This window comes from Paenibacillus sp. CCS19, from assembly GCF_033239625.1.
Classification (GTDB): Bacteria; Bacillota; Bacilli; order Paenibacillales; family Paenibacillaceae; genus Paenibacillus_T.
The window spans coordinates 57,672-101,936 of sequence record NZ_BTCK01000022.1 but is presented as its reverse complement, the minus strand read 5'-3'; the positions used below and the strand labels follow the sequence as shown (position 1 = coordinate 101,936).

Sequence of the window (44,265 nt, the reverse complement as noted above, 5' to 3'; positions counted from 1 at the left end):
TATCTCGCTCGGCCCTCCTCACTCGCCTCCTATGTGGTGCATTTCTGCACCTTATCTCGCTCGGCCCTCCTCACTCGCTCCCATGTGGTGCATTTCTGCACCTTATCTCGCTCGCTCCGCCTCACTCGCTCCCATGTGGTGCATTTCTGCACCTTATCACGCTCGCTCTGCCTCATTCGCTCCCACGTGGTGCATTTCTGCACCTTATCTCGCTCGCTCCGCCTCATTCGCTCCCATATGGTGCATTTCTGCACCTTATCACGGTCGCTGACCGCACCCCATTCACAACCCAATTCCTGCTCCCCTTCAACTGATACAGTTTTTAACAATTCCTGCTAGAGGATTCGCGCACAATTTGTCGAATTGTTATTATCACGCCATCTTTGAACCCACGAGAACAGGGGATGAACGAGCTTCATGCTTCACATGATTACACGTAACAAATACAAATTGTCTCTGCCCATGCTGTTGTCCACACTAACAGCCATATCCGTCCTGCTCACGCTTGTCTTCACCATGACTGCGTCCTATCAATCACAGCGCGAAACGCTGTACGATACAACTCTTCGGATGAACAATTCCAGCGCTCAGAAAATGAGCCTGACGATGAATTCGCTCTTCCAATCCATGCGTGCGAATCTCCGAACAGCGGCGGATTACTTGAGCGAGCACCCATCGCTGAACGAATCCAGCATCATTGATCACCTTGAGAACTCGCGCAAGTCGAGCAGCTATTTCAACTCGCTCTTCTGGGTGGATACCGATGGCGTGGTCAAGAGCATCTCGCCTCCGGCCATTGCGTTGAAGGGTACCAAGCTTACGACACCAGCCTCTCAAGAAGCGCTTACATCACGGGCTTCTTATCTGTCGACGCCTTATGTGAGCACAACAGGACGTCTGATCATTCTAATGTCGGAACCAATCTTCGATGAAAATAATCAATATGAGGGATTCATCGGCGGGACCATCTATTTGCAAGAGAAAAATATTCTAAACACGATCTTCGGCAGCAATCTGGTCGAAGACAACGGCTCGTACTTCTATGTCGTCGATTCCAGCGGCAAGCTGATCTTCCACCCAGACCAGTCCCGACTAGCGGAAGATGTTTCACGCAATACGGTCGTACAGAACTTGATGCACGGTCAGACAGGCGAAGCCAAAGTCGTCAACCTGAAGGGCAGAACCTATCTTGCAGGTTATGCATCTGTACCCAATACCGGGTGGGGCATCGTCATGCAGTCGCCAGTCCAGACTGTCTATGAACAGCTCAACAGTCAGATTCGTTCGACGATCATCTACATGTCGCTGCCTTTCCTCATCATCATGCTGGCTGCCATGTATATTGCACGCAAGCTCGCGCTGCCTTTCGCCGCCCTCACGGACTATATTGGGCAAGCAGCAGGTACGAACGAGCTGCCTCCACCCGTGAGCCCGAACCACTGGAACCGCGAGGCGCATGTCCTATCGCAGACCGTCGTGCTTGCCGTCGAGACGCTGCGCAAGCAGTCCGAGGAGCTGTCGCATGCTGCCCACGTCGATCCGCTTACTGGGCTGATGAACCGGCGCGCGATGGAGGAAGTGTTGAGCGAATGGACCGCAACAAACGTTCCATTCGGCTTAATCATTATGGATCTCGACCGGTTCAAATGCGTCAACGATACGCTCGGGCATCAGATTGGCGATGAAGTGCTGAAATGTTTGGCCCAAGTCATGCAGCGGTCGGTCCGCTCCAGCGATATTTGCTGCCGTTTCGGCGGTGAAGAATTCGTCGCGCTGCTTCCACGTGTTACAGCTGACGAGGCATTCCGACTCGCGGAGCGAATCCGCAAAGCGATGGAGAAGGAACCGACGCCGGCTAACCGCGTCATTACGCTCTCGCTCGGCGTCGCCGTATCTTCGCAGCACGGCAGCGATTCGAGCACGCTGATTCGCCTAGCGGATGAGGCATTGTATGCAGCGAAGGAAGCTGGCCGCAATCGGACCATGATAGCTGCGCCGGGAAAAGACTCGGTTGATCAACGTTCCACGTGATTTAGCCGTTTTACCTCGTGACGATGGCAGGACAGCGTCGTGTACGCAACTAGGTACCGAGAGTCACATGCCCCTATGGACACAGCTTTCGTTGGAGTAAATGAGCGCATAGAAAAAGCGTTGCTGAGTCACTGAGCAACGCTTTTTTCTATGCGTCTATGTTATAGAAGGAGCCCCCCGCTAAGTGACCCAAATAATCTACTTCGCAGCCGCTCGTTCCGCCGAATCCACCGTATGCTTCAGCAGCGTTGCAATCGTGACCGGACCGACGCCCGCCGGCACTGGCGTGATCGCGCTCGCGCGCTCCGCGCAAGCTTCATAGTCGGCGTCGCCGACGTTGCCCTCATTGTAGCCTGCGTCGAGCACAACCGCTCCTGGCTTGATCCAATCGCCCTTCACGAACTTCGCCTTGCCGACGGCGGCAACAACGATGTCGCCGAGTCCAACAAGCTCGGGCAGTCCATTCGTCCGCGAGTGGCATGTTGTGACTGTCGCGTTGCGGTTAAGCAGCATCGCGGATACCGGCTTGCCGAGAATCGGGCTGCGGCCGATGACGACAGCATGTTTGCCTTCGATTGGAATATCGTAATAATCGAGAATCGCAATAATCGCAGCCGGCGTGCAGGACGGATACTGCGCGAAGCCGAAAGCATTTTGCGCAAAACCAAGCGTTGTTACGCCATCCACGTCCTTCTCGATCGCGATCGCCTCGAACGCCGCCCGCTCATCGATATGATGCGGCACCGGGTGCTGCAGCAGAATACCGTGCACGCTATCGTCCTCATTCAACTGCTGGATCGCCGCGATCAGCTGTTCCGTCGTCGTAGAAGACGGCAGGTCGACGCGAATCGAACGGATGCCGATGCGCTTGCACGCATTGCCCTTCATGCGGACGTACGTTGCCGATGACGGATCGTCGCCGACCAAGATTGTTGCAAGACAAGGCACAACGCCTTTCTCCGCCAGCCCCGCCACCCGTACCGCCAACTGCTCCTTGATATGCGCCGCCACTTTGTTTCCGTCGAGAATCAATGGTTCATTCATTCGTACGACATCCCTTCGTTTATCGGATAACAAACAAAAAGAGATAAGCGCATTAACTGCACTTATCTCTGCCCAGGCGTACGGCTTATTGCTACTACGTGCTTCCTCATGGTTCCCCATGCTCCGCCAGTCACACGCAGCGATTCAATTGTCTAACTATTCAATAGTTTATCAACGATTGTTCCGCACAGTCAACCGCTGTGGATGACGCGGTTTACAAATTGTGGGCCGAGTGTTATGGTGTCCGTAAAAGGGGGAACTGCCATGCACATCGACATTGCTATCGAATCCGATTATTCCTATATTCGCGAACGCGACCGCCATATTGCAGAGCATCTTATCCTTGCCAAAATAAAAGAAAAAGAAATCTACATCCTCCGCGACGAACACGGCTCCTATTTCGGCTGGATGCGATACGGCTACTTCTGGGACAATACACCCTTCATGAATTTGATTTGGTTGGATGAGCCCTTCCGAGGTTCGGGCATCGGCAGGCAAGTGGTCCTCCGCTGGGAAGCGGATATGAAGCAGCGCGGCCATACCTTCGTCATGACATCGACGCAAGCCGACGAAGGCGCACAGCACTTCTATCGCAAGCTGGGCTATCGGGATGCCGGATGCCTCGTGCTCGATACACAGCCGCTGGAGATTATCATGACCAAGACGCTGAGCTAAATCAATAACGCCTACAATTTGATGTTACACAATAAGGCTGTCCTATGCCGACCGACTCCCCCAGGATATCATCCTGCGTGAAGTCGGCCAGTGCATGGACAGCCTTTTGTATTGGGACAGCCTGCCTTCCGGCTCTCCCCTACTTACGATGCATCTTGAACTCCAGGAACAGCTCGTTGTAATGCGCGAGCATCCGCTTGCCCAAGTTGCGGTATACCTCGAGCTTCTCGGTCAGCTCCGGTGCCGGATAGAACCGTTCATCGCCCGAGATGTCTTCTGGCAGCAGTGCCAGCGCGTCCTTGTTCGGCGTCGAATAACCGACATACTCTGCATTCTGCGCCGCATGCTCCGGATCGAGCATGAAGTTCATGAACTTGTACGCACCTTCGATGTTGCGCGCCGTCTTCGGAATAACCATGTTATCGAACCACAAGTTCGAGCCTTCCTCTGGTACCACATAATCGAGGTTCTCATTCTCGCTCATAATCTCGGATGCGTCACCCGACCAGACGACGCCTACCGCTGCCTCTTCATTCGCGAGCAGCATCTTGATCTCATCGCCGACGATCGCTTTCACATTCGGCGTCAGTGTAGACAGCTTGCTCTTCGCTTCCTGCAGATGCGCTTCTTCCGTATCGTTGAGCGAGTAATGGAGGCTGTTCAAGCCGAAACCGATCACCTCGCGGGCACCGTCGACGAGCAGAATCTGATTGCGCAGCCGTTCATCCCATAGGTCGTTCCAGCTCTTAATCTGCCAGTCATCCAGCATGCTTGGGTTGTACACGATGCCGACCGTCCCCCAGAAGTACGGAATCGAATATTCATTATCCGGGTCGAACGACAAGTTGAGAAACCGCTCATCGATATGACTTAAGTTCGGCAGCTTGCTGTGGTCGATCGGGAGCAGCAGGTTTTCTTCTTTCATTTTGCTGATCGCATATTCCGAAGGGACGCTCACATCGAACGTGGTGCCGCCCTGCTCGATCTTCGTCATCATCGCTTCGTTCGAATCGAACGTCTGGTAGATGACCTTCAGACCGCTCTCCTCTTCGAACGCGGTGATCAGATCCGGGTCGATATAGTCGCCCCAGTTATAAATCGTAAGCGTATTGCTGCCCGCATACCCTTCCGAGGAGTTGAGCAGATGAGCACCGTACATAAGCGCAAAGGCGACTGCGAATACGGCAATGAACATTCGAACGAGCTGCTTCATTTCTGCACCTCCATTCCCGGCGGTCGGTTGCCTCGCTGATTAATGAAGTAATACCCGATCACGAGTACGATCGTGAATAGGAATATAAGCGTCGACAACGCGTTGATCGACAACGAGATCCCCTGCCTTGCACGGGAATAGATCTCGACAGCGAGCGTGGAGTAGCCGTTGCCCGTTACGAAGAACGTTACCGCGAAGTCGTCCAGCGAATACGTCAGCGCCATGAAGAAACCGGCGAAGATGCCCGGCCGAATGTACGGCAGCATAACCTTCGTGAGCACGTCCGTACGGCTGGCGCCAAGGTCGCGCGCAGCGTCGATCCACGTCGAGCTCATCTCCTCCAGCTTCGGCAGCACCATGATGACAACGATCGGGACGCTGAACGCGATATGCGCAAGCAGCACCGATACGAAGCCAAGCTTAATGCCGACGATCGTGAACAGAATGAGGAACGACGCGCCGATAATAACGTCCGGGCTGACAATAAGCACGTTGTTAAGCGCCAACAGCGTATTCTGCGTCCGGCGTCGTCTCACATGCTGAATCGCAAGGGCGCCAAGTACGCCTAATATCGTCGACAACGCCGAGGATAGCAGTGCGATGACGAGCGTATTAAGCACGATGATCAGCAGCCGCGTGTCCGCGAACACTTCCTTATACCATTCGAGCGTGAAGCCCTCGAAGTCGTGCATCGCGCCGCCGCTGTTGAACGAGTAGAGCGTCAGGAAGAAGATCGGCGCGTAGAGCACGACGAACACAGCGATCAGATACAGATTCGACCATTTCCACCCGCGGGATGTCCGTTGCGAAGCCATTATCGATTCACCTCCCGTTTGGGGCGATTACCGGTCAGCACCATGATGAGCGCCATAATAACGACGAGGAACACGGCTATCGTAGCGCCCATTCCCCAATCCTGCGTGACGAGAAAATGCTGCTCGATCGCCGTACCGAGCGTAATGACGCGGTTGCCCGCGATGAGACGCGTAATCATGAACAGCGACAGCGCCGGAATGAACACCGCTTGGCAGCCGGCTTTCACGCCATTGATCGTCAGCGGGAACACCACGCGGCGGAACGTTATCCATGGCGAAGCGCCAAGGTCGCGCGCAGCGTCGATGAGCGACGGGTTCATTTTCTCAAGCGCATTGAAGACTGGCAGAATCATGAACGGGATGAAAATATAAACCGATACGAACACGAAGCTGAAGTCGGTGAACAAAATTTGCTGACGGCCAATGCCGAATGTCTCCAGCGCCGCATTCACGATGCCGTATGTACCGAACAGCCCCAGGAAGGCGTAAGCCTTCAGCAGCAGGTTAATCCAACTTGGCAGAATAATAAGCAGCAGCCATAGCTGCTTATGCTTCGTACGCGTCAGCAGATAGGCGGCCGGATAAGCGATCAACAAGGAAAAGGCCGTAATCAGAAAGGCGTACCAGAACGAGCTGAGCGTCATCCGCATATAAACGGGCGTGAAGAAGCTGCTGTAGTTCGAGAACGTAAACTTCCCTTCGATATCGAACAACGAATAATAAACGATCAGCGCGATCGGCGCGACGACGAACAATACGATCCACGCGGCGTACGGGATCAGATACAGATTGCGCGATTTAACGGACATGTTCGGCTTCTTCCTCTTCTTCGTCCGTTTCGGTGTACGCCTCGATTCGCTTATCGAACTCTTCTTCCGTCTCGTTGAAGCGCATGACATGAATGGCTGCCGGTTCCCAGTCAAGCCCGATCCACTCGTCTACCGTCGCCTTCTTCGTCGAGTGTACGAGCCATTCGTTGTCCGCCTCGTCATAGGCAATGATCTCGTAGTGAACGCCGCGGAACAGCTGCGTATCGACGCGCGCCTTCAGCTTGCCGCTCTCCGGCTGCGTCATCTCCAGATCCTCTGGACGGATCACAATCTCGACTTGTTCGTCCTTATTGAAGCCGCCGTCCATACATTCGTACGTCCGGCCCGCGAATTCGACGACATAGTCTTCCTTCATTCGTCCAACGACGATGTTCGATTCCCCAATGAAGTCGGCAACGAAACGGTTGATCGGCTCATCGTAAATATCTGTCGGCGTTCCGCTCTGTTGGATCGTACCTTTGTTGAGGACGAAAATCTCATCCGACATCGCAAGCGCTTCCTCTTGATCATGCGTAACGAAGATGAACGTAATGCCCAATCTGCGCTGCAGCTCGCGAAGCTCGTATTGCATCTCGGTGCGCAGCTTCAGGTCAAGCGCGGACAACGGCTCGTCCAGCAGCAGAATCTCCGGCTCGTTCACAATCGCGCGCGCAATCGCGACGCGTTGGCGTTGACCGCCCGACATCTCCGTAATCTCACGGCTCTCGTACCCTTCGAGATTGACGAAACGGAGCGCTTCGCGCACTTTGCTCGCGATAACGTCGTTCTTCAGCTTCTTGATCCGCAGGCCGAATGCCACGTTCTCGAACACGTTCAGATGCGGGAACAGCGCATAGTCCTGAAATACCGTATTCACTTGACGGCGGTTCGCCGGCACCTCATTGATCCGCTTGCCATTGAAGTAGATCGAGCCTTCCGATGGCTCCATGAAGCCTGCAATGAGGCGAAGCACCGTCGTTTTGCCGCAGCCGGACGGACCGAGCAGCGTGTAGAACTTGCCCCGTTCGATCTCGAAGCTGACATCGTTCAGCACGGGCGCATCATTGTCATATCGCTTGGTCACATGCTCGAAGCGAATGATCGTATTGTTGTCGCTCATAGTATCACTCCTTACATCAGGATCTTTGAACGGAGTTCAAAGTCACTCTGCCGCTACATCAGGATCTTTGAACGTGACATCAGGATCTTTGAACGGAGTTCAAAGTCACTCTGCTTACTCGAAGTCACTCTGCCGCTACATCAGGATCTTTGAACGGAGTTCAAAGTCACTCTGCTGCTACATCAGGATCTTTGAGAGGAGCTCAAAGTCACTCTGCTTATTGGATCCAGCAAACCCTGTCGGCTCCTGTCTCTCTTATGCCCTCATTATATATCATGGGAAAATCCATGCAATAAACATTCCAGTCAGCAGGAAAATAGCCGCAGACAATCGCTAACATTCCCATTATTGTCCAACTTTACGCGCACGTCCAACTAGCTACGCCCCACGAACTACGAACAAATATTTCTCGGTTCATTAGACTTATTTTGATAAGTTTAACTAAAATATGGTTTTAAATCGGTGTGCTTCTGCTACAATGGAATCATTAACAAAGAGAGGAGGCTCGTTAACACTTTTATAATTGAATGCGCTTACTTTAACCCCAAAAACTAAGGAGGATCTATCATGATTAAGAAGTTGATTACGCTTATCGCCATCTTCGCCGTAACGCTCACCGTTATTCCGCTGCTCTCACAGCCGAAACAAGCAGATGCGGCATCGGTCACGAACCAAGGCTTGTACAAAATCATTAACCGCCACAGCGGTCAGGCACTAGAGGTATATAACTATGCACACGAGAACGGTGCGAACGTATCCCAATGGACGGATCTTGGCGGCGACAATCAGCTGTGGCGCTTCGTCAGCGTCGGCAGCGGCTATTATCAGATCATTAATGCAAACAGCGGACGTGCACTTGAGGTATATGGCTGGTCTACAGCGGATGGCGGCAACATCGTGCAGTGGCAGAACTTCCAAAGCAACTACAATCAGCACTGGAAACTCGAAGACAGCGGTGGCTATGTACAATTGAAAAACCGCAATAGCGGTAAGGTAGCAGAGGTGTACAACTTCTCGACAACAGCCGGCGCAAACATTAACCAATGGACGGACCTTGAAGGCGCGAACCAACAGTGGACGCTCGTGAAGGTATCGCCAAGCTCCACAACGGTGAACTCGACGATCGTCGTAGCAGCAGGTCAGGTGTATGATGGCAAAGGCAGAACGTTCATTGCGGGCTCCGCTCTCGGTGACGGCAGCCAGGCTGAGGGCCAGAAGCCTGTCTTCCGCTTAGAGAATGGTGCGACGCTGAAGAACGTCGTACTCGGATCACCAGCTGCGGATGGCATTCATACGTATGGCAACGCCTACTTATCCAACATCGTCTGGACCGATATCGGCGAGGATGCGCTGACGATGAAAGCTGCCGGTACGGTTACAATTAACGGCGGCGCGGCTTATAACGGAAGCGACAAAGTGTTCCAGCTCAATGCGGGTGGTCGATTCAATGTGTATAACTTCGTAGCGAGCAACGCCGGCAAATTCATCCGCCAGCTCGGCGGCTCAACATTCAAGACCGACGTCTACATCGACAGCTGCGACATCTCGAATATGTCGGAATCGATCTTCCGTACGGACAGCACAACGACTACGGTAACGATGACGAATACGCTTTATCACAACGTTGGCACCAAGTGGTACAACGTGCAGCATGTGACCGAGGCGAACAATACGGCGTACTAGTATGTTTAGTTGGTGGGTGCCACTCCCCTGGTAGCTATCAACAAGTAAGAAAGATTTTACGCTAACGGACTCCACGGTCACTATTGTGTTCAAAATAGCGCTTCAGCGCTTGTAACAGACACAGCAGCCCCTATTCAGCGGTTTCGCGCCATCATTGGCACCTAACCGCCGTAATAAGGGCTGCTCAGTCCGTTAAGTCCAGCAGATCATCCAATACGAGCATATAGCGTCCGCTCTGTCCTTAGCCTTCCGCTGAGTCCGTCAGCCTTCCGCTCACCGGCGCTATCGCTCGACACCTACGCCTTCTTCACGACCGGAATCCAAATCTCGCTCCGATAATTCGGCACAGTTGTATCTTTGCCTTCATTCCACAGCATCTCCGGTCCTTCTACCAGCTCGTAGCCAGAAGACGGGAACCATTCGGAGTAGATACGCCCCCATACCTGCTGAAGCGTCTGCGGGAATGGACCAACTGCCTCGAATACGGCCCATGTAGATGCAGCCACTTCCAACGCCGCCCATCCTTCCGGACATGGCTCTGTCGTTGCCGCTCCAATATAATGGTCCAGCTCGCCCCGCTCCTCCATCCGGCCTTCCGAGAAATTGACGGAAGCGCTAATGATACCTGCAGGCTCGGTGTTCGCAAGTTGCTTCAGCAGCCCGATTTTCTCCATATCGAGACTCTGCCACATAGCGGCGATTTCCGGGTTAACCCCTTCGAACACAATCGGCACCCGCTTCATCAACCCGACGATACGGAACGCTTCCTTGTCCACGATCCGATAATTCATTTCGACTCCTCCTTGTACGGTAAGCTGGAAGGTCATCGGCGGATAAGCTTTGAACGAATGATTGCTCACCTTCGCCTCCGACGGTGTCATGCCATGCAGCTGTTGGAATGCTCGCGCGAATGAATCAGCGGAGCCATAGCCATACTTTACCGCGATATCAATCACACGCGCTTCTCCGCCTTGCAGCTCGTAGGCAGCGAGCGTGAGCCGCCTGCGGCGAACGTATTCAGAGAGCGGAATGCCGGCTAAGAACGTGAACATTTTCTTAAAATGATACGCCGAACAGTACGCCCTCCTCGCCGCTTCCGTATAGTCGATCTCCTCCGCCAGATGGCGCTCGATATACGACATGGCGTCATTCATTGCTTTAAGCGAATCCATTCGTCCGACTCCCCTTCCAACCTCATCGTAACAGCAGCCGAAACGCCGCATCCGACTTTTATTGTACAAAAAAAACCGCACAAGCGGTTGCTTGCGCGGCTTACCTAATTAGTATGACTGATGCTATCTCCAATCTTAGGTGTGTATCCCATTGTACCCCCATCAACTAGTCGGACCTTGCCACCTGCTTAATCTGGCTATCATCTTATAGCTGCGTAGTATTTAGAATATCCTTTGAAACGACGAATATAACAAAAACCTTGAATGGCATGAAGCCAATCAAGGTTTTTGTTGATAAGAAATCATATTAATATAAATAACCTAGTTTTGAATCAATTCAATACAGCGAGTTGATCTGCTTTCAAATTACCCTTGAACGTAATTCTCTCGCCTTTTCCCACGTTTATTTTTTCTTCAAACTCAACTAAAATCGCCTCGCCTAAATTCTTGATACTGCAAACTATACTATAATCGTCCTCGATATCCACTACATTAGCAGTTACTATTACATGAGAGGACTCATCAATAGGTTGAATAAAAGCATTAGTATCGGTCATTACATACTTGGGTTCTATACAAACACTAGCTAAATCAATTCCAACCTCAAAATTAGCATATTGACCAACAGTGAGAATTTTGGATTGTTCACCTTGCTCTAGGTACTCTTCATGTTGAATGAAGTGAACCCATAGTTTTTTATTAATAGCATTAACATCTAGCTGAGTAAGTCTTTCATATCCATCAATAAACATCTGTACTACTCTTCCTTCAATCCCCATATAGTTTCCTCCATGTTATTGTAATTTTGCAAATGATTTTGGATCACTAGGCATCATTGATTGAATCTTGCCATCCTTTACAATTACAACAATCCCCTTTTTAGGATTTTCCGCTCCGTCTAAATAATAGATTTCTTTTCCATTCACTTCTCTAAGAACCCCGTTATTTATAACTTTTTCAGCCTGCTTAGTGAAATTTTCAAACCCCTTCACTGAGTTCTCAAACAAGATTTCGTCTACTCCCAGCCTCATGGCAAGGGACGGGATTCTATCTGGGTATTTATCCCAGTAGTCTGCAAAATGTTTTATCCCTTGGTTTGTTCCATCCTCTAGAACACCCCATTTTTTACTCAGAGGACTATTCAACATGTCTTGTTTGAGATTTCCTGTCCCATTATTCCTGTACGCATAAGCATCCTCATAAAACTGACTATCATCAAACTCATCAATCGGCAGATTAACACCAGGCCCGCCTTTTACTACCTCTTCGGCCTGTTTTCCTCTCTTTATTAATTTGTTCCCTAAGTCCATAATCCCTTCTGCAAGCTTCGGAGCAACCTTGGCAACGGCTGGTCCTATTCCTGCAGAAACGCTAGCAATCGCTATTGCTTCCATCATCTTTTGTAGATTGTAACCGAATTCCTTACTTTCACCATACGTTGCTTGTTTCTTGACTACATCCACAGCGAATGTAAACATCTAATTGATAGGCTCGATATACTCTTCAACAAAAGAATCGACCATCGAGTTAATGATATCTTCTTTTTTAATTTGGCCGGTCGCCATTGCTGTCAGCAGCTTGCCCACTTCAGGCAGCGTCTCTGTATAGAAACGACTTCCGAACATCGTAACAGCAGCCGAAACACCACATCCGACTTTTATTGTACAAAAAAAACCGCACAAGCGTATGCTTGCGCGGCTTACCTTACACGTTAGGGTTATTAGTTACCGGAATTTCATTAATTCCATTTAATACTTTCGTTATTTTGCTGACCAAATCTTCAATTTCTTCTACAGTTAGTTCATTGGAAATTGCTTCATGTTGGAATGAATTTAACACATTTATAATCGCATATAAATTCCCATTAAAAACTTCTTCATGATTCAAAATCTTCTCACCCAATGCAGTATGAACAATAATGCTCTCAGCAAGTCCTTCATTTGTTACAGATCGAACTCGTAAAAAGTTCTCGCAACTGCATACCTGTAACCCCGGTTTAAAGATAATGCATTTTCATAAACCTCGTTTATTGCTTCAAATAATTCTTTATAATCCCATTCTTTCACGTTGATCACCCTAGTTTTACAATATTGAGTCAAGATTGTTTACTGAACACCGTATCAATATTTTACTAGGCTTTAATAATAATCCAAAGCATCCAAGGTTTCATCACTAATATCTAGGTAGTTCTTGCTCATCCGAAGTAACATCTGCAATGCTGGCTCAAAAAGATCCTTGTTAACCAATGTAGTTGGATTTTTTTCATCAATAAGAACACATAATTCAAGATATCTCGTAACGAGAGCTTTTTTCATTGTCGTAAACTAAAAGAAGGCCAACCAGCCTAATCTGGTTAACCTCCCTTAACTTTGAATAACTACAATAGCCTAGTTCAATCGTTAACTCACATTCGTAGAGTTACATAAAGTTCTCTTTCTCTAATCTATCTAAGTTATCATTACTAATATCGGCCTTCTCCCTATTGCTATGAAATTCAATCCAATCGTTTAACACAAAAGCCGCACTGCCACAACTCAGGCTTCTATCACTATCAAATCTTAACTTACCGCCTCTTTCAAAAAACTTGATAATAGGCTCATAAAGTTCCTGCGCTTGTTGGGCTTCTGTGTATTTATTTTCCATAAGATAAGACAGCTCGATATAGTTTTTACAAATCTTATAATGAATTGGATTTTCAATATCAAGCAATGTTTCCTCAGCTAAGCCCTCAATTTCAATATGAACCCTCTCGTCAACCTTTATTACATCCAACAGACTACCCAGCGGACTTTGGTTTATACAGTAAGGTTTGTAAAAACAAGCTAATCGCCTGAGATATTCCCCCACCAAGATAGAATGCAATTTCCCTGGTTTATTTTCACTGTTCCAGTTAATTCGCTGTATACGTTGAATTGACTTTTCAATTGACAATGGTATACTCATCTCCTTTTTTTATACCATAAAACCTCGAACTATTCTCTCTATACCCTGGAAATGTTCCAAACTCGGGTTGTGGCACCGCATTATCATGTGCCCCTGGAGGTATTGGCTTCCATGTTCGTGACACTGGATCCCATGAGTCAGGATGCCTATAGTATTCTTTTCCTGAATCCATTCGAGCCTTTTCATCTAGTTCGTGGGCCGCTAATTGTTTAAACCACTGCTTCTGAGATACGGTTAGTTCTCCTTCTAGAGCAGTATGAAAAGCATATACTACTTCAGGATCAGGAGTTAACCTAGATTTATAAAAGTATAGCCCTTTTTCATCATAAGCTGGGAGATCATAATAGTTAATAAATAAATGCGAATATAAATCAGATGCCTCTTTCAGAGTTAGTCCAGTATTTTTCGCAAGCACATTAATATTTCCATAACCAGCACTTCTTATCTCATCAGCTTTTTTTTCAGTCGCTACCTCTATTTTATATTTATATTGTTCTACAGGCGGGTTACTGTATCTCTTTGGAGGTTTAATATTGATAATATATTGATCCTCATAAACATCATCAAACTCGTCGATCGGCAGCTTAACCCCCGGGCCTCCCTTGACGACCTCTTCGGCCTGTTCTCTCTTTATTATTTTCTTCCCTAAGTCCAGCATCCCTTCTGCCAACTTTGGAGCAACCTTCGTAATGGCCGTTCCAATTCCTTCGGAAACGAAGGCAACCGCAATTCCCTCTATCATCTTTTGCAAATTGTAGCCGAACTCTTTGCTTTCACCATACGTTGCTTGCTTCTTTGCTACATCCACAGCGAATGTAAACATCTGCTTGATAGGCTCGATATATTCTTCGACGAATGAATCAGTCAGCGAGTTAATAATATCTTCTTTCTTAATTTGGCCGGTCGCCATTGCTGCCAGCAGCTTGCCCACTCCAGGAAGCGTCTCTGTATAGAAACGACTTCCGAACATTCGGGAAGCTAGATCAGCGATTTCATTAGCGCCATCAATTTGTCGTTCTTCTCTTCCCTTCCTGATGGCGTTCATCATCTCAAAGCCAAATCCCGGAATGATCTCGTTTGAGTTGACAATCTTCGCTTTCTTGGCTGTCTCTATCAACGCCCCTGTCACTTTTCCATATATTGTAATAGCTTGAGATGGAGCAGGCTCTACTGCCTTGAGTGCAATTAACTGCTGGAAGTAGGTCACATCACCCAGGAATTCAACATCATACTTGCCCGTCTCGGCACCGTCGTATAATCCCAGCTTCTTCAGAGCTTGCTGCATGCTCCGAATGTCCGCAGAACTAACCTCGCTGTTATATTTATCAACGAGTTGCTCTTGCTCGCGCATCCATGACTTCATAGACCAGTTGATTGTACTCAAATCTGGCACCATGCGCTGGATATCAAGTGACGCGCCATTATACAGAGGCATTTTACCTTGGGCTAAGAAGTACTCCGCTTTCGATTTGTCACCCTCATCAATAGCCGACCACACTTGTTCTCTCGCCTTAACGACTTTCAAATTCTGGACGTCGACATTAAACCTCGGAATGATATGTTCGCCTAACGATTCGTTCGTTAGACTATCGATTGTCTTATAGAAATTAGTCAATCTGTCCGACTGTTGTTTCGTTGCTGCCGTCAAACTGTTCATTACCTGTGGAGACTCTGCTGTAATCTGCCAACTCCACATCCTAGTTTTGTTGTTATAAATATTTTGCGCCAACTGCTTCAACGAGTTATCGGTTAGACTTAGCGCTGTTTGTTTCGAAGCTTTGACCTGGGCTAAACTCTCATTAAGATCGTTGATCCTTCCAGCTAGCGCATTCTCGACGTCATGATTTCCTTTATAAACAACGCTTGCAACGGAAATACGGATAATCTCATCATTGATCTGGTCCAGCTGCGTGTCGAAGCTGGTGGATAACGTTGTGAATTTCTTCATCTGTGAGCTATCCAATGTTCCTTTGGCAGTCGTCATCAAAGCCGTATCCATCGTACTGACACCGCGCCAGAAATCCGCCTTGGCCTTCAAGTTAATCTCGTTCCACTTGTCTAGATTAACGATTTTCTCCGCGCTGCCATTGGCGCCAAGCACGTTCTTAGCGATTACCTTGTACTTCTCCAGATTGGTATCTGGCGCTTCCAACTGCTGCTTGCGATCCCATTCTCGTCGCTTCAATTCGTATAGGAAGTCGTCCGCTTGGGCCTGCGTGACGCTGCTATTGCGCCGAATGTTCAGCGTTGCTCCCTGATCCTTCAGCCCCTGCAAATAATCGAGCGCTTTGATTGCATCATCGTATTTGCCGTTCTTCAAATACTCGTTAAGCTGGTTGCGAGCCGTGTAAAAGTTATTGTTCAGCGTATCGACGGCCGTCGTCTTAAGTACGCCTGTTACGCCTTCCGCCTTCTTCTGTATGCTCGTATAGATAGCCTGCTGCTGGGCAGCAAGCACAGCATAATCATTAGGATCTGCGGCATCCGCCGTCGTCTTCGCCAGATCTAGGTACTTCCAATATAAATCCTTAGCAGCCTTGATCTCGTTGTTCACCGTGTTCAGATAAGAGTTCTTATAGTCTACCTTCAGTCCGACTGCATCTAATTGCTTATACAACTTGTTACGCTCGGCTTCTTCCTTCGCTATATTGCTCGACTGTGCTGAAGTGGAGGCCGATACTTCATTCCAATAACGGACATCGGCCACTTGTATCTGCTGCACGACCTGCGCGAGCTTGCTTGAATCGATACTCGCCAACGCGCCTTGGAAACTTGATTGGCTGCTGTACAATGCTTTAGCAGCTGTTAACGCTTCGGCTGCATGTACCGTACTTCTCTTCAATGTAAGGCTTGCCCAGTCCACAACACCATTCAGAATACTGTTATTAACCGTGTCGATCTTATACGAGCTTCCGCTTAATGAAGCGCCTTGTTTAACCGCATCCTGCATTCCGCTCATTGCTTTATTCATTGCGGCAGCATCCAGCCCGATTCGGGCCTCGTAATAAGCCTTCTTGTTGGCAATGAATGATGCATTCTGCTGATCGAGCAATACCATTGCATCCGTATGATCATTGACATAAGATTTTGCTCGCAACGTATCTGCCTGCTGGGTTGCCGCGTTCATGGCTTTGGTGTCCATATTCGCGTATGCCTGCCACCAGGCCTTCTTGGACTCCAGCAATTGTCGCTCGTTATCTAATTTCCCGGCCAGCTTTATCGAGTAATCATCGTCTAATTTCTTGGAATCCTTGGTTTCCAGCGCTCCCTTCGCCCGAAGGTCCGCCCCTTCTTTGCTGTACTTATCCATCAACGTTTGATTGTCCGTTAGCCGCGCTTCCCACCATTTGCGTTTGGCATCCAGAAGCTGCTGATTGAGCTTGGCCTGTTCGGCTGCCGATAGTTTCACACCATTCGTTGATCCTGCTGTCCCCGTTGTCCCTATATTGCCGCTTGTCCCTCCCGCAGTTCCTGTATTCCCGGCAGCCGAACCAGAGCCTTGCATGCTTTGCAGCTTCGCTAAATTGTCTGCATCTTGCTTCTTCGCTGCTTCCGTTTCTAGCGCGCCTTGGCTTCTTAATCCATCGCCCCGTTTCGCAGCCTCGTCCATCTTAGCCTGATCATTAGCAAAACGCGCATCCCACCAGTCCTGCTTCGCTTTCTCGAGCTGTTTGTTCAATTCCTGCTGCTTAGCGGCAGTAGCTGTCCAGCTTCCTGCTGTTGCTGTTGGCTGACCCTGCGCATTATAAATTGTCGACGTCGATGATGTAGGTGAGGTGGATGAAGTCGATGAACTGGATGATGTCGATGAGGTGGAGGATGTACTTGGTTTCGATGCAGATGAAGTGCTCGTAGATGACGAAGATGTGCTTGTACTTGACGTTGATGTAGCCGAAGACGATGTTGACGCCGATATTAGCGGCGTAGATGGCACCATCCCGCTCTTCAATGCATTGGCATAATTAGCGAAGTAGTTCGTCGGCAATTGTAATTCTCCCCCTATATTTATGTAATTTTTAACAGAATTACAATATAAGGATGTTTTATTAATTAGTCTACTAAAACTTTCATAAAGATACAGTTTGTATCTGCTTTTTCATATGAAAACACAAAAAAACCGCACAAGCATACGCTCATGCGGCTCTCATCCTACACATTAAAAATCCAGAACTGCCCCGCCTCCTGGCGGAACACCGACTCCTTCGCGGTCACCCGACCGTCGTCCTGCTTGCCCTCGTCAATCAAGCCGTCATGCCCTCTGCGGAAATACGACTGGTTGTCTTGATTCGGATCCAGCACATCGACCCAACCGCCAGTCGGGCGATTTAGATAGTCATGCAGAACGATATAATGCCCGCCTTGCGTAAAATGTCCCGGCCTCATCGATGCGATAACCATCCGTCCCGGCTCATTCAACGCCTGCTTCACATCGTCCCAGTCCGCCGTCTGCTCGCAGCGCAAGCCATAGCGGGCAGCGATGCTGCCATAATAGCCCCATTCCGTCCCGTCATCATAGCTGCGAAAGCCATGATCAAGGCTGAACTTCGCCGTCTCTGGCGGAAGCACGACCGTTCCCTTCAAGTTCGTGATGACCATTGCCATGCACGTTGGTCCGCAGCCCGAGCTGCCGATGTTCTGCTTCGGATCGCTGTGGTTCGAATACATGATGCCCTTCCACTTCGGATCCTCCTGACTGTAATAGACCGGCGGCTTAGCTGGGTATGCTTCATTACTCGGCTTCTTCCCGCCTGCATCCAGCACATCCGAACAGAAGAGCACCTTCCACGACTGCGGACCGATTTTGCCTGCGGAAGCTCCCGCGTTGCCCAGCTTATTCACCGTCTTGAACGCATTAACGGCAAACAGCGTATTCGGTCCGAATTTGCCGTCCGGCGTGAGCGGCTGGTTCGTGGAACCTCTATAGCCCAGCTCATTGAGCCGCTGCTGCAGCTGAATGACAGCGGGCTTTGCCGTTGAAGGATCGAGTGCGAGCACCTCATCCGGGACTTGCGGCGTTACACCGTTATCTGCCACTTTCGTTCCCCTCCACGATCTAGAATAAATCCTTCATGGGCCAAAACTCCGGCTGAGCGGCAGACGGGCCCAGCGCCGAAGTCGGTACAGTTGCAGCTGGCGCAGCCGCAGGAGCAGGCGTCGGCGCTGCAGGCTCCTCCTTCTTCACCGATACGTGAACATGCAGCGCGTTCTCGTACCATACCCAATCGAAGCCAGCCTCCTTCGCCAGCTCGCCGAGCCTGCCAAGCAGCGCGTTGCCCGGCTGATCGTCGGACACCGTAATGTCCGCGGCACGTCCTTCGTAATGCAGGCTGACTTGGTGACTCGTTCCGTCATGCTCGGTGCCGTCATCCCATACATCCGTCGCGCGCAGCTTCCGGTCCGGCCACTCTGCCTTGACAAGCTCCGCGAGTCGATCAAGCTTCTCTTTCATTCGCGGCGTCATCATCAAGTCGTCGCCTGTGCCCTCTTCATCCTTGAATATAATGTCGGGGTTGCTGTTCTCGACCAACGCATCGAATTCCGTCGTTCCTCGTGCTACCTTCGCCGCCATTGCGCCCGAATTGTCTTTCTCCGAGGAAGTCGGATATTTGGTATTCAGCGCCATTACCTTCTTGACGACCTCGGCTTTGACAGCCGGCTTATCCGTACCGCCAAGCGACTTCACGAGCTGATCGAATGGCGCCGTGTCGCCCGCCTTCGACATATTCGGAGCTGATCCACTGCTGTATTTGCCACCGGAAGACACGGGAGCCATAGACATCTGAGGACCCGCCGCCCCCCCGCTGCTCCGCAGATAGTTCAACACCGCACTATTGCCGAAGCTCTGCTGCGCGGAAGCCAGCTCGCTCTGCGGCGGCAGACTTGAGCCCGATACCGGCTGCGGAGCAAATTTGGGCGCATTGCTTTTGCTTTCCGGCTGCGCCGGCTCTTTAGCCATCGTCCTTCGTCCCTTCCTTCATAAACTGATCGATTCGGCTCATCCGTTCGTTCCAGGCCTCCAGATACTCGGCGTTCGTCACCTTCTCGCCCGGACCTTCCTTCGTAAAATGCTTCACGTCCGTCGGGAGCAGGTTGCCTTTCTGGTTCTTGCCGATGGCTGCATTCGGCTTCTCATAGATGCCGCGCATCCCGCCAAACCCTTGCTGATGGGCAAAATAAAGATTTTGCGCACTTTCCTCAATCAAGAAGCCATCGGTGCCGGGATTGACGGCTTGAGCCGTTTCTGCGGCGGGAGACTCGATCAAGTTGACCGGTACCAGCCGTTCACTGCGTTTCTTGTTCACTTCATTGTTATGCGCCTGAATTTGCTTCAAGTTATATTTGGCATAGATAGCCCCGACCAGCACGTTCAATCTCGGATCGGATTTCACGTCTTCCCACGTAATCGCTCGCGACTCTTTGGCGCCTTCATCCTTCACCTTCAGCGTATTGAACAGTTTCTTAACGGAAGGCTTATCCCGCGTATCGTTGAATGCACCTTCGCCAAGCTGCATCAGACCGTAATACGCACCGTTGTGGCTGTTCTTATTGCCGGCCGATTCCATGATGATCATCTTCTCCAGCGTGGAGACATCGATGTCGGTCAGTTCGGACGCTTCCTTGATTGCAGCCTGGATTGTCTTATCCTTGCGTATTCGGTCCCAAGCCTTCTTGTCGTCCGCTTTCTTGACTTCTCTCTCTGCATTCAGCAGCTCAGCCGGCGTAGGCGGCCGCGCGACGTCTGCGAAGGCTTCCGCCTGCTCCACGGCCGCCGGCTTGCCGCCAACCTTGGACATATTGGGACTGCTGTTTGCATTCTCATACTTTCCAGGTGCGAATGACATTCCACCCTTTGCACCGCCCGCCTGCAAATATTTCAGCACCGCGCTGTTCCCGTATGATTGCTGCATCCGCTCCACGGTCGGGAAGACGGCTTCCGCCGATCCTGAGATCGGCGGAGAAGGGGCTTTCCCAGGCTTAGCACCGGCTTTCGCCGTGCCTTTCTTCGGCTTGCTCTCGACTTTCTTGTCCGCCACTGGCATCCACTCCGTTCCAGCGGATTACGATTCGCTCGTATCGCCCGTTTCAGTCGCAGATTCGATCGGCTGCGCCGACGCTTTGGACGAACGACGCGTTTTCTTCACTGGCTCAACGACGATGTCCGCCAGCTTCGCCTCGATCGCTTCCGATTCGGCCACCGATTCCGCGTTCAGCGCTGCTGCATCGATCGAGCTATCCGTCGCTCGGAGCGCCGACATGAGTTCAACCTGTTCGATCGGCTGCCGGATAATCGGTGTGCCGTCAATCGGCACCTTGATAATCGGCGTTTCATCGGTCGGAAGCTTGATGATTGGCGTATCATCGACCGGAAGCTTGATGATCGGCGTATCATCGATTGGCACCTTAATAACAGGCGTATCCGTATCTGGCAGCTTAACTACCGACGTGTCATCGAGCTTGCTGCCGCCCGTCAAACTCGTCTGCGCGCCGTATGCCGGAACCGTAACCGTTCCGGTATCGACCGTTCCGATGACCGCCCACCAGCGTACTATCCAATCCTTGGTCTGTTCAAAACCATCATTGTTTCTTTTATCTTGAATTTTGACCTGGAAACCGATATTCGTAGTGGTCGGATACTGCGCCATCACGTACGGAAGATCCGCTTCGATGAATGCTGCGTCCCCGGCTTTTACGGTCGACGTCAGACCTGGAATGATCGGGATATCGGGAATCGGAATCGTCGGAGGCGTCTGATTGCCCAGCGTCTGCGAGAGTTGCGACGTCTGGTTCGTTGTACTCGCAAGCGATGTCGCAGACAGCGCTTCCCCGGCAATCAGCTTATTCGGCAGCAGCGACGTTTGCAGTCCGCCGCTTACCGACTCATCGGGCAGGCCATCCAAACTTATCGAATGTACGACGGAGAGTATGATACCGATGTTAGTTGATGGCAGCGGGTGGCTGATGAACGGCGATACCCGAACCTCTCCCGGATACATCGACTGGAACAAAATGCTGCCCGTCGCAATTTGTGCGCCAGCCGTTTGGCTTCCGCCCGTAATATTGACGTTGATGCGCCCGTTCGTGGTGTCGTCCGATACGGACACACCGGTTCCGGTGAAATTAATTTTCGAACGGGCCGTATAAGCCGTACCATCCTTCAGGACGGACACCTTCTGAGGATCTGCCAACGTACCGGACAGGTTGTTCACGTTCAGCTCATCGGTTCCGCCCTTCGCATGCGTACCCGCATGGCTTGCAGCTGCGCCGCTGATCGTTACGTTGGTTCTCCCGCCTGCCACATCGTCAACTGCCGTAACACCGGCGCCGATGAAGTTAATTTTGGAGCGAGCGGGCAGTGCCGTGCCTTCCTCCTGGATAACCACCTTCTGAGGATCTGCCAGCGTACCGGACAGGTTGTTCACATTCAGCTCGTCGGTTCCGCCCTTCGCATGCGTACCCGCATGGGTCGTCATGCCGGGGATGTTAATGGTCGTCCGGCCGTTCGTCGAATCATCCGATGCCGTGACGCCTGCGCCTGTGAAATTGATTTTGGTGCGAACGGTCAATGACGAGCCTTCATCTTGCACTTGAACCTTCTGCGGGTCGGCAAGCACGCCGGACAGATTCGTTACGTTCAACTCATCCGCTCCGCCGTCCGCATGCGATGCCGCATGGGTCGGAAGCTGGGCCGGACGCTGCTTGTCGGCCAGCATCAGCTGGAACAAGAGCTCGTTATTATAGATGTAAGGACGAACGGACTCATCGATGCTCGTAATGATGCCCTTGTTATTAATCGTAATGGCGGCCAGCACAATATGATCGGAAGATCCCGTATCCGGTTGTTGGTCAAAATAACGCTCCGCGAGCAGCCGAACGATCGATCGGTCCTCTACGACCGCAAGCGAAGACTCGCCGCCTGTGACGGTTTGAAGCACGCTGTTGAACAACACTTGGCTGCTAATGACGCCGCTCGTCGGCATTTCGCCTGCACGCGCGTAATACCGCTGCGTCCGTGTCACGCCCCCCGCGAGCCCGCCCAAGTTGAACGGAATCTTGTTATCCTTCCAAGCGCTCAGCATCGTAAATTGGCTTGGCAGCGACTCCGTGATCTCGACAAGCGAGCTTCCGCTCTGCTGCAGCTTCGTACGGACGGTCAGCACGACCTCGATCACATCTCCCGGATTGGCGACCCGCGGCACCGAACGGTGGACGATGAACTGGTCGTTCTCGAACACAATGACCGTCTCACGATAAGCCGACTCTAAGCTTCCCGCCGCTGCCGGCGCATCCTTAGTCAACGAGAATTTGAATGTCTCGCGTATTTTGTTCAGCTCGATGCCGTCCGTGCTCGCCGTTGCATTCGATACCGGCGGAACAGGCTCGCGCGCGATTTCGTCATAGGAGATGACCGCATAAATGATGTCATCTTTGGCCGGCGGATAGTTTGACGGATAGCCGGCCAGCTTGCTAATGTCGGCGACGTCCAGATTGGCCGCGACAACAATCTCTCTTCCTGCTGCGTCGATCGCGGTTCCAGGCGTCAGCCTTACGCCAGTGCCATCGATTTGCGAGAGATGAAGTCCGCCAATGACCCCCGTGCCGTGAACGAACCGGTTAAGCAGGCTTCTTTTCTCGATATAATAGTTTTGCTCCAACTGAAAATCTTTGACGGAAAGCAGCTTTCCATAGAAATAACGGTTCCGTTCAAACTGCTGCAGCTGCAATTGACTGTTAGACAACAAGATAACCTCCCATCATCGTATAGCTCTTATATAAGCCGTGTATCGGCGCCGAGGCCGGATCTGACATCCAGCTGCCCGAATGGCGTTTCGTCCATCAGCATCGTATCCCGGTCCATAATCGATTCGTCGTCGTACCGGGCGGACGGATGCGTCAGCACTGTATTCACTCCCATAAATGTATAGCCGCCTAGATAGATCCATGGCTGCAGCCATGTCACGTCCGACACCGTATGAGCCGGCTGGTTGCTCGCAATCATCCGTTTAATCGTCTCCAGCTCGCTCAGCCCCGATAGCTGCTTCGGCATCAGCAGCACGCTGAACCGATAAGGATCATCGCCGAACAGCTCGACATAAGCCCGCTTCGCCTCGGGATCGACGATGTCTTGCAGTCTGTAATTCTCGATGATGATCGGGAGCTCTTGCGTATACATCTCCACGATGCGTTCAAGTCCTTCCCTCGTTCCACGCATGCGGTGAATTTCCGGCATTCCTTTGATCAGACTGCGAAGCTTATGCTCCGGCCATCCCGGATCTGCGGCAATGCCGATCCAAGTCGCCAGCCATCGCAAGTACTCGCCGGAAACCGCATCAACGTCAAGCCAGCGCGGTGAAGCCGTGATCTTGTCGTCAAGCTCGGTCATGAAGGTCTCGAGGAGCGATAGAAACCGTTCAAGCAAATCCCTGCTCGCTGGATCCTCCTGATATACGGCCGGCATATGCCTCAAATAGGATAGTCGTGGAAAATCAACGCGGAGCCCGCGGATGATCGGCGTATCTTTGTCGCTGCCGAACAGCTGCATCCGAACCCACAAATATCGGCCCGGCTCCGCCCGGATCAACATATCGCGCGGACTAACGGTCGACTCCGACCACGGCAGCTGCTGCAGAACAGCGACCTTATCCGAAGAACGAATGGCCGCATCCGCAATATAGTCGTCGAGGCTCCGATCGGCTTGATCGATCATGAATTCGCGCTTATCGGAAACCAGATACGATACCCGAACCAGCGTATTCTCGGGAATATCCCGGTCGAGCGTAAGCTTATGCCATCGTATCGCTTCCTCCGTACTGTCGAAGCTTCGCGAGATGTACTCGCCCTTCGAAATCGGAGATCCGCTGTCGCGGTACAGCGCCGGTTGGCGCAGCAGCAGCGTGATCTTCTGCGCCGCTCGATTGAACACATACAGATTGTTGCGGCTGAACACGATACGGTCGGCAGCGCCGCGGTACGTCGTCAGCGGTCCGATCGGTTCGCCGGATTCGCCGCGATATAGGTGGATCATCGGCACCTGCAGACCCGCCGAAGGCTCCCGCTCTCCGATGTAGATCACGTCCGAATCATCGACTGCAATGGATACAGGGTTCGTATCATCTAACAGCGGTACGCGCCAGCTCAATTCCCCGTCCTTCGAATAGCAGGTCAGCGACTTCGCATCGGTATCCAGCACGTAAAGCCTGCCCGCACCCGAAATCGCTGCCGTCAACCTTAATCCGGTCGTGGTGTCTTTCTCTTGACCGCTAATCCAGCGAACGAACCTTCCGCCCGGATCAAAGACAGCGACCGGCGCTCCTTCAGCCTGCGTCACATAGCAGAAGCCAGCTTCGTCTGACACAACGTCATAAGGCGACCAGCCGGCTGGCGGCTCGGATGCAGCGAACGGCGATAGATCGCCAGCCGTCCATACCGGCTGTCCCGTCGTCTCCGCATATGCACACAGCCGAACGCGGTCACCATCTGTATTCTCCAACGCATACACGAATCCCGGACTTCGAGACAGCCTAGCCCCGGCGTCCTGTAGATAGAGCACACCCTCCGGCTTATCCAACCGGCCAGTTATCGGATTGTAGGCATACACCTTACGAGACGTTTCTTCAATAATAAGCAGCATGCCATGAGGTCCTTCCGCTACGTCTGTGACGATCCCTCCGGAGGGCAGCAGCGAAGCGGCGTCTACAGTCAACTCGGTTGCATAATCGTTCGCCGACTGAATTCGGATGCCGCTCTCGCCGTCATCCCATACGAGCTGATACAGCAGCCCTTCGCTCCAACGCTGCTTGGATCGAATAATATGGTAGTGAAACTCACTGCGGTCAAGTACGGACATAACCGACTCCTTCCTGCAACGGACGGCCGAACAGCTGCTGTTCAACCTCGACTTTGTGAACATCCGAATAAACAAGCGCATTGCTGTCCATGACGAAATTGCCTTGATCGTCTATTCGCCCGCCGCCTTCCGTATTAAATAGCTGCAACCGCTGCACACTGTCGACGCCGTTCACCTTATCGATAAGCGCATACAGCTCCGACAAATAAACCGTTCGGCCGAACGGCCATCCTGTACCATGCGAACCGCCATTCAACGGATGCAGGTAACGGGCCAGCTCTGACGAGACGGCTGCCGCTACCGTCTCTCCGTCATGGCCGCTGTTGATTGTAACCAGCACGTTCGCCTGAACCTTGACATATTGCGGCGCTTTGACAACAACACGCGTCGTCAACAGCCGATGCCGGTTCAAGAAGCGAGATACGGTATCCAGGAAGCCGGTGCTTGGACGCGGATTCGGCTTATCGCTATAGGGTACGACAACGACCGTAACCGCATTGTCTCCGCTCCACAGCGCCTTCGCCCGCGCAACGCGAAGTCCTGGCGTCTTGCATGCCAATTGCTCATAATCTTCGTCCGTAACGGCGCGCGTCAGGCGGCGAAGCTCCTTAACCGATCTTGCGACCGCATCCTCCACACGCTCGGCATTCGCGCCTCCGCTGGCCGGCAGCAACTGCAGGATGCTCAGCTTGCCCGCCAGTTCACCTGCATGATCCGCGAATTGGTTGATCGCGCCGGCGCTTACATTGCCCTGCCTGCCCATCGTTCGGTAATAAGAAATGCGTATGCTGCTGTCCCCTGCGGCAGGAGGCACTTTGCCATACAGTCCATCCCCGAAACGAATCGTGCCGCTGCTGGGGTCGAATACGTAATGGGAATCGTCAGGCCCCGAGGCGTCCAGATCTTCCCGGCGCGTCCATTCCGTCCAGCCGGACCAGCTATAAGAGCCGTCCTTACCGGTCTCGAACACTTCCAACTTCATGGGAGGATCAGACACAATGCCTCCGCCGTCCCTCACTTCGAACGACTGGTTGCTAAGGCCATTGGACCTGCCGACATAGTCGTCCGCTATGTAATCGAGTTGAACGATCGGAACCGTATGCAGCATAATGCTGTCGATGCGCGGCACCAGCTCGTAGCCCTCTGACTTGACGGTGCAGCGAAACCAGCAGCAATCGACCGCTGCTGTTGGGAACAGCCGCTTCACACCGGCATCATGCGGAGCCAAGAACACGATCCTGCCCGCGCGCATCAGCATTCCTGTTTCGTCGCTCGTCACTTCAAGCTTCGACCAGCCTTCGCTTTCATTCAGATATTCCCACTCGAGGATGACCGGAGGAATCACTTCGAATGGTTCGCCTTCTTCCTGCTCGGCAATCGGCACGGGGTAGTCATCCGACAAACGAAATGCAATCGGAATCGGCGTCTCTGGCCTAATGGGCTGATCAAAGCCAAGATACAAGCTGCTGCCCGCCTCTGCCTTGTCGCCGAACGCTTTGAAGCTTAACCCTTCATGTCCCGCCGACTCCGTCTGATCGATAATGGACGATCCGGCCAGCGTCACGATGCTGACGAGAGCCGCTGATGTGACATGCAGCTCTTGTTCCGTAACGAACCGAATATCCCCCGCCATCAGCGGAGTGCCTCTAGGCACTAACAGCGGCACCGCATACAAGCGCGCATTGTCGGATGGAACAGAGGACTCTGATCCCTCCGCCTCTTCGAATGGCTGCTCTATCGAATAGCCGGCCATCTCCAGATCAGCGCCTAACACGAAGGTAATCTCAGCTCTGGCCGGCTTGGAAGGAGCAGGCGCCGTACCGAGCAGCTTCAAATATTTGCGAATATGATCATCGCGCACTTGGTCGAGATAGTAGCGCTGACTTTCGGCCAGCCAAGACAGCAGCTCCAGCATCGTAATGCCCGGATCATGGACGTTGAAGTCGGTCCATTCCGGCGCATAACGAGGAATCTGTTTCTTGGCGTCCTCGATAAGCTGCGCAAACGTCTTATCGTCCAGATTAGGAATTGGAAGCATGACGGACACCTCTTTGTATGGTTAAGCAGTCCCACATACGCAATCGAACGGATGGCGCACCGGTCATCGGCTTATATTCCGGACGACGACCTGATGGGTGCCGCTGTATATGAGCAATTGCTGCGGGAAAGCAGCGGTCGGCTGCTGGGACGGATTGACGATGACTTCCCTGCCGTCAGCATCGCGTATCGTCATCTCCAGACGATCCACATATTCGAGACCGGGAACGCTGCCGAGCAGGACATATAGATCAGACAACGACGGAACTCGCCCGAATTCCCATCCGGTTCCCTTCGATCCCCCTGACAGCGGGTGAAGAAACGACTTCAATCGGCTTAACGCCTCCCGTTCCACTTCTGGCACAGCCTCGATGCCGCCTGCGACCAGAACGGTATGAACCGACACTTCTGCATAGGACGGACCTCGAATGTGAATATGCGATTGGGCCGCAACGACGTTGGCCGCATGGCTCTTGATATAGTCGGCTATCGTCTGCTTAAGCACGGCGCTCGGCTGAGGCAGCCGCTCTGCCGACTGCGGCACAACAAGCAGTGAAATGCGGCCGGTCTGCGCCTGCCCCTGCTCGTTGACGTTCGGCAAGCACTTGACCCGTGCGATTCCCCGGGCGGCCTCGAATACGAGGCTTTCGTAGTCAGCCGCCGTAACAGCCCGGAACCGATGACGGATCATAAGCGGTCCGCGCTCTTGGGCCGCTTCACTATCCTCCGTGTTATACCCTCCTGCAGCCGCTTGCGGATTGACGACGCCATCCACGTAGGCAATGGACGACTTGAGCATCGTGATTGCGCCGGCCTCCACATTGCCTCTCGCGCCTCCGCCGCTGCGATAGCTTAACTTCACGTTGTTCGTTCCGATCGGAGGAATCTTGCCATGAATGCCATCGCCGAATTGGATGCGTCCTGTCGTACGATCGATCGCGTAACAGCGCTCGTCTGCTTCCGCATCCGTCCAGCTGTCCTTCGCCATCCACCGAACCCACAGCTTCGTAACGACGCCCTTGTCGTCCTTCTCCTCGACGATCGCGGTTCCCGCATCCAGAAGCGATTGCCGCTCGCGGTCCGAGATGGACGAGAGCTCGTCGACGTACAGCTCTTCCGCCGCTACCGGCACCTTGGATACCGCGAATACAGCCTCCGGCGTGCCGCGCGAGGAACCGATGACTTCGTCCTTGAAGCTCTCCGCTTGTTCGACGATCGTCGTATTCCGATAAATCCCCAGTACAATCGGGGCTGGCGCTCTTTTCTCATCATCGGAGCCAGTGCCAGCTGCCTTGAATACGCCGAGCGTATCGACGGCCCGCAGCCAGTACCGGGATTTGCCGAAGATGTCCGTCTCTATCCAATCGGGCAGACCGATGAGCTCCAGGCAGCCGCTGCGCGTCAAGTGATTCGTGCCGTCAACGACATCAAGCTTGACCCAGCCGGACCCGCCGCGTTTCTCCGCGTAATACTGCCACTCCACAATCGGATGGAGGTCCGGGTCGTATACTTGGTCCACAAGAGACAAGTACAGACTGATCGGCCCTCGCAGCGGCGCGCGGTCGAACCCAATGTACAATGCCTGATCTTCATCCAGGGCATCACCCGATTCGAGCCAGCCGCCTTCCGCCGCATCGCGATACCGAAGGCTTCTGTATTCCAGTACTTGCTCCGGCACCGCCTCTGCTTCATAAGCGATCTTCACATCGCGGATGAGAAGCCGCTTGCCGGCGACCTCCAGCTTATCCTCAGGGGGAAGGGCGAACAGTCTGCAGCGGATCCAGAAGTTTTCTTGACCCTGCACGGCCGTCGATGCGACATCATCGCCGTTCTTGAATGTCAACCGCAGCGCGGAGCCTCCGTCATAGGCGATATCCGCCGTGCGTTCCCAGCGAAGCCACCCGCCCCCGTTCCAATACTCCCAGGACACTTCGCTTGTGACGATGTCCTTCACCGAATCAGCGACGGATGACTGTTCCCGTTCATCCTGCTGCAGCTGATTCTCTCCGAGCATGAAGGTGAGCGTGACGCTCCCTCCCTTCTTGGACAATGCATCTGCAGAAGCAACATAGAGCGTATCGCCGGTTCGCGGACTAGCCCCGAACAAATAGAACGCGCCGCCTTGCTCGACTGGATTGTTATTGCTGAACATAAGCTCGGGCCGAGAAGCGTCTCCCTGCACCGCTATGCGCCATGTTCCATCCAGCTCCCCGCATGTCGTTAATCCGGCATTAGCCGATCGAGGCGCAGCAGCCGATGCAGTCTGACGCGGTGCCGGCATGCTGCCTCGAAGCCAGCGGCGATAATGTCCGTTCACCTCGACCGCACCGAGCGCCTTCGTACCCAGCTTAGCCCGCAGCCCTTCGGACGATTGCACGAAGTCGATCCATGCACCGTCCCAATATTGCCAGCGAATTTCATCCCAAGCGCCAGCCGACACAACCGCTTCTCGAGAATCACCGCTTCCACCCGAATCGCTCTCTCGCATGATCCGAATCTCGGAACCGGAGCCGCAGCGCAGCACATCATCATGAGCCAAATAAATAAAATGCTCCTGCTTGTTCAAGCCTTCGAACAGCTTGAAGCTCGTCATGCGGCTCACTTCCGCGCCCGCACCGTACGCGGCTTGAAGCGGAGCTGTCAGCGTGACCGTACGGTCCTTCGCGCGCAGCACCTCGGCATGCTCGGTTCCGCCGATCAGCAGCAGATCGCCGGACTGCAAGCCCTTCGCGCTGTCGACCAGCAGCGCCGCATCGCCCTGTCGGGCCGGCGATACAACGACCGCCCACAGCGGCGCCACCGGCTGCTCCGCCATCCCTGGCGGCGCGGTGTAGATCGCATCGGCACCAGCGGAAGCGCTCAGCAGATCGGTAATCCGAGCGGGCGTCGCCAGCATCGGCGTCCTCGTCTCGAAGATGATCGGCTTGCCGCCGTCCGAAGGAGGTGCCGCAACCTGCGTCTGCGCGGGAATGAGCACGGCATCCTTCACCCCGGCGCTGAGCCGGAACGTGACGGGTGCTTTCGCCTGCGTGGCAGGCAGCAAGGAAACGCCGAGCTTGCTGAGAAACGTCAGTAAATATTTGTCCGGCACACGGTTCAGACGTTCAAGCGTATCCACATACTGACCAGCGAATATGCGAATGACGGCCGCAGCTGGATCGCGTTCATTATGCGCGTTCCATTCCGGCACATAGTAGGGCGCCAGCTCCAGCAGCTGCCCGATAATCTGTCCGACGTCCCTTCCGTCGATGAGCGGAGCGCGCATCGTCTCACCTTCCTAGCGGCTATCCTTCTCGCAAATAAAACGGATAGACCAAGTTGTATTCGTTGTTCGTCGACCGGACCCGGTAACGAATGTCGATCGTCAGCTTGCCGACGGTCCCGCGATCAGGCTTCACCTCGACGGACACCGTATCGATTCGAGGCTCCCATCGCATTAGCGCATCTCGAACGCTCGCCTCCATCTGGCCAATGACCGACACGCTCATCGTTTCGAATATGAAGTCATGTATGCCGCAGCCGAAATCAGGACGCATGACGCGCTCGCCCCTGGCCGTGAACAATATGATGCGGATCGCTTCTTGGATGTCCGCCTCGTCCGAGGACAACGCGAACGCACCGGATGCCGGCTCAAGCGAAACGGGAAACTTCCATCCCGTTCCCAGGAATGAATTAGCCATTGCAGACTCGCCACCTTACGCGATTGCGATTTTGCGTTTCTTACAGCTGCCGTCAAAACCATTGCGGCTAACCGATCAACACGGTCGGCTCGCCCATCACGATGGCGTTCGGGGGGCCAGCCTCCGTAATGCTGTCGCCCATCCGTACGGCGGGCAGTCCGTTAATAAACACCGTCGTGCTCCCCATCGCCACGACCCCTCCGACATGCGGATTCGGCGTGGCCAATGCGCAGGCATGAAAGTCGGAGCCTGCCCGCCACGCCGGCTTGCCTCCGATCAGCACGTTCGCGCTTCCCGGTCCCGGGCTGAGCGGCGTGCCGTGACTTGTCGGGTCTCCCATTCTTGCAGCAGGCGGCATAAGCTCCCAACACCTTTCGATTAACTTCTTCATGATTTCCAGCAGCTAGTTGATCTGCACGACCGCGCCTTGGATTTTGAGCGTGCCGCCCGATTTGAGCGTCATCGATGCATCCGCCTCGATCTGCACCATGCTCGACTTGATCGTCACCTTCTGGCTGCTCTTCACGGCGATCTCATTGCCCGCCCCGTCGATGACGACGGAATTGCCCCCTGAGTCCTTGAATTCGAGCTTCGGTCCGCCGGAGCCGTCGGTCAGCGTAATCGTCTGTCCATCCTTGCTCTTGATCGTAACGTTCTCCTTGCCATCGGTGTCGTCGAGCACGATTTCGTGGCCGCTTCGCGACTTGATGACTCGCTTGTTGTTATTGCCGTCATCGTTGCTGCCAGGAGGCGTATCCTTGCCGTTCCACAACGAGCCCAGCACGTATGGATGGTTGATATCCCCGGCCTCGAACGCGACGAGCACCTCATCCCCGACCTCCGGCAGAAAATAGATGCCGCGGTCCTTGCCCCCGCTTGGAACCGCCACTCTCGCCCAGTTGCTCTCGTCCGAAGCGCCGCGCCACGGAAACGTCAGCTTCACGCGGGCCAGCCCGTCGGGGTCCTGATTATTCGTGACGATCCCGACCATAACGCCTTGGATGCGTGACGATCGATCCCGGCTCGGCTCAAGCAGACCTTCGAGATTCATGTTCATATCGTGTTCCCCTTCACCTTAAAGGTCGTTCGGTAGCCCGACGCATCGATGCTGTGGCTCGTTTCTTCGATATAATACGCTCGACTGAACATCTTGCCGAGACCGGCTAGTTCGATCCGTATGCCCGGCAGCAATTCAGGAATGCCGATCGCCTCCGCGCTGCCGCTCACGAGCCCTTCGGCCTGCTTGTTCAAGATCGCCTTGGCGATCCGGTCCGCCTCCGCTTGGGAGCTGACCGGCCTTCGAACCGTTTGCACGACCTTGCCGCCGAACACCTGCTTCATGTAGTCGCCGCCGCTTTTGCGCCCTTTGCTCGTATCGGCTGCCCATTCGTCTCCTGCCTGCGCCTTGCCGACGATCTCCTTCTTCTCCTTCGGATCCCAGCCCCGCACCTCGACCTCCGTCACTTGACCCGTCAGATTGACGTCCGGACGGAAGCTGATGAGCGACTTGCGCCACTCCAGCTTGACGAGCGGATCGGCCTTCATCGCCGGCGATTTGAAGACGAGTTTGTCGCCTGAGACGAAGAAATCATAGTAGTTCTGCTCGGCTAACGATTGGAGGAACTGATAGTCGCTTTCCCCTTCCTGCTTCGCCAGCTTCGGATGGGTGACCGGCGTATCCTCGCAATCCGCTTGCAGACTGTAATCCCCTGCGATGGCGGAGGCAATGCCGCTGTGCTTAATGTCATCCCACGACCTTGCCTTGTTGCCTCTCATCATCGCGTATGTCGCGTCATATCCGCTGACGGTCAGCTGCGGCAAGCCCGACTCAGCAAAATCGACCGATACGGACGTAATGACGCCGACAAGCATTCGCTTCATCTTCTTCGCGTAACCGAGCTTGATCTCGATCTTGCTGCCGAACGCGAACAGATCGCTTACGCTCCGCAGATCCTGCCGCACCGGATCGAACGCATCCTCTACGGTGAACGAGAAGTACCCCGCTTCCGTAAGCGAATGCTCGACGCTGATGCCGGCAATGACCATCCCTTTGCTCAGCAGATCTTCACCCTCAAGCAGAATCTCGAACCGAGGCGCGTAGAAATTGAAATATTGTTTCTCCAGTTCCGCGAACTCCATCGTCTATGCCTCCAGCGGCGGAATGATTAACGTCTTGCCGACCGGCAGCTTCCTCGGATCGGCAATGCCGTTCACTCGTGCGATGCTTCGCCACTGGCCAGGATCGCCGGATTCGCGAGCCGATATCGACCAGAGCGTCTCGCCTCGCTTCACCGTCACCTGCTTCGTCTGGTCCGCCTGATTCGTCTGCTGCTGCTGTTGTTCGGTCATCGTCCGATATTCGCGGAAGGTGACGCTGAGCGTAGCCCTCACCGGTATGCCCGAGTCGAGAAACATCGTGAACCGCTGCGAAGCCCGTTCGAGAACGGCCTTGAACTGCATCTTGCCCCATATGACCATGCATACTGGCGGCGCGTGCAGATCGGGATTCATATCCATCAGCTTCGTTACTTGACCGGTATACTGCCGAACATCGACGCCTTGCTCATATGTATCGAAGAAGAGATCCATCGCCAGCGTCTGGCCGCCTCCGCCGACGAATTGGGTGACGGGAGCCGGCAGGCCGGGAATGACTGTGCTGTGCAGCTGATTGCTCTTATCGATCGCATATTCCGTCGGGTTGAACAACACCGTAACGGCCTCGCCCTTCTTGTTGCCATCGTAATCAAGCGGCTGTATCATCGCCTTCTCCAACGCCATCCTCGCATTCTTCTCCTTTATTGAAAAATGGTGGTTCCTCTCTCGATCAGGCGGCTCTAGTGGAACAAATACTTGCACCGGCAAGCTACAAACCTCGCCGCTCCCTCGCGATCTTCAGCTTGCGTTCCAGCATGCGGTACACTTGATCCGTCAGTCGCTTCAGGTCGGCATCCGTCCACGATGCGCCGCCTCGCTGAGCGGCTGCCGCCGCGAACGGATCAACGCTGGCAGTTCCGCCAACCGAAGAGGATCGCGCTTGCTGCGTCCTGCCTTCCGCCTGAACCGTGCTTTTGTCCGCCTGCCGACTGGCCTGCGCACCACCTGTCTGCCGCTCCTCCGCTGCCGGATGCTGCAGCTCCAGCGCAGGCTGCCGATGCTGCGACGAAGCGCTCCCGCTTCCAGCCGATGGCGCCTGTTCGGGCAGCATCGCGGCGGGCTGCAGCAGCGACGCCGCAGCCGCAAGATTGCGCTCCACTGGCTGCTGCTCAGCATCCGACTTATGGCGGCGTGCCGCTAACGGCAGTGCGGTAAAGGACTCTGCTTCATGAAACCGCGGGGCAAGGTATAGTCGCTGGACAAGCGGTTGTATATACGGAGCCGCCGTCAGCAGCTGCGACCGTTCAACCGCATGACGCACCGCAATTGGCTGCAGGTGTAGCGCTGATGGATGAGCTAACATTCCAGCCTCGGCGCTTCCTACTCCTACACCTACACCTGCACCTACGCCACCATTAGCCGATCGTACAGCATGCTCTACACTGACCTGTTCAACCATTCGCCCTTGACTCGAACGTGCAGCAGCCGCAGCTGCGATTGCTGCTTGATCCCGTGTAATCGATTGTCCGCGATCCGAAGCCGATGATGCAGCATAACCCGCATGATCCCTTACGTTCGAGCGGCCGAGAACCGTTACAGCGGAAAAATCAGCATTGACCATTACGCTTCGGTCGACAGCCCTCGATGCGATGTAGGCCGCTGCATCCGAGGCAGTCGTCTGCTGCCTGCTCACGGATTGAGCTAGATTGCTATGCGTTACGATTCCTTCTCCCATGAACGGCATCGACATGGAACGACGATCACTCTGCAAATGCCTGTCATGAAGCCGGTTGACGATTCGTTGGAACAATGGCTGCGCTTCGATAACCTCAGTGCTTGCGCGCGCGCTTATAGCTGCGGCAGCTTCCATAGGGATAAGCATTCCGCCGTCGTAGTGAACCATTGGACTGACAAGCGTGTTTCCGTTAAGAATTCGTAGATTAGCGGCCTCCGCTCGAAGCGGTATGCGCGGCGGGATTAATGCACCAGCTGGAAGCGCATATTCCGATTGTCCCCGTATGGCTGCCGGTATTCCGGGTCTGCTGCGCGCGGCGGCCACCGTTGCTGACTGTGTCCCAGTTGCTCCCCATGAACCTTGTGCACTAGATGCACCGGATGCGCCAGATGTATACGTTGCCTCTGCCGAGTGAATGGTGCGTAACGCAGGAAACGTACGAGGTCTATTCCCCTCATTACTTGTTTCATTTAATACACGTGGTGCAAGCCACCCAGCACCACGCTGTCCGCCCGCCGAATCCGGCTGACGATCCGAATGTATAACTATCGGGCTGCTGATAGCACGCCTTGCCTGGACCTGCTTATTCAAACCAGCAGCGGATGCTTCATTGTGCGATTCCGAACCTGCGACCGCCATTCCCTCTGAATGCTTCAGCGGGTAAGTGCCTCCCGCTGGCTCTGCGCGCGATCCTGCAATAGTCAGCATCATCGGCTTAGCCATCGTTATCGTACCTTCGGTCTCCGAACTATGCATCGCTCCTGCTGCCTGCTCTCCTCTTAAGCGAGCTGCTCCAACGCTGCTTAGGCGGCTTACATTCGCCGCAGCGTTAGGCGCTCTATTCCACTCGTCCCGTTCATGAACAGACATCTTGCCTGCCTGCATGAATGCGGACAAGGACCTGAGCGGCGGCAGCATCATCCCTGGCTTGAACGGCATGTTATCCGTCGCAAATGCCGCTCCTCCGCGCATGACTTGCACAGCTGCGGGCACATGGATGGCCTTACTATTAGAAGCTGAATCCCCTCGTTCGCCACGGCTTTCTCTTATGCTTGCATCCCCTTGAACGGTACTTCGTGCGGTCATCCTTATTGCAGCGCGTTCGTCGGTCGATCTCATTGCAGCAACGCCTGACGATGGAGAACGCTCACGATTAACAGAAGCGTGCAACATCGCAGATGATTGCTGTATACCCATATCGCGGCTTGCTTCATTGGCATTGTCTGTCCGCTCATGCATCAACGGCCGAGCTGACCAATGGGCACGGTCCAACGCTCCCGTCAGCCGATCATCCCCGTGTCGAGATGCATCCTCGTTCACTGTCTGCCACCCGCCAGACATTCGGCCAAGCGGCACGGCACTCCGCAGCGCTTGTTGCAGCGGCGCCTGCTTCGCCGCAGCTCCTCCATCAAAGCGCAATGGCGTGCCTGCACCAGATGCAGCAGTTACTCTCTCGCGTACGACTACCGTACGCTCCGTCCAGCGCTCCACAACCCGTTCGACCAGCGGCGCTTCCTGCTCCGACGCGTTCATTAAGTAAATGAGCGGCGCCATCGCAGCCGGCCGCACAGTCTGACCGGCATGTTTCGCGAGCATTGCCGCTGCGAAGCCCGGATCGGACACTAACGCCAGACGCCCGCTCATATGCCGTCGACCGTCAAGCCTTGATGCGCGATCTCGATCGATTCGAAAGCGACGCTGCTGCTGTCCGCCCGCAGCTCGGGACCGGTCCACTTGATCGGGTAAGCATTGGCGAAATTCCAGCGCTTCGCCTCGCTGCCGTCGGCGTCGAGCAGAATAATCGAGCCGTTCATACGAGACATCCAACCCTCCGATGCTGCCTTGAACCAGATCCACAGCTCATTCGAACTGGACAAGCCGCGCTTCAGCGTCAGATTGGACTGCCGCGTTATGCGTGGAAGCCGATGGATGTACGTATTGACGCCGCCCTCGCGGTATTCCTCCATCTCGATTTCCGCTTCGATCCCATGCACCTCGCTGAATCCGCCGGCAATGATCCCGTCAAGCTCGATCAGAAACCGGAAGCCGGCGAGCGGATCTCTTCTCGCTCCCGTCGGCATATGCCGCCCCTCCTACAACCTTATGTCGCAAAAATGTTCTTCGGCTCCTTGCTCACCTTACGGTGTATGCGTGAAATCTCTTCGCACCAGCGACGGCGCTCCCGATGATCCATCTCCATAATGTCGTCGTGCTTCCAGTGCAAGTAGTACGCAATGAAAGCGACCTCCTCATAGATCCGGTCTACCGGGTAGCCGCTTAATACTCCCCCGCGGCAGCGATCTCCAGCTGGAAGTGGTGCTCGCACTTCGGACATTCCGCCTCGATCGCAGCATTGCCGTCATCGTTGATCCGCTTATAGAACGTCTGCAGAAAAGCAAGATCGGAAGAGAACAGCCCTTCGATCACGGCAGGATTAATAACCTGCAGATCCCCCAGCCTCGTGATGACGCGCGATAATAGAATAATCGTTAAATAAGCCGGGTTCTGCTGCACGCGCGGATCCTTCAGCGGCAGGATCTCGTCCGCCGCCGTCGAGAGTCTCATCGTTCCGGTACGGTGCAGCGATCCTTGTTTATCGACATAGCCTTTGGGCAATACGAATTCGAATTCCGTTACGAATGCCATAGTCATCCCATCTCCTTGTTGTTTCGTTCCGTTCCATGCACCGGCTCGCTCCGCGCCGCAGTTGAAAACTTAACCGCTGCGGCGCGAAGGAAAAGCAGGCGTCCGGTCCGGTTCATTCCATCCGAGCTGCCGATTAGCTCTCGCGGATCATACCCTCATGGACGATATCGAGCGACTCGATGCCGACTTCGCTGCTCTTCGCGCTGAAATCGGGAGCATCGTATTTCGAAGGCCATGCATTGATGAAGTTCCAACGCGACTTATCGCCGCCCGTCTCGTCGACGAGCACGATCGAAATATTTTTGCGCTGAACATTGCCCTTCGTCACTTCGCTGAACCAGTTATAAATTTCCGTTGAATCGGTAATGCCCCACTTCAGGCTGATATTGCCGTACTTGGTCAAGCCGCTTAGCTTGCGCGTCGTTGTCGTCTCGTTGCCTTCGCGGTATTCGACGACATCGACTGTGGAATCGAACCCGGACACGTCCGTAAAGCCTGCCTGCTGCAAGCCGTCGATTTCAACCCGGAACCGGAAATTGCGGTAAGGATCCTTTCTTTGACCCGTTGCCATCGCTTGCTTCCCCCTAATGAGTAATTAATAAAGCCGTATTATTGCGCGTCGGCGCTGCCGGACAGCTGCGCGATGCGGAAGATGACGAACTCGGCCGGACGTACCGGAGCCACGCCGATCAGCACGATCAGCCTGCCGTTGTTGATATCGTCCTGCGTCATCGTGGAACGATCCACCTTCACGAAGAAGGCTTCCTCTGCCTTGGAGCCTACGAGCGCTCCGTCGCGCCAGATGCGCGTCAGGAACTCGTTGACCGTACGTCTTACGCGTGCCCACAGCTTATCGTCGTTCGGCTCGAATACGACCCACTGCGTGCCATTGTAGATCGACTCCTCGAGGAAAATGAACAGACGGCGAACGTTCACGTATTTCCAGAGCGGATCGCTCGACAGCGTTCTGGCGCCCCAGACGCGGATGCCGCGGCCCGGGAATGCTCGAATGACGTTGACGCCTTTGGGATTGAGAATATCCTGCTCGCCCTTCGTAATCTGGAACTCCAGATCGACGACGCCGCGGAGCGTATCGTTAGCCGGCGCCTTATGTACGCCGCGTTCGACGTCCGTCCGTGCATATAGACCAAGAACGTGTCCGCCCGGCGGGATTGTCTGCTGCATGCCAGTATCTGGATTAATAACTTTCACCCATGGGTAATAGAAAGCAGCATACTTCGTATCTTCGATATCATCGCGCGGCTTCAGCTCATCGACTTTCTTCTGAGACTCGGAGTCGAGCACGACGAACCGATCCTTCAACTGCTCGCTATGCGAGATCAGCGCCTGTGCAAGCCCGTTGACAGCCAATGCGTTCGGCGAGTAGAGCAGGGAGATATCATCGATTCCATCGAGCGCCGTCAACCCTTTGCGCTGGCCAGGCTGATCCGTATCGCTGCGGATGAAGTCAGCCAACACAAGCTTCGTTTCCGTGCCTCCGAAATCGTCGCCGCCCGTCAGGTAAGCGATCGCGCTCGCATCCGGCAGCAGCACCGGCTTGATTGGAGCGGCTCCAAGACGAATAAGGTTGGAGCTGAGATTGACTTTCTTCTCGTAATAATCCGAGGAATCCGGATCGATCGTAACGTTGTCATACTGCTCTACGGCAGACGGACGAGGCAGCGTCTTCGAATCGGCTTCCGGGTCGTACAGCGTCTTCGGCAGCTTCTTCCAATAGAAGACCGAGATTTTGAACGTCCCCGCACCTGACGATCCTGCCGCTACTTTGACGGCGATCCTGTTGCCCCAATCGCCTTCGCCAATTGCGGATACTTGCAGTGCGTCATCTTCATCGCTCGTGAGCGTCTTTTGCGCGGTGACAGCATCCTTGCTTACGACTCTCGCAATGTACGCGCGTTGACCGCCGTTATCGAAGAAGCCCTGCACCGCGTAAGGCAAATACGATGCGTCCGTGTAACTGCCGAACTTGCGCTGAAACTCGAGCCAGCTCGTGACGAATTGCGGCTTAGTCGGTCCTCGCTCTGCTGCGCCTAGAAATCCCGCCGTGCTGGTCGATACGCCCTCTACGGGTTTGCTGCCGATCTCGATTTCTTCCACATATACGCCTGGGGACAAATATTCCGGCATGGTCATTTCCTCCTTGAATGAATAAAATAACGATTGCTATATAGACAACAGTGTCAGAACGCCGAGCGATGTCGTTCGGCCTTCCTCGCACTGAATATCCCTGTGGATATGCTGGAAGCCGTCAAGTGCAAAGCTCATCGCAACGAACGCTTTGGGCAGTGACAGACTGCCAAGGGCAAGCACAAACTCGCCTCTGCCATCCGCGGATGCGGTGATCGTATTCACGGGCTTGGCGGCATAAGCAGGCGTCCCCGCGATATGGGGATATCGAACGGGCTCCGTGAGGTTGTAGCCATCCTTAGCCGGATCAGCTGGCAGGACTGACGCCAGTCGAACATACTCCAGCCGGCCGGCGTTCGAATCCTTGAGCAGCAAGACGCTGCCCGGCGGAATGCTGCCTGCTGACAACCCGCCGAGCTTCAAGACGGTATCGCCCGCTCCTGCCGGCTCGCCAAGCGATGCCGTATAAGCACTCTCCGGCTGCAGCACCTCCGCTTCGACGAAGGCTCCGACTGCCGGCTTCTGCGCAGGCAGCTGGACAAGGCCGCGAAGGAGCGTCGCATGGCCGGGAAACGGATAGGAGCACGCAGGCTGAAGCTTTACGTCCAGCGCGACTGGCTCCAGACCAGCAACGTTCACTTGCTGCTGCACATCTCGATAGAGCCCCGACTGAATATGAAGCGTATAAGTCCCGTCCGGCAGATCAGGGAACACATACCAGCCTCCGCGATTGCGAATCGGCGGTCGTTCCACTCCGCTGAGCGTTACCGTCAAGCTTCCGATCGGCACCCCTCCCGGGGACAAACCGTCGACGGGGCGAATGGCGGCCGCAACGCGCGATACGAAGGATTCTGGTATCCCTTTCATCGAAGGGTCGCTCATAGCTCCACCCCGCTCTCGCCAAAGGTAAGCTTCCGGCTGCGTACAGGAACGGCGCTCGCGTCCGGATCGGAACGAAGCAGCACAGGCGAGACGACATAGCCGATCGAAGGCCTGTAGTGCTGCTTCGGAATCGCGTGCCAGATCGAAGTCAGCTCCGTCAGCGCGAGCGGGTTAAGCGACACATGCAGCACTTCGTCGCTGCCGCGCAGCGAACCTTGCAGCCGCGAGCCGTACAGCAGACTGTTGTCATGCAGCAGCCGCATGGCGCGTCCGAGGACGCGCTGCTCCTCGAGCGTCTTCTGCGTAATGTCCTGCACGGAGGTGTAGGCGGTCAGCATATAGTACAAATCGAGCGCTAGCGGAGGCTTGCCCCGATCATCCGCATAGGGGGAAGACTGGTTTTTCAAATGCGGGTTTTCCGCAATGTAGTACAGAAACAGCGTCAGGCTGACGTTCTGTCCTTCGACGTCTGCAGGCGACAGCAAGACGATGGAGTTAGGTGCAACCAAGTCGCTCATGCCTTCCCGCAGCAGCCGAAGAAGGGAATCGCCAACATCGGCGATAGCAGTATCCGCTGCCAATGCGCAGCCCTCCCTTAAGTAATCCAGTCATAATACGGGCCAAAATCCTCCCGCAGGCACAGCTTGCCAAGCTTATCGAACTCCTGCTTCACAGCCGCGATCATATGGCGCATGCCGATGGCAGTTCCCTCCCCCGCAGCCAAATACGCAGCCGTCAGCACGGCGTTCTTGATGCTGCCGCCCGACAAGCGCAGATGGCGGGCCAAATACGGAAAGTCGATATCGGCGGCGCGCGGCGATTCCGGCGGAAACATCGACTGCCACAGCCGATAGCGATGCTCCTCGTCGGGAATTTGAAACTCGATGCGGAATGCCATCCGCCGCGCGAACGCTTCATCCATGTTGTGCTGAAGGTTGGTCGCGAGAATGGACATGCCCTCGTATTCCTCCATCTTCTGCAGCAAATAAGCAATCTCGGTGTTGGCATGGCGATCATGGGAATCCTTCACTTCCGAGCGCTTGCCGAACAAGGCGTCCGCCTCATCGAACAACAGAACCGCATTGCTGTGCTCGGCCTCGCTGAACAGGCGGCGCAAGTTCTTCTCCGTCTCGCCGATGTACTTGCTTATGATCTGGGACAGGTCGATCCGGTACAGATCCAGCCCGAGCTCGCCTGCGATCGCCTCCGCCGCCATGGTTTTGCCCGTTCCCGGCGGACCGGCGAACAGCACATTCGTCCCTTTGCCCCGCGACAGCTTCCCGTGAAAATTCCACTCCGTCAGCACTTGGTGGCGGTTATGCAGCTGGCTGATGATTTGACGAATGCGCCTCAGCTGATCCGGCGGCAGCACGAGCTGCTCCACCCGGCACTGCGGGACGATTCGCGTCGCAATGTCGCCAAGCCGATGCTGCTTCTGCCGTCTGCATGCTTCTCGGATATCATCCGCTGTCAGGGTCGGTTCAAGGACAAGCGGACGATCTGCAGCCGCCTCGTTCGAGCTGGCTGTACGCGCAGTACGCCACTCCGCCAATGCGTTCGCCAGCTTCCACGCTTCGCGAATCGAGCCCTCCGTCAATTTGTACTGCTCGGCAATGGCAAGCCAGTTCACGGATTGATCCAGCGTGCCCCTCCATTGCCGAGCATACAGCTGCCATAGCGCTGCACGCTCGCGGACGGAAGGAAGCTGAAAGCTGATTTCTACGATCGGGATGTTATAGGAGGCAGATGGTGCAGGAACCAAATGTTCCTCGCTCATTAGCAGCACAGTGCCTGCCGCGCTTGCTTGATAACCGTGTACAATCCGCCAGAACACCCCCGGCTCCTCTCGTGCATTCAGCAGATCTGCGTGCTGAAGCCCGATTACCGCATGCCGAAGCGCCGCCTCACGGCATAGCAGTTGAAGCGTCGATGCAAGCCCCGCCGAGTCCTCCGCCATCCTGCTCACATCCGCCAACAGCATCGTAACGCCTGCCCTTGCACAGGCTTCTGCCGCTAATTCCGCTCTGCCTGATCCCGCCGGCCCATGCAAGAGAAACGTAATTGAACCCGAGTCGTCTACCGCGTCGACTCGCTCATTCGCCTTCGCTTCGAACGGCAGAGAGGATGAGACAGACTTGTCCGTTCGCTGCCCCGTTCGAATCGAGTCAAGGCTGTGCCGACGCTCCGCCCATTGTTGTTTTCTCCCTATAAGCACAGCCGCAAGCCCTTGTGCCGCATTGTCCACCTCCCCCCCGTCGAACGAGGTGCTGCCTACACTGCGCATGAGAGCGGATTCACCCGCCTCCAGCAGTGAAACCGATTGGCGAAGCCGCGCGTCCAATAGCTCCGGCTGCAGCACATACTGGGTTATCCCTTCATCCGGCTTGATGATGGCGGCTGCCAGCACGCTCGCGTGTTCATCAATAGGCCGATTGCCCAGCGTAACGAGTCGATGCTCCCGAAGTGCGCCTCCTGGAAGCCAGCTGCGAAGCAGCCGACGGGGATCCCCATCGTCGTCTCCTGCCAGGCGCATCGTTAACGATACGGTTGGCCGCTGGTTCGTCGCGTCATCCTGCAGAAACCCGAACAGCTTCCCGTATTTGATATCCACCTGCAAGGCAATAGCGACTAATAGGCAGTCCCGTTCATACGGAGTGAGGCGGAAGCTGACCGCAATGCGGCGGAGGGGAAGCAGCATGCCAAGCTCCTCGCTCGCCTTGCATCGCTGCTCGAGTTCCTCTTCCAGAGCGCGAAGCGGCTCCTCCCATTGCGACAGACGCGAACGCGCCTGCGATGCCTGACTCTGCTCGCGGCCGCCGCCTTCATCCAGCAGCCGCAGCATCTCCTCGCGCGTCAGCGCCAATCCCGGATAGTTCCGGGTCAATTCGTCCTGCGCTTCCTCTCGAATCGCCATCCGCTCCATCTCGATCCGGATGAGCGCATCCAATCTGGCGAACTCAGCCTGCAAATGATCGAGATGATCCTTATATGGAATAATCAACTGATTCGTTGGTGTCATGTCTATGTCTCCGTATGGACGTTTCCATACGACAAGGCCAAATAATCCGCTACAATCCGTATGTCATACGCCCCCTTTTCACATCATGTTTGATACGAATTGTATCACTAACTTGATCAGCCGACAATGCGAACAAATCCATAAATACGGTACTTTTGCCCGATTTATATCTAAAGTTTTGCTAAAATGCGAGCGATCCTACCAACGATCTAAATAGGGTTAAACTAAGGCATTCAGCAGCCCTATACCGTTCCAAAATAAACAACAAAAAACGCCCGCAAGGTCACGCTGAGCGTAACCATTGCAGGCGTTTGGTACTTGTCTATTCATCAGTTCCTTGTGCCTATATCTATACATTAGGGAACAGCGTCACTTGCTGATTCTTAATGCGCTGCCGCCGGACGTTCCTTGGCCTTATCGGCTTCGGATGCGTTGCGGCGAGCCGCTTCGCGGTCCTCCATCATCTCGTCGACCGTCTTCACCTTCAGGCGCGCCGCACCTGCATAGTCCTTCGTCGGGATGAGGTTGCCCGCAGCAAGGCGCGTCTTCGCGGCAGCGATCGCGTCGCCGTATTGCGGCAGCCATTTCTCTTGCGCGACGAGCATCTCGTCCGCCATCTGCCAGATCTCCTTCGGATTGCACACCGCGCCTACAAGCGGGTCCATCATCATCGC

General features: G+C 54.2%; 37 protein-coding genes, 1 pseudogene and 1 riboswitch (1 of these 39 cut by a window edge). Of the genes and pseudogenes, 4 read left to right on the top strand and 34 right to left on the bottom strand.

The annotated features are described in order from the left end of the window. The first annotated feature begins 417 nt into the window (after positions 1–417). Positions 418–2,031, top strand: a complete 1,614-nt coding sequence (locus SBI19_RS16325) for a sensor domain-containing diguanylate cyclase (RefSeq protein WP_317970020.1) — start codon at positions 418–420, stop codon at positions 2,029–2,031. Positions 2,032–2,229: 198 nt separating this feature from the next. Here the strand turns inward: SBI19_RS16325 and SBI19_RS16320 are convergent, their stop codons facing one another. Next, positions 2,230–3,075: a bifunctional 5,10-methylenetetrahydrofolate dehydrogenase/5,10-methenyltetrahydrofolate cyclohydrolase gene (locus SBI19_RS16320; protein WP_317970018.1), complete on the bottom strand. Its 846-nt coding sequence runs from the start codon at positions 3,073–3,075 to the stop codon at positions 2,230–2,232. Positions 3,076–3,138: 63 nt separating this feature from the next. After that, a riboswitch (ZMP/ZTP riboswitch) is annotated at positions 3,139–3,219 on the bottom strand. A 120-nt stretch (positions 3,220–3,339) separates the two neighbouring features. Between SBI19_RS16320 and SBI19_RS16315 the strand changes: the two genes are divergently transcribed. Further along, a complete protein-coding gene (locus SBI19_RS16315) occupies positions 3,340–3,750 on the top strand; it encodes a GNAT family N-acetyltransferase (RefSeq protein ID WP_317970016.1) in 411 nt (136 codons plus the stop codon). A gap of 139 nt (positions 3,751–3,889) precedes the next feature. Here the strand turns inward: SBI19_RS16315 and SBI19_RS16310 are convergent, their stop codons facing one another. The 4 genes from SBI19_RS16310 to SBI19_RS16295 are packed head-to-tail and all read right to left on the bottom strand — an operon-like array spanning position 3,890 to position 7,707. Beyond that, entirely contained in the window at positions 3,890–4,963 is a 1,074-nt protein-coding gene (locus tag SBI19_RS16310; RefSeq protein WP_317970014.1) for an ABC transporter substrate-binding protein, read from the bottom strand. Next, positions 4,960–5,778 (bottom strand): ABC transporter permease, encoded by an 819-nt coding sequence (locus SBI19_RS16305; protein WP_317970012.1) that lies wholly within the window; start codon positions 5,776–5,778, stop codon positions 4,960–4,962. Before SBI19_RS16305 ends, SBI19_RS16310 begins: the two co-directional genes overlap by 4 nt. After that, positions 5,778–6,587, bottom strand: coding sequence for an ABC transporter permease (locus tag SBI19_RS16300; RefSeq protein WP_317970010.1), 810 nt, complete (start codon positions 6,585–6,587; stop codon positions 5,778–5,780). The genes SBI19_RS16305 and SBI19_RS16300 overlap by 1 nt, the downstream gene beginning before the upstream one ends. Continuing rightward, positions 6,577–7,707: an ABC transporter ATP-binding protein gene (locus SBI19_RS16295; protein ID WP_317970008.1), complete on the bottom strand. Its 1,131-nt coding sequence runs from the start codon at positions 7,705–7,707 to the stop codon at positions 6,577–6,579. Before SBI19_RS16295 ends, SBI19_RS16300 begins: the two co-directional genes overlap by 11 nt. A 567-nt stretch (positions 7,708–8,274) precedes the next feature. Between SBI19_RS16295 and SBI19_RS16290 the strand changes: the two genes are divergently transcribed. Continuing rightward, positions 8,275–9,390, top strand: coding sequence for a pectate lyase (locus SBI19_RS16290; RefSeq protein WP_317970006.1), 1,116 nt, complete (start codon positions 8,275–8,277; stop codon positions 9,388–9,390). A gap of 296 nt (positions 9,391–9,686) precedes the next feature. Here SBI19_RS16290 and SBI19_RS16285 read toward each other — a convergent pair whose 3' ends face one another. The 7 genes and pseudogenes from SBI19_RS16285 to SBI19_RS16255 all read right to left on the bottom strand — a co-directional run bounded on the left by SBI19_RS16285 (position 9,687) and on the right by SBI19_RS16255 (position 17,184). After that, a complete protein-coding gene (locus tag SBI19_RS16285) occupies positions 9,687–10,562 on the bottom strand; it encodes an AraC family transcriptional regulator (RefSeq protein WP_317970005.1) in 876 nt (291 codons plus the stop codon). Between the two features lie 332 nt (positions 10,563–10,894). Beyond that, a complete protein-coding gene (locus SBI19_RS16280; protein ID WP_317970004.1) occupies positions 10,895–11,341 on the bottom strand; it encodes a hypothetical protein in 447 nt (148 codons plus the stop codon). 15 nt (positions 11,342–11,356) lie between these two features. Continuing rightward, a complete protein-coding gene (locus tag SBI19_RS16275; protein WP_317970003.1) occupies positions 11,357–12,040 on the bottom strand; it encodes a hypothetical protein in 684 nt (227 codons plus the stop codon). Further along, complete coding sequence (locus SBI19_RS16270) at positions 12,041–12,187, bottom strand: hypothetical protein (protein ID WP_317970002.1); 147 nt, start codon at positions 12,185–12,187, stop codon at positions 12,041–12,043. A gap of 79 nt (positions 12,188–12,266) precedes the next feature. Further along, positions 12,267–12,628, bottom strand: a pseudogene (locus SBI19_RS16265) (Imm3 family immunity protein). Between the two features lie 352 nt (positions 12,629–12,980). Next, positions 12,981–13,493: a hypothetical protein gene (locus SBI19_RS16260; RefSeq protein WP_317970000.1), complete on the bottom strand. Its 513-nt coding sequence runs from the start codon at positions 13,491–13,493 to the stop codon at positions 12,981–12,983. Next, positions 13,483–17,184: a midas domain-containing protein gene (locus SBI19_RS16255; RefSeq protein WP_317969999.1), complete on the bottom strand. Its 3,702-nt coding sequence runs from the start codon at positions 17,182–17,184 to the stop codon at positions 13,483–13,485. Before SBI19_RS16255 ends, SBI19_RS16260 begins: the two co-directional genes overlap by 11 nt. A gap of 97 nt (positions 17,185–17,281) precedes the next feature. On the opposite strand from SBI19_RS16255, the gene SBI19_RS16250 reads away from it, so the two are divergent. After that, positions 17,282–17,467 carry a hypothetical protein gene (locus SBI19_RS16250; protein WP_317969997.1) on the top strand — a complete coding sequence of 62 codons (186 nt, stop codon included), beginning with the start codon at positions 17,282–17,284 and terminating at the stop codon, positions 17,465–17,467. 187 nt (positions 17,468–17,654) lie between these two features. Here SBI19_RS16250 and SBI19_RS16245 read toward each other — a convergent pair whose 3' ends face one another. From SBI19_RS16245 to melA, 22 genes are all read right to left on the bottom strand, one after another. After that, complete coding sequence (locus tag SBI19_RS16245; protein WP_317969995.1) at positions 17,655–18,539, bottom strand: C39 family peptidase; 885 nt, start codon at positions 18,537–18,539, stop codon at positions 17,655–17,657. A gap of 19 nt (positions 18,540–18,558) precedes the next feature. Next, entirely contained in the window at positions 18,559–19,461 is a 903-nt protein-coding gene (locus SBI19_RS16240) for a hypothetical protein (protein ID WP_317969993.1), read from the bottom strand. After that, entirely contained in the window at positions 19,454–20,539 is a 1,086-nt protein-coding gene (locus SBI19_RS16235; RefSeq protein WP_317969991.1) for a hypothetical protein, read from the bottom strand. Before SBI19_RS16235 ends, SBI19_RS16240 begins: the two co-directional genes overlap by 8 nt. A gap of 24 nt (positions 20,540–20,563) precedes the next feature. Continuing rightward, complete coding sequence (locus SBI19_RS16230; protein ID WP_317969989.1) at positions 20,564–23,242, bottom strand: hypothetical protein; 2,679 nt, start codon at positions 23,240–23,242, stop codon at positions 20,564–20,566. A gap of 29 nt (positions 23,243–23,271) precedes the next feature. Next, on the bottom strand, positions 23,272–25,350 hold the full coding sequence (locus SBI19_RS16225) for a phage tail protein (protein ID WP_317969987.1): 2,079 nt from the start codon (positions 25,348–25,350) through the stop codon (positions 23,272–23,274). Next, on the bottom strand, positions 25,337–27,388 hold the full coding sequence (locus tag SBI19_RS16220) for a putative baseplate assembly protein (protein WP_317969985.1): 2,052 nt from the start codon (positions 27,386–27,388) through the stop codon (positions 25,337–25,339). The genes SBI19_RS16225 and SBI19_RS16220 overlap by 14 nt, the downstream gene beginning before the upstream one ends. 63 nt (positions 27,389–27,451) lie before the next feature. Beyond that, positions 27,452–30,652, bottom strand: coding sequence for a putative baseplate assembly protein (locus tag SBI19_RS16215; protein ID WP_317969984.1), 3,201 nt, complete (start codon positions 30,650–30,652; stop codon positions 27,452–27,454). Positions 30,653–30,671: 19 nt separating this feature from the next. Further along, on the bottom strand, positions 30,672–31,067 hold the full coding sequence (locus SBI19_RS16210) for a GPW/gp25 family protein (RefSeq protein ID WP_317969983.1): 396 nt from the start codon (positions 31,065–31,067) through the stop codon (positions 30,672–30,674). Between the two features lie 67 nt (positions 31,068–31,134). Continuing rightward, a complete protein-coding gene (locus tag SBI19_RS16205; RefSeq protein ID WP_317969982.1) occupies positions 31,135–31,458 on the bottom strand; it encodes a PAAR domain-containing protein in 324 nt (107 codons plus the stop codon). A gap of 12 nt (positions 31,459–31,470) precedes the next feature. After that, entirely contained in the window at positions 31,471–32,124 is a 654-nt protein-coding gene (locus SBI19_RS16200) for a phage baseplate assembly protein V (RefSeq protein WP_317969980.1), read from the bottom strand. Next, positions 32,121–33,206 carry a phage late control D family protein gene (locus SBI19_RS16195; RefSeq protein ID WP_317969978.1) on the bottom strand — a complete coding sequence of 362 codons (1,086 nt, stop codon included), beginning with the start codon at positions 33,204–33,206 and terminating at the stop codon, positions 32,121–32,123. The genes SBI19_RS16200 and SBI19_RS16195 overlap by 4 nt, the downstream gene beginning before the upstream one ends. A 3-nt stretch (positions 33,207–33,209) precedes the next feature. After that, a complete protein-coding gene (locus tag SBI19_RS16190) occupies positions 33,210–33,845 on the bottom strand; it encodes a CIS tube protein (RefSeq protein WP_317969976.1) in 636 nt (211 codons plus the stop codon). 85 nt (positions 33,846–33,930) lie between these two features. Further along, on the bottom strand, positions 33,931–36,540 hold the full coding sequence (locus SBI19_RS16185; protein WP_317969975.1) for a hypothetical protein: 2,610 nt from the start codon (positions 36,538–36,540) through the stop codon (positions 33,931–33,933). After that, positions 36,537–36,977, bottom strand: coding sequence for a phage tail protein (locus SBI19_RS16180; protein ID WP_317969973.1), 441 nt, complete (start codon positions 36,975–36,977; stop codon positions 36,537–36,539). The genes SBI19_RS16185 and SBI19_RS16180 overlap by 4 nt, the downstream gene beginning before the upstream one ends. A gap of 20 nt (positions 36,978–36,997) precedes the next feature. Continuing rightward, a complete protein-coding gene (locus SBI19_RS16175) occupies positions 36,998–37,231 on the bottom strand; it encodes a DUF6760 family protein (protein ID WP_317969971.1) in 234 nt (77 codons plus the stop codon). Continuing rightward, a complete protein-coding gene (locus SBI19_RS16170; RefSeq protein WP_317969969.1) occupies positions 37,174–37,542 on the bottom strand; it encodes a phage tail assembly protein in 369 nt (122 codons plus the stop codon). The genes SBI19_RS16175 and SBI19_RS16170 overlap by 58 nt, the downstream gene beginning before the upstream one ends. A 133-nt stretch (positions 37,543–37,675) precedes the next feature. Beyond that, positions 37,676–38,113 (bottom strand): phage tail protein, encoded by a 438-nt coding sequence (locus tag SBI19_RS16165; protein ID WP_317969967.1) that lies wholly within the window; start codon positions 38,111–38,113, stop codon positions 37,676–37,678. Positions 38,114–38,151: 38 nt separating this feature from the next. Continuing rightward, the gene (locus tag SBI19_RS16160; RefSeq protein WP_317969964.1) at positions 38,152–39,690 is read right to left on the bottom strand and encodes a phage tail sheath family protein; all 1,539 of its coding nucleotides are present in this window, start codon (positions 39,688–39,690) and stop codon (positions 38,152–38,154) included. A gap of 36 nt (positions 39,691–39,726) precedes the next feature. After that, positions 39,727–40,572: a carboxypeptidase-like regulatory domain-containing protein gene (locus SBI19_RS16155; protein WP_317969962.1), complete on the bottom strand. Its 846-nt coding sequence runs from the start codon at positions 40,570–40,572 to the stop codon at positions 39,727–39,729. Beyond that, positions 40,569–41,153 (bottom strand): Pvc16 family protein, encoded by a 585-nt coding sequence (locus SBI19_RS16150; RefSeq protein ID WP_317969960.1) that lies wholly within the window; start codon positions 41,151–41,153, stop codon positions 40,569–40,571. The genes SBI19_RS16155 and SBI19_RS16150 overlap by 4 nt, the downstream gene beginning before the upstream one ends. Positions 41,154–41,167: 14 nt before the next feature. Then, on the bottom strand, positions 41,168–43,591 hold the full coding sequence (locus SBI19_RS16145) for an ATP-binding protein (RefSeq protein WP_317969958.1): 2,424 nt from the start codon (positions 43,589–43,591) through the stop codon (positions 41,168–41,170). Between the two features lie 383 nt (positions 43,592–43,974). Further along, positions 43,975–44,265, bottom strand: partial view of an alpha-glucosidase/alpha-galactosidase gene (gene melA / locus SBI19_RS16140; protein WP_317969956.1) — the 3' end only. Its footprint extends 1,215 nt past the window's final position; only the last 291 of its 1,506 coding nucleotides appear in the window; the start codon falls outside the window, past its right edge; the stop codon is at positions 43,975–43,977.

Excerpts from the sequence above, each read along its gene's own strand:
- SBI19_RS16180 (WP_317969973.1), bottom strand. The coding sequence starts at position 36,977 with ATGCCGACGGGAGCGAGAAGAGATCCGCTCGCCGGCTTCCGGTTTCTG.
- SBI19_RS16175 (WP_317969971.1), bottom strand. The coding sequence starts at position 37,231 with ATGTCCGAAGTGCGAGCACCACTTCCAGCTGGAGATCGCTGCCGCGGG.
- SBI19_RS16165 (WP_317969967.1), bottom strand. The coding sequence starts at position 38,113 with ATGGCAACGGGTCAAAGAAAGGATCCTTACCGCAATTTCCGGTTCCGG.
- SBI19_RS16285 (WP_317970005.1), bottom strand. The coding sequence starts at position 10,562 with ATGGATTCGCTTAAAGCAATGAATGACGCCATGTCGTATATCGAGCGC.
- SBI19_RS16315 (WP_317970016.1), top strand. The coding sequence starts at position 3,340 with ATGCACATCGACATTGCTATCGAATCCGATTATTCCTATATTCGCGAA.
- SBI19_RS16170 (WP_317969969.1), bottom strand. The coding sequence starts at position 37,542 with ATGGCATTCGTAACGGAATTCGAATTCGTATTGCCCAAAGGCTATGTC.
- SBI19_RS16305 (WP_317970012.1), bottom strand. The coding sequence starts at position 5,778 with ATGGCTTCGCAACGGACATCCCGCGGGTGGAAATGGTCGAATCTGTAT.
- SBI19_RS16310 (WP_317970014.1), bottom strand. The coding sequence starts at position 4,963 with ATGAAGCAGCTCGTTCGAATGTTCATTGCCGTATTCGCAGTCGCCTTT.
- SBI19_RS16300 (WP_317970010.1), bottom strand. The coding sequence starts at position 6,587 with ATGTCCGTTAAATCGCGCAATCTGTATCTGATCCCGTACGCCGCGTGG.
- SBI19_RS16270 (WP_317970002.1), bottom strand. The coding sequence starts at position 12,187 with ATGTTCGGAAGTCGTTTCTATACAGAGACGCTGCCTGAAGTGGGCAAG.
- SBI19_RS16275 (WP_317970003.1), bottom strand. The coding sequence starts at position 12,040 with ATGTTTACATTCGCTGTGGATGTAGTCAAGAAACAAGCAACGTATGGT.
- SBI19_RS16160 (WP_317969964.1), bottom strand. The coding sequence starts at position 39,690 with ATGCCGGAATATTTGTCCCCAGGCGTATATGTGGAAGAAATCGAGATC.
- SBI19_RS16190 (WP_317969976.1), bottom strand. The coding sequence starts at position 33,845 with ATGGCGTTGGAGAAGGCGATGATACAGCCGCTTGATTACGATGGCAAC.
- SBI19_RS16200 (WP_317969980.1), bottom strand. The coding sequence starts at position 32,124 with ATGAACATGAATCTCGAAGGTCTGCTTGAGCCGAGCCGGGATCGATCG.
- SBI19_RS16215 (WP_317969984.1), bottom strand. The coding sequence starts at position 30,652 with ATGCGCGCTCCGCTCATCGACGGAAGGGACGTCGGACAGATTATCGGG.
- SBI19_RS16280 (WP_317970004.1), bottom strand. The coding sequence starts at position 11,341 with ATGGGGATTGAAGGAAGAGTAGTACAGATGTTTATTGATGGATATGAA.
- SBI19_RS16225 (WP_317969987.1), bottom strand. The coding sequence starts at position 25,350 with ATGTCCGTACTTGACCGCAGTGAGTTTCACTACCATATTATTCGATCC.
- SBI19_RS16240 (WP_317969993.1), bottom strand. The coding sequence starts at position 19,461 with ATGGCTAAAGAGCCGGCGCAGCCGGAAAGCAAAAGCAATGCGCCCAAA.
- SBI19_RS16290 (WP_317970006.1), top strand. The coding sequence starts at position 8,275 with ATGATTAAGAAGTTGATTACGCTTATCGCCATCTTCGCCGTAACGCTC.
- SBI19_RS16145 (WP_317969958.1), bottom strand. The coding sequence starts at position 43,591 with ATGACACCAACGAATCAGTTGATTATTCCATATAAGGATCATCTCGAT.
- SBI19_RS16185 (WP_317969975.1), bottom strand. The coding sequence starts at position 36,540 with ATGAGCGGGCGTCTGGCGTTAGTGTCCGATCCGGGCTTCGCAGCGGCA.
- SBI19_RS16205 (WP_317969982.1), bottom strand. The coding sequence starts at position 31,458 with ATGAAGAAGTTAATCGAAAGGTGTTGGGAGCTTATGCCGCCTGCTGCA.
- SBI19_RS16295 (WP_317970008.1), bottom strand. The coding sequence starts at position 7,707 with ATGAGCGACAACAATACGATCATTCGCTTCGAGCATGTGACCAAGCGA.
- SBI19_RS16325 (WP_317970020.1), top strand. The coding sequence starts at position 418 with ATGCTTCACATGATTACACGTAACAAATACAAATTGTCTCTGCCCATG.
- SBI19_RS16210 (WP_317969983.1), bottom strand. The coding sequence starts at position 31,067 with ATGGCTAATTCATTCCTGGGAACGGGATGGAAGTTTCCCGTTTCGCTT.
- SBI19_RS16195 (WP_317969978.1), bottom strand. The coding sequence starts at position 33,206 with ATGGAGTTCGCGGAACTGGAGAAACAATATTTCAATTTCTACGCGCCT.
- SBI19_RS16155 (WP_317969962.1), bottom strand. The coding sequence starts at position 40,572 with ATGAGCGACCCTTCGATGAAAGGGATACCAGAATCCTTCGTATCGCGC.
- SBI19_RS16220 (WP_317969985.1), bottom strand. The coding sequence starts at position 27,388 with ATGCTTCCAATTCCTAATCTGGACGATAAGACGTTTGCGCAGCTTATC.
- SBI19_RS16320 (WP_317970018.1), bottom strand. The coding sequence starts at position 3,075 with ATGAATGAACCATTGATTCTCGACGGAAACAAAGTGGCGGCGCATATC.